This window comes from Mycolicibacterium wolinskyi str. Jessa 2025, from assembly GCF_049241375.1.
Taxonomy (GTDB): Bacteria; Actinomycetota; Actinomycetes; order Mycobacteriales; family Mycobacteriaceae; genus Mycobacterium; species Mycobacterium wolinskyi.
This window is the reverse complement of record NZ_CP185960.1, coordinates 2,083,020-2,139,732: the sequence shown is the minus strand read 5'-3', so window position 1 is coordinate 2,139,732 and position 56,713 is coordinate 2,083,020. Positions and strand designations below refer to the sequence as shown.

At 66.0% G+C, this 56,713-nt stretch carries 53 protein-coding genes, 1 tRNA gene, 3 rRNA genes and 1 pseudogene (2 of these 58 only partly in view); 16 read left to right on the top strand and 42 right to left on the bottom strand.

Annotated features, from left to right (window positions below; all coding sequences use genetic code 11):
• Together ACOI2T_RS10680 and ACOI2T_RS10675 are read left to right on the top strand one after the other, a co-directional pair.
• Positions 1-91, top strand: the 3' portion of a protein-coding gene (locus ACOI2T_RS10680) for a hypothetical protein (protein ID WP_409501185.1). It extends 419 nt beyond the left edge of the window; the window shows 91 of its 510 coding nt (coding positions 420-510); its start codon lies off the left edge, out of view; it ends in the stop codon at positions 89-91.
• A 465-nt stretch (positions 92-556) separates the two neighbouring features.
• Positions 557-1,306 (top strand): potassium channel family protein, encoded by a 750-nt coding sequence (locus tag ACOI2T_RS10675; RefSeq protein ID WP_409501870.1) that lies wholly within the window; start codon positions 557-559, stop codon positions 1,304-1,306.
• A gap of 50 nt (positions 1,307-1,356) precedes the next feature.
• Here the strand turns inward: ACOI2T_RS10675 and ACOI2T_RS10670 are convergent.
• Positions 1,357-1,440, bottom strand: a tRNA-Leu gene (locus ACOI2T_RS10670).
• Between the two features lie 38 nt (positions 1,441-1,478).
• On the opposite strand from ACOI2T_RS10670, the gene ACOI2T_RS10665 reads away from it, so the two are divergent.
• Genes ACOI2T_RS10665 through ACOI2T_RS10655 form a run of 3 tightly spaced genes read left to right on the top strand, consistent with a single transcriptional unit; the run spans position 1,479 to position 3,059 of the window.
• Positions 1,479-2,273, top strand: coding sequence for a helix-turn-helix domain-containing protein (locus ACOI2T_RS10665; RefSeq protein WP_421876508.1), 795 nt, complete (start codon positions 1,479-1,481; stop codon positions 2,271-2,273).
• Between the two features lie 42 nt (positions 2,274-2,315).
• Complete coding sequence (locus tag ACOI2T_RS10660) at positions 2,316-2,696, top strand: hypothetical protein (protein ID WP_409501183.1); 381 nt, start codon at positions 2,316-2,318, stop codon at positions 2,694-2,696.
• Complete coding sequence (locus tag ACOI2T_RS10655; protein WP_067858130.1) at positions 2,697-3,059, top strand: DUF3817 domain-containing protein; 363 nt, start codon at positions 2,697-2,699, stop codon at positions 3,057-3,059.
• Between the two features lie 53 nt (positions 3,060-3,112).
• Here ACOI2T_RS10655 and rdgB read toward each other — a convergent pair whose 3' ends face one another.
• The 11 genes from rdgB to clpS all read right to left on the bottom strand — a co-directional run bounded on the left by rdgB (position 3,113) and on the right by clpS (position 10,502).
• Positions 3,113-3,724, bottom strand: coding sequence for an RdgB/HAM1 family non-canonical purine NTP pyrophosphatase (gene rdgB / locus ACOI2T_RS10650; protein WP_409501182.1), 612 nt, complete (start codon positions 3,722-3,724; stop codon positions 3,113-3,115).
• A gap of 7 nt (positions 3,725-3,731) precedes the next feature.
• Positions 3,732-4,511, bottom strand: a complete 780-nt coding sequence (rph, locus tag ACOI2T_RS10645; RefSeq protein WP_409501181.1) for a ribonuclease PH — start codon at positions 4,509-4,511, stop codon at positions 3,732-3,734.
• Positions 4,512-4,546: 35 nt separating this feature from the next.
• Positions 4,547-5,320, bottom strand: coding sequence for a cyclic nucleotide-degrading phosphodiesterase (locus ACOI2T_RS10640; RefSeq protein ID WP_067858138.1), 774 nt, complete (start codon positions 5,318-5,320; stop codon positions 4,547-4,549).
• Between the two features lie 63 nt (positions 5,321-5,383).
• Positions 5,384-6,208: a glutamate racemase gene (murI, locus tag ACOI2T_RS10635; RefSeq protein WP_409501180.1), complete on the bottom strand. Its 825-nt coding sequence runs from the start codon at positions 6,206-6,208 to the stop codon at positions 5,384-5,386.
• Positions 6,205-6,882, bottom strand: a complete 678-nt coding sequence (locus ACOI2T_RS10630; RefSeq protein WP_067858144.1) for a rhomboid family intramembrane serine protease — start codon at positions 6,880-6,882, stop codon at positions 6,205-6,207. The genes murI and ACOI2T_RS10630 overlap by 4 nt, the downstream gene beginning before the upstream one ends.
• Positions 6,873-7,847 (bottom strand): cysteine synthase, encoded by a 975-nt coding sequence (locus ACOI2T_RS10625; RefSeq protein WP_085143830.1) that lies wholly within the window; start codon positions 7,845-7,847, stop codon positions 6,873-6,875. The genes ACOI2T_RS10630 and ACOI2T_RS10625 overlap by 10 nt, the downstream gene beginning before the upstream one ends.
• Before the next feature lie 3 nt (positions 7,848-7,850).
• Entirely contained in the window at positions 7,851-8,123 is a 273-nt protein-coding gene (locus tag ACOI2T_RS10620) for a MoaD/ThiS family protein (RefSeq protein WP_067858149.1), read from the bottom strand.
• 10 nt (positions 8,124-8,133) lie between these two features.
• On the bottom strand, positions 8,134-8,517 hold the full coding sequence (locus ACOI2T_RS10615; protein WP_198539030.1) for a M67 family metallopeptidase: 384 nt from the start codon (positions 8,515-8,517) through the stop codon (positions 8,134-8,136).
• A 46-nt stretch (positions 8,518-8,563) separates the two neighbouring features.
• On the bottom strand, positions 8,564-9,583 hold the full coding sequence (locus ACOI2T_RS10610) for a P1 family peptidase (RefSeq protein ID WP_409501869.1): 1,020 nt from the start codon (positions 9,581-9,583) through the stop codon (positions 8,564-8,566).
• A 31-nt stretch (positions 9,584-9,614) separates the two neighbouring features.
• Complete coding sequence (gene aosR / locus ACOI2T_RS10605) at positions 9,615-10,193, bottom strand: oxidative stress transcriptional regulator AosR (RefSeq protein ID WP_067858155.1); 579 nt, start codon at positions 10,191-10,193, stop codon at positions 9,615-9,617.
• Between the two features lie 6 nt (positions 10,194-10,199).
• The gene (clpS, locus tag ACOI2T_RS10600; protein ID WP_067858158.1) at positions 10,200-10,502 is read right to left on the bottom strand and encodes an ATP-dependent Clp protease adapter ClpS; all 303 of its coding nucleotides are present in this window, start codon (positions 10,500-10,502) and stop codon (positions 10,200-10,202) included.
• Positions 10,503-10,567: 65 nt separating this feature from the next.
• Here clpS and ACOI2T_RS10595 point away from each other — a divergent pair.
• The 3 genes and pseudogenes from ACOI2T_RS10595 to ACOI2T_RS10585 all read left to right on the top strand — a co-directional run bounded on the left by ACOI2T_RS10595 (position 10,568) and on the right by ACOI2T_RS10585 (position 15,437).
• Positions 10,568-11,900, top strand: a pseudogene (locus tag ACOI2T_RS10595) (nicotinate phosphoribosyltransferase).
• A gap of 102 nt (positions 11,901-12,002) precedes the next feature.
• Complete coding sequence (locus tag ACOI2T_RS10590; RefSeq protein WP_409501179.1) at positions 12,003-13,904, top strand: ATP-dependent DNA helicase; 1,902 nt, start codon at positions 12,003-12,005, stop codon at positions 13,902-13,904.
• Positions 13,905-13,994: 90 nt separating this feature from the next.
• Positions 13,995-15,437, top strand: coding sequence for a neutral zinc metallopeptidase (locus tag ACOI2T_RS10585; RefSeq protein ID WP_067858234.1), 1,443 nt, complete (start codon positions 13,995-13,997; stop codon positions 15,435-15,437).
• A 13-nt stretch (positions 15,438-15,450) separates the two neighbouring features.
• Here ACOI2T_RS10585 and ACOI2T_RS10580 read toward each other — a convergent pair whose 3' ends face one another.
• The 3 genes from ACOI2T_RS10580 to ACOI2T_RS10570 form a co-directional block, all read right to left on the bottom strand.
• Positions 15,451-16,155 (bottom strand): MspA family porin, encoded by a 705-nt coding sequence (locus tag ACOI2T_RS10580; protein ID WP_409501178.1) that lies wholly within the window; start codon positions 16,153-16,155, stop codon positions 15,451-15,453.
• 76 nt (positions 16,156-16,231) lie between these two features.
• Positions 16,232-17,080, bottom strand: coding sequence for a Vgb family protein (locus ACOI2T_RS10575; protein ID WP_421876500.1), 849 nt, complete (start codon positions 17,078-17,080; stop codon positions 16,232-16,234).
• The gene (locus ACOI2T_RS10570; RefSeq protein WP_409501177.1) at positions 17,077-19,680 is read right to left on the bottom strand and encodes a glycosyltransferase family 1 protein; all 2,604 of its coding nucleotides are present in this window, start codon (positions 19,678-19,680) and stop codon (positions 17,077-17,079) included. Before ACOI2T_RS10570 ends, ACOI2T_RS10575 begins: the two co-directional genes overlap by 4 nt.
• 201 nt (positions 19,681-19,881) lie before the next feature.
• Between ACOI2T_RS10570 and ACOI2T_RS10565 the strand changes: the two genes are divergently transcribed.
• Entirely contained in the window at positions 19,882-21,960 is a 2,079-nt protein-coding gene (locus ACOI2T_RS10565) for an alpha-1,4-glucan--maltose-1-phosphate maltosyltransferase (RefSeq protein ID WP_409501176.1), read from the top strand.
• A 7-nt stretch (positions 21,961-21,967) separates the two neighbouring features.
• Entirely contained in the window at positions 21,968-24,175 is a 2,208-nt protein-coding gene (gene glgB / locus ACOI2T_RS10560; protein ID WP_409501175.1) for a 1,4-alpha-glucan branching protein GlgB, read from the top strand.
• A gap of 75 nt (positions 24,176-24,250) precedes the next feature.
• On the opposite strand, the gene ACOI2T_RS10555 is transcribed toward glgB, so the two are convergent.
• From ACOI2T_RS10555 to ACOI2T_RS10545, 3 genes are read right to left on the bottom strand one after another with little or no spacing between them, the layout of a single operon-like run.
• A complete protein-coding gene (locus tag ACOI2T_RS10555; protein WP_409501174.1) occupies positions 24,251-25,144 on the bottom strand; it encodes a tetratricopeptide repeat protein in 894 nt (297 codons plus the stop codon).
• 13 nt (positions 25,145-25,157) lie between these two features.
• Positions 25,158-25,553, bottom strand: a complete 396-nt coding sequence (locus ACOI2T_RS10550) for a DUF3817 domain-containing protein (RefSeq protein ID WP_409501173.1) — start codon at positions 25,551-25,553, stop codon at positions 25,158-25,160.
• A gap of 57 nt (positions 25,554-25,610) precedes the next feature.
• The gene (locus ACOI2T_RS10545; RefSeq protein ID WP_409501172.1) at positions 25,611-26,789 is read right to left on the bottom strand and encodes an acetyl-CoA C-acetyltransferase; all 1,179 of its coding nucleotides are present in this window, start codon (positions 26,787-26,789) and stop codon (positions 25,611-25,613) included.
• 83 nt (positions 26,790-26,872) lie between these two features.
• Here ACOI2T_RS10545 and mce point away from each other — a divergent pair, with 83 nt between their 5' ends.
• Positions 26,873-27,349 (top strand): methylmalonyl-CoA epimerase, encoded by a 477-nt coding sequence (mce, locus tag ACOI2T_RS10540; RefSeq protein WP_067858185.1) that lies wholly within the window; start codon positions 26,873-26,875, stop codon positions 27,347-27,349.
• Here mce and ACOI2T_RS10535 read toward each other — a convergent pair.
• Complete coding sequence (locus ACOI2T_RS10535) at positions 27,346-27,627, bottom strand: Rv1322 family protein (RefSeq protein WP_067858188.1); 282 nt, start codon at positions 27,625-27,627, stop codon at positions 27,346-27,348. The genes mce and ACOI2T_RS10535 overlap by 4 nt on opposite strands.
• Positions 27,627-28,301, bottom strand: a complete 675-nt coding sequence (gene nucS, locus ACOI2T_RS10530) for an endonuclease NucS (RefSeq protein WP_409501171.1) — start codon at positions 28,299-28,301, stop codon at positions 27,627-27,629. The genes ACOI2T_RS10535 and nucS overlap by 1 nt, the downstream gene beginning before the upstream one ends.
• A 46-nt stretch (positions 28,302-28,347) precedes the next feature.
• Here nucS and ACOI2T_RS10525 point away from each other — a divergent pair, with 46 nt between their 5' ends.
• Positions 28,348-29,955 carry an adenylate/guanylate cyclase domain-containing protein gene (locus ACOI2T_RS10525; RefSeq protein WP_409501170.1) on the top strand — a complete coding sequence of 536 codons (1,608 nt, stop codon included), beginning with the start codon at positions 28,348-28,350 and terminating at the stop codon, positions 29,953-29,955.
• Here the strand turns inward: ACOI2T_RS10525 and glsA are convergent.
• Positions 29,952-31,235: a glutaminase A gene (glsA, locus tag ACOI2T_RS10520; RefSeq protein ID WP_409501169.1), complete on the bottom strand. Its 1,284-nt coding sequence runs from the start codon at positions 31,233-31,235 to the stop codon at positions 29,952-29,954. The two genes, ACOI2T_RS10525 and glsA, sit on opposite strands and share 4 nt — an antisense overlap.
• An 87-nt stretch (positions 31,236-31,322) precedes the next feature.
• On the opposite strand from glsA, the gene ACOI2T_RS10515 reads away from it, so the two are divergent.
• Together ACOI2T_RS10515 and ACOI2T_RS10510 are read left to right on the top strand one after the other, a co-directional pair.
• On the top strand, positions 31,323-32,813 hold the full coding sequence (locus ACOI2T_RS10515; RefSeq protein WP_409501168.1) for an AlkA N-terminal domain-containing protein: 1,491 nt from the start codon (positions 31,323-31,325) through the stop codon (positions 32,811-32,813).
• Positions 32,814-32,823: 10 nt separating this feature from the next.
• Entirely contained in the window at positions 32,824-33,321 is a 498-nt protein-coding gene (locus tag ACOI2T_RS10510; protein ID WP_409501167.1) for a methylated-DNA--[protein]-cysteine S-methyltransferase, read from the top strand.
• A gap of 66 nt (positions 33,322-33,387) precedes the next feature.
• On the opposite strand, the gene rrf is transcribed toward ACOI2T_RS10510, so the two are convergent.
• The 4 genes from rrf to murA all read right to left on the bottom strand — a co-directional run bounded on the left by rrf (position 33,388) and on the right by murA (position 40,237).
• Positions 33,388-33,501: ribosomal RNA gene (rrf, locus tag ACOI2T_RS10505) — 5S ribosomal RNA — on the bottom strand.
• 136 nt (positions 33,502-33,637) lie between these two features.
• Positions 33,638-36,761 (bottom strand): 23S ribosomal RNA (locus ACOI2T_RS10500).
• A 346-nt stretch (positions 36,762-37,107) separates the two neighbouring features.
• A 16S ribosomal RNA gene (locus ACOI2T_RS10495) occupies positions 37,108-38,627 on the bottom strand.
• The 16S, 23S and 5S rRNA genes sit together here, the layout of an rRNA operon.
• A 356-nt stretch (positions 38,628-38,983) precedes the next feature.
• Positions 38,984-40,237, bottom strand: a complete 1,254-nt coding sequence (murA, locus tag ACOI2T_RS10490) for a UDP-N-acetylglucosamine 1-carboxyvinyltransferase (RefSeq protein WP_067858620.1) — start codon at positions 40,235-40,237, stop codon at positions 38,984-38,986.
• A gap of 98 nt (positions 40,238-40,335) precedes the next feature.
• On the opposite strand from murA, the gene ACOI2T_RS10485 reads away from it, so the two are divergent.
• Entirely contained in the window at positions 40,336-40,914 is a 579-nt protein-coding gene (locus ACOI2T_RS10485) for a cob(I)yrinic acid a,c-diamide adenosyltransferase (RefSeq protein WP_409506447.1), read from the top strand.
• Here the strand turns inward: ACOI2T_RS10485 and ACOI2T_RS10480 are convergent.
• The 16 genes from ACOI2T_RS10480 to fadD1 form a co-directional block, all read right to left on the bottom strand.
• Complete coding sequence (locus ACOI2T_RS10480) at positions 40,908-41,354, bottom strand: DUF2550 domain-containing protein (RefSeq protein WP_067858626.1); 447 nt, start codon at positions 41,352-41,354, stop codon at positions 40,908-40,910. The two genes, ACOI2T_RS10485 and ACOI2T_RS10480, sit on opposite strands and share 7 nt — an antisense overlap.
• Before the next feature lie 6 nt (positions 41,355-41,360).
• On the bottom strand, positions 41,361-41,726 hold the full coding sequence (locus ACOI2T_RS10475) for a F0F1 ATP synthase subunit epsilon (protein ID WP_067858629.1): 366 nt from the start codon (positions 41,724-41,726) through the stop codon (positions 41,361-41,363).
• 39 nt (positions 41,727-41,765) lie between these two features.
• Positions 41,766-43,193, bottom strand: a complete 1,428-nt coding sequence (gene atpD / locus ACOI2T_RS10470) for a F0F1 ATP synthase subunit beta (RefSeq protein WP_067858632.1) — start codon at positions 43,191-43,193, stop codon at positions 41,766-41,768.
• 23 nt (positions 43,194-43,216) lie between these two features.
• Complete coding sequence (locus ACOI2T_RS10465; RefSeq protein WP_409506446.1) at positions 43,217-44,140, bottom strand: F0F1 ATP synthase subunit gamma; 924 nt, start codon at positions 44,138-44,140, stop codon at positions 43,217-43,219.
• 7 nt (positions 44,141-44,147) lie between these two features.
• Positions 44,148-45,797 (bottom strand): F0F1 ATP synthase subunit alpha, encoded by a 1,650-nt coding sequence (atpA, locus tag ACOI2T_RS10460; RefSeq protein ID WP_085145947.1) that lies wholly within the window; start codon positions 45,795-45,797, stop codon positions 44,148-44,150.
• Between the two features lie 49 nt (positions 45,798-45,846).
• Positions 45,847-47,184 (bottom strand): F0F1 ATP synthase subunit B/delta, encoded by a 1,338-nt coding sequence (locus tag ACOI2T_RS10455; protein WP_409506445.1) that lies wholly within the window; start codon positions 47,182-47,184, stop codon positions 45,847-45,849.
• Positions 47,185-47,682 carry a F0F1 ATP synthase subunit B gene (locus ACOI2T_RS10450; RefSeq protein ID WP_067858644.1) on the bottom strand — a complete coding sequence of 166 codons (498 nt, stop codon included), beginning with the start codon at positions 47,680-47,682 and terminating at the stop codon, positions 47,185-47,187.
• Between the two features lie 9 nt (positions 47,683-47,691).
• Complete coding sequence (locus ACOI2T_RS10445; protein ID WP_036440957.1) at positions 47,692-47,952, bottom strand: F0F1 ATP synthase subunit C; 261 nt, start codon at positions 47,950-47,952, stop codon at positions 47,692-47,694.
• Positions 47,953-48,031: 79 nt separating this feature from the next.
• Complete coding sequence (atpB, locus tag ACOI2T_RS10440) at positions 48,032-48,808, bottom strand: F0F1 ATP synthase subunit A (RefSeq protein ID WP_067858647.1); 777 nt, start codon at positions 48,806-48,808, stop codon at positions 48,032-48,034.
• A gap of 10 nt (positions 48,809-48,818) precedes the next feature.
• Entirely contained in the window at positions 48,819-49,265 is a 447-nt protein-coding gene (locus tag ACOI2T_RS10435) for an ATP synthase subunit I (protein WP_067858650.1), read from the bottom strand.
• 270 nt (positions 49,266-49,535) lie between these two features.
• Positions 49,536-50,729 carry a glycosyltransferase family 4 protein gene (locus ACOI2T_RS10430; RefSeq protein WP_067858653.1) on the bottom strand — a complete coding sequence of 398 codons (1,194 nt, stop codon included), beginning with the start codon at positions 50,727-50,729 and terminating at the stop codon, positions 49,536-49,538.
• A 10-nt stretch (positions 50,730-50,739) separates the two neighbouring features.
• Entirely contained in the window at positions 50,740-51,405 is a 666-nt protein-coding gene (locus ACOI2T_RS10425) for an L-threonylcarbamoyladenylate synthase (protein ID WP_085145942.1), read from the bottom strand.
• A gap of 4 nt (positions 51,406-51,409) precedes the next feature.
• On the bottom strand, positions 51,410-52,267 hold the full coding sequence (prmC, locus tag ACOI2T_RS10420; protein ID WP_409506444.1) for a peptide chain release factor N(5)-glutamine methyltransferase: 858 nt from the start codon (positions 52,265-52,267) through the stop codon (positions 51,410-51,412).
• A 19-nt stretch (positions 52,268-52,286) separates the two neighbouring features.
• Entirely contained in the window at positions 52,287-53,366 is a 1,080-nt protein-coding gene (prfA, locus tag ACOI2T_RS10415) for a peptide chain release factor 1 (RefSeq protein WP_067858663.1), read from the bottom strand.
• A gap of 87 nt (positions 53,367-53,453) precedes the next feature.
• A complete protein-coding gene (rpmE, locus tag ACOI2T_RS10410) occupies positions 53,454-53,693 on the bottom strand; it encodes a 50S ribosomal protein L31 (RefSeq protein WP_067858665.1) in 240 nt (79 codons plus the stop codon).
• Between the two features lie 195 nt (positions 53,694-53,888).
• Entirely contained in the window at positions 53,889-55,475 is a 1,587-nt protein-coding gene (gene fadD1, locus ACOI2T_RS10405) for a fatty-acid--CoA ligase FadD1 (RefSeq protein WP_409506443.1), read from the bottom strand.
• Between the two features lie 90 nt (positions 55,476-55,565).
• Here fadD1 and ACOI2T_RS10400 point away from each other — a divergent pair, with 90 nt between their 5' ends.
• Positions 55,566-56,210, top strand: coding sequence for a TetR/AcrR family transcriptional regulator (locus ACOI2T_RS10400; protein WP_067858672.1), 645 nt, complete (start codon positions 55,566-55,568; stop codon positions 56,208-56,210).
• Here ACOI2T_RS10400 and ACOI2T_RS10395 read toward each other — a convergent pair.
• Positions 56,171-56,713 carry the 3' portion of a PadR family transcriptional regulator gene (locus tag ACOI2T_RS10395; protein WP_409506442.1) on the bottom strand. Its footprint extends 60 nt past the window's final position, so only the last 543 of its 603 coding nucleotides appear in the window; its start codon lies off the right edge, out of view — the gene reads right to left on this strand; its stop codon occupies positions 56,171-56,173. The two genes, ACOI2T_RS10400 and ACOI2T_RS10395, sit on opposite strands and share 40 nt — an antisense overlap.

Here is a 56,713-nt window from a genome sequence, read left to right as displayed (position 1 = left end):
AGTAAAGCTGGCAGTCGCCGCGGTGCTGGCCACCCCAATCGGCTTCGCGATCTATGGCTTGGTACTGCTCGCTATCAACATCTTCACCTAACGCTGTCACCCCTGGCCAGGGACGTCACTGAGCTGGCCGCGTTGAACGGGCGAGTCGGGCTGGTCTCAGTCGACGGCCTACGCGTCTCGCACATTCAGCGGCTACCAAGGCCATGCCAATACAATGTGCCCGCACAGCTAAACGGGTCAAAATCCCAGGCGAATCCCTGACCAACGTCAGCGTTGCGCCGCACCCGTTGTGCGGCGGCCTTTACCGGTTCACAACGCGACAACGTGCCGGCGTGCGGACTCCGGCCCCGTCCTTTTGGCTGGGCCCTGGGAGCTGAGCCCGCCCGCCGCTAGGAGCCCCCTACACCGATCATTCGCCAACCGGACCCGACGGCGTGTTCCCCGATTCCGACGTCGACAACATCGTCGCGATCCTCAACACGGTGAAGGCAATGCGATGCCGGCCGGGGTCGCCTGACAAACCGAGGCGCCGTGCCGCACACTCCTTGACGTGACGATGCAGCAACGGCGCCTCGACAATTGGGAACACCGTGCCGAGTGGCCGCTTGCGGCGGTGGCCGCGGTGTTCCTGGCGGCATACACGGTTGAGGTCCTCGTCCAGCCCCACGGGCTGGCCGCTCGTGCCATCAACATGGCGACCCTCCTCACGTGGGCGGTGTTCACCGCCGACTACGTCGCCCGGCTCTATCTGGCGCCGGACCGCAAGCAGTGGTTCGTGACGCACCTGTTCGACCTCATGATCGTCCTGTTGCCATTGCTGCGGCCGCTGCGGCTGTTGCGCCTCATCGTGCTCATCAGCGTGCTGCAGAAAGCCGTCGGCAACGCCATTCGCGGCAAGGTAGTCCTGTACACGATCTCGGGCGCGGTCCTACTTGTGTACGTCGCATCGCTGGCCGTCCTGCAGGCCGAGCGCGGGGCACCGGACGCCCACATCACCGACTTCGGTGACGCGGTCTGGTGGGCGATCACGACCATCACGACCGTCGGCTACGGCGACATGTACCCGGTCACGACGACGGGTCGAGTCATCGCGGCGCTCTTGATGATCGGCGGGATCAGCCTGGTCGGCTCGATCACCGCGACGATCGCGTCGTGGATCGTGCAGAGTGTCACGGTCGACGAAACCGCCACCGCGGCGGCCACAGCCGCCCACATCAATCAGCTCCGAGCCGAGATCGCGTCACTGCGGGAGGAGTTACGGGGCGCGCCGGTCATCGACGGCTCCGAAAGCCAGTACCGGTCTTGAAACCTGGTATCGCATGCGATAGCGCGTTTGCGAGGCACATGTGAGTTGAGTGCGGGCGGTGGGACTCGAACCCACAAACTCTTCCGAGCACGGGCACCTAAAGCCCGCATGTTTGCCAATTTCATCACGCCCGCGGCGCTCACGATGGTACCGCCCACTGTCGCCACTGATTGTGTCGGACGGCGCCAATATCGTCGAGGCACCACCCAGCGAGAGGGCATGCCGCATGCGATCGGCGGAGGAATTCAGCAACGTGATGACGCTTATCGCGGCCGGACTGAACGACTGCGAGATCTCACGTCGCACCGGAATCCCTCGTAAGACGGTCTGGCAGTGGCGGTGCAAGCCCGGCGTCCGAGACAGGTATGCCACTGATTCTTCGGGCCACTGCGCCGTCCATGACTTTTCCGCGCTTCCTCCAAAGGCCTACTGCTATGTCCTCGGGCTGTATCTCGGCGACGGCTGCATCTCGCGAGGAGCTCGGACGTGGCGTCTGAGGATCACGCTTGGCACGAAGTACCCGGGAATCATCGATAGCTGCCGTGAAGCGATCGATGTTCTCATGCCCGGGCAACATGCCGCTATCGTCCGCCGCAAAGATAACTGTGCCGATGTTTCTCACTGCTCGAACCATTGGCCGTGCTTGCTTCCGCAGCACGGTCCAGGCAAGAAGCACACGAGACCAATACGGCTTGAACCGTGGCAGAAAACTCTCGTCAAAGAAGCCACCGAGGAGTTTGTCCGCGGATTGATCCACAGTGACGGCTGCCGTGTGGTCGCCGACGATCGGGGCGTCAAGAGCATTCGCTATCACTTCTCCAATCGATCCGACGACATCCGCGGCCTGTATTGCGAGGCACTCGATGAGCTGGGAATTCCGTGGACCCGCCCCAGCAAGTACGACGTCGCCGTGTACCGCAAGGCAGCGACCGCTCGCCTCGACGAGTTCATCGGTCCCAAAGTCTGAGCGCACGGGAGCAACCCAAGCACCTCGCCGTACCATGGACGAATGTCCACTACACGCCGTAGGAGACCAGCGCTCATCCTGCTGGTGATCCTTGGCGCCGCCGGCTGCCTGGGGTTGGCGTGGTGGCAGTGGACCCGTTATGAGTCGGCGTCGGGCACGTTCCAGAATCTCGGCTATGCCCTGCAGTGGCCGATGTTCGCGGGCTTCTGCTTCTATGCCTATTACAAGTTCGTCCGGTATGAAGAGGCTCCGCCTGAGCGGCCCAAGAACGAGGTCACCGAGATTCCCGCGGGCCTGCTGCCCGAACGGCCCAAGCCCGCGCCCCGCGACGAGAGCGACCGGACTCTCTCCGAGTACAACGCATACCTTGCCGAGCTGGCGAAGTCGGATGCCATGCCCGAGAAGAAAGACAGGGACCGATAGATGACGTCACCCGAATCCCCCGCCGAAGCCGAAGGCGAGGTCTCGACCCCCAAGGAGACCATCCGCAAGGCGCTGCTCGGCTACCGCGTGTTCGCCTGGGCGACCGGCCTGTGGCTCATCGCGCTCTGCTACGAGATGGTGCTCAAATACATCGTGCAGGTTGACAATCCACCGGGTTGGATCGGCGTGGTGCACGGCTGGGTGTACTTCATCTACCTGATGTTCACGGCCAACCTCGCGGTCAAGATCCGCTGGCCCATCGGTAAGACGATCGGCGTCCTGCTGTCGGGCACGATCCCGTTCCTCGGCATCATCGTCGAGCATTTCAACACCCGAGACATCAAGCAGCGCTTCGGTCTGTAACCCGCCGAACGTTGGCTTGTGTTCTAGATGCGGCTGAAAAGTCGATCACAAGCTCACACTCGACGGGCAGCCAACTCCCGCAGCGCGGGCACCAGCAAGGCGAGCGCACGCCCACGATGTGAGGCCGCGTCCTTCTCGGCGGGCGTGAGCTCGGCCGCGGTACGTGTCGACCCTTCCGGCAGGAACACCGGGTCGTAGCCGAAGCCGCCGTCACCGCGGGGCTCGCGGGTGACCGTCCCGGGCCACTCCCCGCGCACCACCACAGACCCCGAGGCGGACACCAGCGCGCACGTCGAGACAAACGCCGCGCCCCGCCGCTCGGAAGGCACATCGGACAGCTGCGCGAGCAGTAGCCGAGTGTTCGCCGCATCATCCCCGTGTACGCCGGACCACCGTGCCGACAGCACCCCGGGCATACCGTTTAACGCGTCGACCGATATGCCGGAATCGTCTGCGACACAGGCTATTCCGGTCGCGACATACCCGTCGCGCGCCTTTGCCTCCGCGTTCTCCTCGAACGTGGCGCCGGTTTCGGGCGCCTCGTCGAACGGCGCCACGTCGGCCAACGACAGGAGCTCAAGCCCGGACACCCCGGCGGCGTCGAGCACGCGTCGCAGCTCGGCCAGCTTCTTGGGATTGCGGCTGGCGACCAGTAGCTGAGTCACCCCGATATCAGCTTCCGAAGGCCTTCTTCGGCGCCGGGCCTTCCGGCAGCACGCCCGGATACGGCTGCTCGAGCGCCTCGCGCTGAAGGACGAAGAGCTGCTCGCAGGCCCCGAGTGCGGCATCCAGCAGCTTGTCGAGCGTCGAGCGCGGGAACGTCGCGCCCTCACCGGTGCCCTGGATCTCCACGAGCGTGCCGGTGTCGGTGGCGACGACGTTCATGTCCACCTCGGCGCGGGAGTCCTCGGTGTAGGGCAGGTCGACGCGCACGCGCCCGTCGACCACGCCGACGGACACCGCCGCGATGGCACACGACAGCGGCCGCGGGTCCGACAGCCGCCCGGCCGCCGACAGGTATGTCACCGCATCGGCGAGCGCGACGTAGGCGCCGGTGATCGCCGCGGTGCGGGTGCCACCGTCGGCCTGCAACACATCACAGTCGACGGCAATGGTGTTCTCCCCCAATGCCCCAAGGTCGATGCATGCGCGCAGGGACCGCCCGATCAGCCGGCTGATCTCCTGGGTGCGCCCGCCTACGCGACCCTTGACCGATTCGCGGTCCGAGCGGTCGTGGGTTGCCGCGGGCAACATCGCGTATTCGGCAGTGAGCCAGCCCTGCCCCGACCCCTTGCGCCAGCGCGGTACCCCCTCGGTGACCGATGCCGTGCACATCACCCGGGTCTGGCCGAACTCGACCAATACCGACCCGGCCGGATGTGTGGTGAAGCCGCGGGTGATGACCACCGGACGCAGCTCGTCATCGAGCCGCCCATCTTCTCGTCTGGACACGCGCCAACCCTATCGGGTCGGTACGACGTTCCCTCTCAGACACCGCCCCGAGTGACATCGAAGACCTCGCCGCACACCACTGCGTGCACCGGGCCGTCGAACTCCGCCTTGGCTTCGCTGATGACGTCCTCGCGTGAGGTCCACGGCGGAATGTGGGTGAGCAGCAATTCACCGACGCCGGCAGCGGCGGCCGCGCGGCCGGCCTCGGTACCGGAAAGGTGAAGCTTGGGTGGTCGCGATGGGTCGTGCGTCCATGACGCTTCGCACAGGAACAGGTCGGCGCCGCGCGCCAGGTCGACGAGCGCATCGCAGTACCCGGTGTCGCCGCTGTAGACCAGGGTGGCGCCGGACGGATCGGTGAAGCGCATGCCGTAGGACTCGGTGGGGTGACACACCAGCCGCGGCGTCACGCTCAGTGTGCCGAGCTCGACGGTCTTGCCGTCTTCCCAGTGGCGAACTTCGAAGATGTCGGAGAAATCGTCGATTTCGTTGCCCTCGGGCGAGGATGCGGCGCCCAGCCGAGACCAGGTGTGTGCCGGCCCGTACATCAGCCCGCGCTCGGTCGCCGGCATCGGGTGATACCGCCGCCACACGAACAAGCCGGGCAGATCCAGGCAGTGGTCGGCATGCAGATGCGACAGCAGGACGTTGACCGAATTGGGATCGGCATAGCGCTGCAGCGCACCGAGCACACCGCCGCCGAAGTCGATAACCATCGGGATCGTGTCCGGTGCGGTGACGAGGTAGCCAGAAGCTGGCGAATCTGGGCCGACAACGCTGCCGGAGCATCCCAGTACGGTCAATCGCACAGTGTCTAGCTTGCCATGCTTGCTATGCACCTGGCCAAGACATGCCCGGTTTGGCGACAGAGATCATCTTCCGGCGCCGGCGTGACGCCGCACCGGGCATACTCCGTCCAGGCTCGGGCCAAGGAACCGGGCCGCCAATGCGGTGAAAGCCTCGGGATCGCCCGTCGCCTCGAACACGCGCCGCGCGGGCCCGGTCTCGTGTGGCCGCAGCAGATCCAGCTCGGTCAGTACCCGCAGCAGATCCTTCGCGGTCTCCTCGGCTGACGACACCAGAGTGACGTTGTCGCCCATGGCCAATTGGATGAGCCCCGACAGCATCGGATAGTGCGTGCAGCCCAGCACCAGGGTGTCGACCTCGGCCCGCTGCAACGGCTCCAGATAGCCCTCCGCGAGCCCGAGGACCTGGCGCCCGCTCGTGACCCCACGCTCGACGAAGTCGACGAACCGCGGACAGGCCACCCCGATCACCTCGGTGTCGCGCGCCGCGGTGAACGCGTCCTGGTATGCGCCCGACGCGATGGTCGCGGCGGTACCGATCACGCCGATGCGCCCGTTGCGGGTCGCGGCCACGGCCCGGCGCACCGCGGGCAGGATCACCTCGATCACCGGGACGGGCGAATAGCGCTCACGCGCATCCCGCAGGCACGCCGACGACGCGGTGTTGCAGGCGATCACCAAGGCCTTGACGCCACGCGACACCAGGTCGTCACCGATCGCCAGCGAATGGGCGCGGATCTCCGGGATGGTGAGCGGGCCGTAGGGCCCGTTGCCGGTGTCGCCGACGTAGACCATGTCCTCGTCGGGTAGTTGGTCGATGATGGCGCGGGCCACGGTGAGCCCGCCGACTCCGGAATCGAAGATGCCGATCGGCGCGAGTTGGTCGGTCATGAGTTCAGATACGGCTGGCTCCGTTTGCGTGCCTCGCGCGCCTTGCGTTCCGGCCCGGCCAGGAAGTAGGCGGCGACGACGCCGGCGATGGCCCCGCACAGATGCCCCTGCCAGGACACCCCGCCGCACGTGTTGAGCACCGGGACCGCACCCCACAGGATGCCGCCGTAGACGAACAGCACCACGATGCCGACGACGATCTGCCAGACGTGGCGGGTGAACCAGCCGAACACCAGCAGGAAGGTCAGCCAGCCGAAGATCAAGCCCGAGGCACCGATGTGGTTGGTCGGCAGCGGGCAGCCACCGACGTCGCCGATCAGCCACGTGCCGATCCCGCCGAGGATCCAGATGATCGCCGTCGCCCAGACGAACCGCGACATGCCGGCCAGGGTGACGAGAAACCCGAGCACCAGTGCGGGCACGGTGTTGGCGACGAGATGCTGCCAGTTGGCGTGCAGCAGCGGGGCGAACAGGATGCCCCACAACCCGTCGGTCTCCAGCGGGCGAATCCCGTTGCGGTCCAGGCGCCCCCCGGACAGCTGGTCGGCGAGTTCGATGACGTACAGCAGGGCGACAAAAGTAAGGATGGTGGCTCCGCCCACCTTCCACGCCGGCGGCTTCTTGTTCTTCGGCGTGGGGGCGACGGGGAATCCGGCGGAGCCACTCAAGCCCATAGCTGCCCTTCCAACGCGTCCTCGGCGTCATCCAGGCTACCGGCGTATGCGCCGGTCGACAGATACTTCCAACCGGCGTCGGCCACCACGAACGCGATGTCGGCCCGTTCACCGGCCTTGACCGCCTTGGCGGCCATCCCCAACGCGGCGTGCAGCACGGCTCCGGTGGAGATACCGGCGAAGATGCCTTCGCGTGTCACCAGTTCCCGCGTGCGCCGCACCGCGTCGAACGACCCCACCGAGAACCGGGTGGTGAGCACGTCGGCGTCGTACAGCTCGGGGATGAACCCCTCGTCGATGTTGCGCAGCGCGTAAACGCCCTCGCCGTAGCGCGGTTCGGCGGCCACGATCTGCACGCCGGGCACATGCTCGCGCAAGAACCGGCCGGTGCCCATCAGGGTTCCGGTGGTGCCGAGGCCCGCGACGAAGTGGGTGATCTCGGGCAGATCGGCGAACAGTTCCGGGCCGGTGCCGTAGTAATGCGCGTCGGTATTGGCGGGATTGCCGTACTGGTAGAGCATCACCCACGAAGGGTTTTCTGCGGCAAGCTCTTTCGCGGTCGCGACGGCGGTGTTGGATCCGCCCTCGGCCGGGCTGAAGATGATCCGGGCGCCGTAGAGCTCGAGGAGCTGGCGCCGCTCGATCGAGGTGTTCTCGGGCATCACGCAGATCATGTTGTAGCCCTTGAGCAGGGCCGCCATCGCGAGCGAGATGCCGGTGTTGCCGCTCGTGGGTTCCAGGATGGTGGCGCCCGGTGCCAGCAGGCCGTCGCGTTCGGCCTGCTCGATCATCCGCAGTGCGGGCCGGTCCTTGATCGACCCGGTGGGGTTGCGGTCCTCGAGCTTGGCCCACAGCCGGACGTGCGGCGTGCCGTCGTCGCCGTCATCCCACCGCGGCGACAGGTTCTGCAGCCCCACCAGCGGGGTGTCGCCGAGGGCCTGCAGCAGCGAGTCGTAACGCGCCATCAGCTATCCACCGGCGACGGCGGGCAGGATTGTCACCGAGTCGCCGTCGGAGATCGCGGTGTCGAGGCCGCCGGAGAACCGCACGTCCTCGTCGTTGACGTAGATGTTGACGAAGCGGTGCAGCTTGCCGTTATCGACGAGGCGGTCGGAGATGCCGGAGTAGTTGTTCTCCAGGTCGGTGATCACGGCCTGCAGGGTGTCGCCGGAGGCGCTCACGCGCTTTTGCCCACCGGTGTGCGGGCGGAGGATCGTGGGGATCGAGACGGTAACTGTCACGGGTTGCTCCTTATTGGTACTGCTCAACGATATCGACGGGTTCTTCGGTGACGACGCCGTCGACGATGCGGTAGCTGCGCAGCTCATGCTCGTCGGGGTCACGCGTGGAGATCAGCACGTAATGCGCGTCGGGCTCTTGGGCCAGGGAGATGTCGGTGCGGCTCGGGTACGCCTCGGTCGCGGTGTGCGAGTGATAGATGACGACGGGCACCTCGTCGGCATCGTCCATCGAGCGCCACACCTTGAGCTGCTCACCGGAGTCGAACCGGTAGAACGTCGGCGATCGTTCGGCGTTGGCCATCGCGATGAACCGCTCGGGCCGGTCGGAGCCGTCGGCGCCTGCGATGACCCCGCAGGCTTCATCGGGGTGGTCGGCCCGGGCGTGCGCCACCATGGCCTCGACGAGGTCGCGGCGTATCACGAGCACCTGTTTGCACCTTTCATTCGAACGCTCCGGGCAACATGTCACGGTAGGTCGGTATTCCGGCGACCGACTCGGCGGCCAGCAATCCGTCCACGACCGCGCGCGCCAGACAGTCCGCCGCGGCCGCGCCGACCTGCGTGACCAGCACCGTCTCGGGCGACATCGCGACCGGCGTTCTCGGATCCGGCGGCACCGTGATCGCGCCCGTGGCAAGCGCGAACACCGTATCCCCATCCAGCGGGGTGTGACACGGCCGGATGGTGCGCGCGAGCCCGTCGTGCGCGGCCACGGCGACGCGCCGGCACGCGGCCGGGCTGAGCGCGGCATCGGTGGCCACCACCGCGATGGTGGTGTTGAGCGGGCTGAGCTCGGAGCGCAGATCGGCGTATCCGGCCAGTTGATCGGCCGGCGGCGCGATGAGCCCGAACTCCTCGACGTACTCGCTCATCCACGGCAGGCCGGTCGCCGGGTCGACCGCGTCGCCTGCCGCGTTGACCACCACGAGCGCGCCGACGGTCACGCCGGATGCCAGCGTCACGGACGCGGTGCCGACCCCGCCCTTGAGTACACCGACCCGCGCTCCGACACCGGCACCGACGGTGCCGAGGGCGAACTCGGTGCCCGCAGCCTCCGCGGCCGCCCGCCCGAACTCGGCGGTCGGCCGGCAACTCCAGCCGCCCACCGGAAGGTCGAAGATCACCGCGGACGGGACGATCGGCACGACGCCGCCGTCCATCGCGACACCGCGGCCCTGTTCCTCGAGCCACGTCATGACGCCGTCGGCGGCGGCAAGGCCGTAGGCACTGCCGCCGGTGAGAACCACCGCGTCCACGTGGCGGACGGTGTTGATCGGGTCGAGCAGATCGGTTTCCCGGGTTCCCGGCGCGCCGCCGCGGCCGTCGACCGCGCCGACGGTGCCGGGCGGGGCCAGCACGACCGTGGTGCCCGACGCCCATCCCGAGCCGAGTGCCGCGTCCGGGTCGAGCCGGTGATGGTGGCCGACCTGGATGCCGCCGACGTCGGTGATCGAGCCCATCAGCACTGTCCGTTCTTCGCGCAAGCGCTCATTACTTCCCCATCAGGCCGAGCACCAGGTACTCCTGCAGAACCGTGAGCCACTGGTAAACGTCGAGATGCCCGGCCATCGGATGCTCCGGCGACAACCGGTCCGGCCCGTCGGGTCCGATGTCGAGCATGGTGCCGAGCGCGAGACGAACGTCGTTGACCGCGCTCGCCCAGGCCTGCGCGTCGTCCTCACTCAGCTCGAACTTGCCGCCGCCGTCCGGCACGGTGTCGAGCAGGCGTTGGGCCGCTTCGCGTTTGGCGTCGATGATCGCGGGCTCGTGCAGGCCGCGCAGCGCGCTGTTGAGGCTTTCGGCGGTACCCGAGCCGGCCGGGTGCTCGGTCTGCGGCCGGTAGAAGTCAGGCAGCAGACGCTTCATCGTGGCGTCCTGCGGCGGCTGCGGATTACCGGTCTTCATCCCGGTGATCGCTTCGAGTTCGTCTGTGGGGCCGGATGATTCGCGCTCGTCGAGCATGCCCACCAATGACCCGACCAGGCTCGACAGCAGCGCGGCCTCGTGCGCTGCGAGCGCCGACCGGAACCGCGGGCCGTTAGCGGTCTCGACCCGCTTCCATTTCCGCACCGGTGATCAGCGGTCCTGCTGCATGGTCGCCCACAGACCTGCCGCGTGAAGTTTGGAGACGTCGGTTTCCATCGACTCCCTGCTGCCCGCGGACACCACGGCCTTGCCCTCGTTGTGCACCTGCAGCATGAGCTTGGTGGCATGCGGCTCGCTGTAGCCGAACAACTTCTGGAAGACGTAGGTGACGTAGTTCATCAGATTGACCGGATCATCCCAGACGATGGTCACCCACGGGTTTTCGGTGGACTCAACGGTGGCGACATCGGATTCCTCACGGGTTCCCGGTCGGGCCTTCGCCGGTGTAACCATGCGCCCACAATACCGGCGCGATCCGGTGATCTTAAATCAGCCGTCGTTGCTCTACGGTTGCACATGTGACGGTCGCGCTGCTCACCGACAAATACGAGCTGACCATGCTTGCCGCTGCGCTGCGCGACGGCACCGCACACCGGCAGACGACGTTCGAAGTCTTCGCGCGCCGGTTACCCGAGGGCCGGCGCTACGGCGTGGTCGCGGGCACCGACCGCTTCGTGGAAGCGTTGGCAGAGTTCAGGTTCGATCAGCCGTCACTTGCGGCGCTCGCGGACTTCCTGGACTCCGAGAGCCTGGACTATCTGGCCGGCTACCGGTTCACCGGCGATGTCGAGGGCTACGCCGAGGGCGAGCTGTACTTCCCCGGCTCCCCCGTGCTGACCGTGCACGGCACATTCGCCGAGTGCGTGGTGCTGGAGACTCTGGTGCTGTCAATCTTCAACCACGACACGGCGATCGCCTCGGCGGCGGCCCGGATGGCCAGCGCCGCGCAGGGCAGGCCGATGATCGAGATGGGCTCGCGGCGCACGCACGAGCAGGCTGCGGTGGCCGCCGCGCGTGCCGCCTACCTGGCCGGCTTCGCCGGGTCGTCGAATCTGGAGGCCCAGCGCCGCTACGGGGTACCGGCCATGGGTACCGCGGCGCACGCCTACACGCTGCTGCACACCACGGCAGCGGGGCCCGACGAGCAGGCCGCGTTCCGCGGGCAGGTCGCCGCGCTCGGCGTCGACACGACACTGCTCGTCGACACCTACGACATCACCAAAGGCGTGGAGAACGCGATCGCCGCGGCCGGCCTGCAAGCTCGGGGCGGTACGCATCGACTCCGGCGATCTGGGTGTGCTGGCCCGCCAGGTGCGCCAGCAGCTCGACGAGCTCGGCGCGACCAAGACCCGCATCGTGGTCTCCGGCGACCTCGACGAGTTCGCCATCGCCGCGCTGCGCGCCGAGCCCGTCGACAGCTACGGCGTCGGCACGTCGGTGGTGACCGGGTCGGGCGCCCCGACCGCGAGCATGGTCTACAAACTCGTCGAGGTCGACGGTATGCCCGTGGCCAAACGCAGCAGCCACAAGGAATCCCATGGCGGCCGCAAGCAGGCGCTGCGCCTGGCCAAAGCCTCGGGCACCATCGTCGAAGAAGTGGTGTATCCGCATGGGCAACCGCCGGAGCCGCCGCCCGGCCTGACGGCGCGGCAACTCAGCGTGCCTCTCGTGAAGGGCGGCAGGCCCGTCGACGACACCGACGCGGCCGACAAACTGGCCGCCGCCCGCGACCGCGTGGCGGCCGGCCTGCACAGCCTGCCGTGGGACGGCCTCAAGCTCTCCCGCGGTGAGGCCGCCATTCCGACGCGCATGGTGCCGAGCGTCGTCGAACACCGCGGCGCAGACCGTTAGGAGCCGACCACGCCCGACTCTGCCACCACCAATCTCGTCACCAAACTGCTCGCCGTCGCCGTCGAGGGTCTTGGCGGCACGACCCGCACCGGCCAGATCCAGATGGCCGAGGCCGTCGCCCACGCCTTCGAATCGGGTGAGCACCTGGCCGTGCAGGCCGGCACCGGGACCGGCAAGTCGCTGGCCTACCTGGTACCGGCGATCGCGCGGTCCCTGCAGACCGAGCAGCCGGTCGTGGTGTCGACGGCCACGATCGCCCTGCAGCGCCAGCTCGTCGACCGTGACCTCCCCCGGCTCGCGGATTCGCTCACCGATGTGCTGCCCCGCCGCCCCCGGTTCGCGTTGCTGAAGGGTCGCGGAAATTACTTGTGCCTCAACAAGGTTCACAACGGGGCCGCGACCGAACCGGACGATCGCCCGCAGGACGAGCTGTTCTCGCCGATGGCGGTCAGCGCACTGGGGCGCGACGTCCAGCGGCTCATCGAATGGTCGTCGGACACCGAGACCGGCGACCGCGACGAGTTGGTTCCCGGTGTGCCCGACCGGTCATGGGGTCAGGTCAGCGTGTCGGCGCGCGAGTGCATCGGGGTGTCGCGCTGCCCATTCGGCACCGACTGCTTCGCCGAGCGAGCCAGGGCAACCGCCGGCGCGGCAGATGTTGTCGTCACCAATCACGCCCTGCTGGCCATCGACGCGCTCTCGGACTTCGCGGTCCTGCCGGAATACGAACTGCTCGTGGTCGACGAGGCGCACGAACTGGCCGACCGGGTCACCGGCGTGGCCACCGGGGAACTGTCCCCGACGTCGATGGGCGTCGCGCACCGGCGCATGGCCCGGCTCGTCGATGCCGAACTGGCCCAGCGCTTCGAAGCCGCGACCGCAACGCTGTCCTCGATGCTCTTCGACATTCCCGCCGGCCGCATCGACGTTCTCGACGAGGAATTCGCGACGTATCTGACCGCACTGCGTGATGCGGCGAACGCCGCCAGGACCGCGATCGACACGTCGCCGAGCGACCCGAAGGCCGCGTCGGCGCGCACCGAGGCGGTCACCGCCCTCAACGACGTCAGCGACACCGCCACCCGCGTCCTGACGTCGTTCGTCCCCGCGATCCCGGACCGCACCGACGTCGTGTGGGTCGACCACGAAGAATCGCGTGGGACAACGCGATCCATCCTCCGCGTCGCGCCGATGTCAGTGTCGGGCCTGCTGCGAACGAGGCTGTTCGCCCACACCACCGCGGTGCTGACGTCGGCAACGCTGACATTGGGCGGCAACTTCGACGCAATGGCGCGCAACTGGGGTTTGGCCGGTTTCGAGGAGAACGCCGAACCGGGCTGGCGCGGCCTTGACGTCGGGTCGCCGTTCGAGCATGCGAAGTCGGCGATTCTATACGTCGCCAAGCACTTACCCGCACCGGGCCGCGACGGCACCGGCGCCGAGGCGCTCGATGAGATCGCGGGTCTGATCACGGCGGCCGGCGGCCGCACGCTGGGCCTGTTCTCGTCGATGCGCGCGGCCAAGGCGGCTGCCGAGGTGATGCGCGAACGGCTCACCACGCCGGTTCTGTGTCAGGGCGAAGACACCACTTCGGCTTTGGCGCAACGCTTTTCGGCCGATCCGGAGACATCGTTGTTCGGCACCCTCTCGCTGTGGCAGGGCGTCGACGTGCCAGGGCCATCACTGTCACTGGTCATCATCGACCGGATTCCCTTCCCGCGCCCCGACGATCCGCTGCTGACCGCACGACAACGGGCCATCAGCGCACGTGGCGGCAACGGGTTCATGGCCATTGCCGCCAACCACGCCGCGCTGTTGCTGGCGCAGGGGGCCGGTCGGTTGCTGCGGCACACCGACGACCGTGGTGTGGTGGCGGTGCTGGATTCGCGGCTCGCGACCGCGCGTTACGGCGGTTATCTGCGCGCCTCACTGCCGCCGTTCTGGGCGACGACCGACCCGGACCGAGTGCGGCAGGCCCTGCTGCGGCTGCGCCGCGCGAGCTGATAACACGGCCCGCCGTCCGGGTATTCACTATTCTGACGGCAACGTCCGCGAGCCATCCTGGCCGCTCGAGTGCACCGGAAGGCGGCACCCATGAGCCGACGGCACCTGTTCGGCGCTGTGATAGCAACGTGTGTGGTACTGCCGCTGGCCGCTTGCTCGACGCTGGTCGAAGGCACCGCCGTCTCGGTGTTCGACGACCCGTTCTCGGTTGCCGGGATGCCCGCGACCGACGGTCCGAGCGGTTTGCGCCCGGATGCCTCGGAGCCGTCCCGGGATGCCACCGACACCGACGGCGGCAAGATCGACAATCTGGCCGTCAGCGCGGTCAGCGACGTCGAGGAGTTCTGGTCGACCGCGTACAGCGAGACGTTCGAGGGTGAGTTCGAACCGGTCGAAGAGCTGATCTCGTGGGACGCCGAGAGTTTCGACGGCGAATTCTGCGGGCTGGAGACCTACGGTCTGGTCAACGCCGCGTTCTGCAAACCCGACCGGACCATCGGCTGGGACCGCGGTGTGCTGTTACCGGCGCTGCGCCAGCTCAACGGCGACATGGGTGTCGTGATGGTGTTGGCCCACGAGTACGGGCACGCGATCCAGCAGCAGGCCAAGCTGGTTCGGCGCAACACACCCACGCTGGTGGCCGAACAGCAGGCCGACTGCCTGGCCGGCACGTACATGCGCTGGGTGGCCGAGGGCAATTCGCCGCGCTTCACGCTCAGCACCGGCGACGGTCTCAACAATCTGCTCGCGTCGGTCATCGGGTTCCGCGACCCGTTGCTCAGCGAGGCCGACGTCGAAGTCGGGGTCGACGAACACGGTTCGGCGTTCGAACGGATTTCGGCTTTCCAGTTCGGATTCACCGACGGGGCGTCGGCGTGCGCGACGATCGACGTCAAGGAGATCAATCAGCGCCGCGGCGACCTCCCGGTGCTCCTTCCCGAGGACCAGACCGGGGAGCTGCCCATCACCGAGCAGTCGGTGCGGTCCATGATCGACGCGCTCAACGTCCTGTTCAAACCGCGCGTTCGGCCCGAGCTGAGCTTCGACACCGCCGCGGCCGAGGACTGCCCGAGCGCGCGGCCCAGTCCGCCGGTCTCGTACTGCCCGGACACCAACACGATCGTCGTCGACCTCGACGAGCTCGAGGTGCTCGGCCTGCGTCCCGAAGAGCAGGAGGCCGGCGGCCTTGCGGCCGGTGACAACACCGCCTACTCGGTGCTGATATCGCGGTACATGCTCGCGTTGCAGCACGAACGCGGCCTGGTGCTCAACAACGCGGAGGCGGCGCTGCGCACGGCATGCCTGGCGGGGGTGGCGACCGCCAAGATCACCCAGCCCGTCACCACGCCCGACGGCAACACGATCGTCCTGACGGCGGGCGATCTCGACGAGGCGGTCTCGGGCATCCTCACCAACGGCATGGTGGCCAGCGACGTCAACGGCGAGTCGGTGCCGTCGGGATTCTCCAGGATCGACGCGTTCCGGGTCGGCATCCTCGGCGACGAGGAGCGCTGCCTCAAACGCTTCGCGTGAGATGCACCGGTAGTCAGACCACCTTCGTCACGCCGTACCAGGCCAAGACGGCCTCGGACTCGTCGGTCGACCGGGTGAGTATCGCGTAGGAGCGGATGAACGACTGGCCGACGCAGCCGTCGATCTTCACCCGGAAATTGCTGATCATCACCCACGGATCGGTCCCTTCGAACTGCTTTTCCGCGACCGGGACGACGTTGATGATGCCGGGTTTGAGCCCGACGGTGATGCCGCCGCCGATGTTGCCGCCGATGCCGGGGAGGATGCCCTCCGGCAGCGGGGAGATCACGTCGGTGCCGATGACACCGATGGACGGGTTGATGCCTGCGGTCCCCGTCAGCGAGACGCCGTTGGACGTGCTCATGTCGATACCGCAGCCGATCTGATAGCCGGCCTCCAACGCGCCACGCGCCTCTTCGCCGATGTCGGGCCCGGACATCTTCCCGACGTAGGTGCCGCCGACGACGTATTCGCGCGACGACACCGCGGTGGTCAGCGGAGCTACGACGGCCTGGGTCTCGTCGCGTGCCGATACGGTGAGCTCCCAGCCGTCCGGCGTCTTCGTGGTGGCGGGCGGGGTCGATTCCACGAGCCCCACGACGATCGCCGGTTCGGCCTGCGGGGGTGCGACGTCGGCTTCCGGATCGGCCGACGCCTGCGGTGCGCAGACCGCGTAGGCGACGACGACGGTCAACAGTGCCAACGGACGAATCAACACAGGCGGCCTCTCGTTACAGTTCCCCACGGGAACGTATCGCCTATGTGATTACCCGACCGTCGATTTCCGCGGAAGGTCAGGTCGGCATTCGCAGCACGAACCCCGCTTCGAGCGCCACCCAGGCGGCACCGTCGGGACCGATGGCCAGGCCGTGCGGCTCGCTGCCGCTGGGTAGGTCGATCGTCACGACCTCACCGTCACCGCTGATCCGGGCGAGCTGGTCGGCGCCCCACAGACTCACCCACACACCGTCGGCCGGGTCGGCGACGACGGCATGCGGCTTACCGGGCAGGTCGAGTTCCTGGATGGCGTCGTCCATCGGGATGCGGCCGACCTTGTCGGCCTGGATCTCGGTGAACCACACCGCATCGTCGTGTGTTGCCGCGATACCCACCGGACCTGCTGCGGCAGTGGGCAATTCACGCACGCTGAGGCTGCCGTCGGTGTCGAGCCTGCCGATGGCGTTGCCCTGGTTGATGGTGAACCACAGCGCGCCGTCAGGACCGGTGGTGATCATCGACGGCATTCCGCCCACCACGATCTCGCTCGTGATCTCGCCGTCGGTGGTGATCCGGCCGATCGCTCCGGACGTCATCGCGGTGAACCACAACGCGCCGTCCGTGCCTGCCGTGATGCCGAACGGCGCACTGTCCTCGGGCAACTCGTAGGCGCTCAACTCCCCCGCCGTGGTGATCCGGCCGATCCGGTCGTCACCGGCACGGGTGAACCACAACGCGCCGTCGGGCCCTGCGGTGATGATCGACGGCCGTGCCCCTGCCGCGACCGGATACGTCGTGACCTCACCGTCGGGCGAGACTCGCGCGATCGCACCCGCGTGCACGAGCGTCACCCACATGGCGCCGTCCGGCCCGGCCGTCAGCGCGTAGGGCCCACCGTCGATCGAGACCTTGAGTGACTTGCTCAAGCCAGCGTCACCAGACCGAGCTCGGTGTCGGCGGCCAGCAGGGGGTGATGCGGCAGCACCCGCACGGTGTACCCGACCGGCCCGGCCACCGGAAGCGGCGTAGTGGTCGAGAACACTTCGGTGCCGCCGTCGCCGGATCCGGTGTGGTTCATCGGCACCGTCACGGGGTCGACGATCGAGTCCCCGGCATCGACGCGGCCCAGGACGGCCTGCACCACGACCTCGTGGGGCCGCAGCCCGGCCAGCTGAACGGTCGCGGTGAGCGTCAACTCCGAGCCGAGCAGCGGCGTGTCCGGCAACCCGTAGCTGTCGACATCGGTGATCTCGATCTTGGGCCACGCCTCCTCGGCGCGGTTGCGGTATTCGGCCAGCTCGCGCGCCGCGCCGAACGGCTCGCCGGAGGCCGCCTCGACGGTCTTGCGCAGCGACTGCGCGGCGGGCAGGTAGTACTTCTCGGTGTAGTCCCGCACCATGCGCGAGGCCAGCACCTTCGGGCCGAGCACCCGCAGCGTGTGGCGCACCATCTCGACCCAGCGGGTCGGCACGCCGTGCTCGTCACGCTCGTAGAACTTGGGCGCCACCGTGCTCTCGAGGAGGTCGTACAGTGCGGCGGCCTCCAGATCGTCGCGGCGCGTTTCGTCGGCGAGACCGTCGGCCGTGGGAATCTCCCAGCCGTTCTCGCCGTCGTACCACTCGTCCCACCAGCCGTCGCGGATCGACAGGTTCAACCCGCCGTTGAGCGCACTCTTCATGCCCGACGTGCCGCACGCCTCCAGCGGCCGCAGCGGGTTGTTCAACCACACGTCGCAGCCCCAGTACAGCAGCCGGGCCATGGACATGTCGTAGTCCGGCAGGAACGCGATACGGTGGCGGACTTCCGGCCGGTCGGCAAAGCGCACCACCTGCTGGATCAGTGCCTTGCCGCCGTCGTCGGCCGGATGCGACTTGCCCGCGACGATCAACTGCACGGGCCGCTTCTCGTCGAGCAGCAGCTTCTCCAGGCGTTCCGGATCGCGCAGCATCAGGGTCAGGCGCTTGTAGGTCGGCACCCGGCGGGCGAAGCCGATGGTGAGCACCGAGGGGTCGAAAGCCGTTGCGATCCATCCCAATTCGGCATCGGAGGCGCCACGCTCCAACCAGGATCGGCGCAGCCGGTCCCGCACATCGGCGATCAGCGTCTCGCGCAGCTGGGACCGGATCCACCACAGGTGACCGGGATCGACCTGCTGCAGTTTCTCCCACACCGTCGTCTCGGCCGCAGTCTCGGCGACCTCTGCGCCGAGCAGCTCACGCCCGAGCTCCAGCCACTGCGGCGCGGCCCAGGTCGGGGCGTGCACACCATTGGTGATCGAGCCGATCGGCACCTCGTTCGGGTCGAACCCGGGCCACAGTTCGTTGAACATCGACCGGCTGACCCGGCCGTGCAGCAGTGACACCCCGTTGGCCCGCTGCGCGAGCCGCAGACCCATGTGGGCCATGTTGAACTTCGACGGATCGTCCTCGGCGCCGAACGCGACAACGCGTTCCAACGGAACACCGGGCAGCAGCCGGGAGTCCGCGGGACCACCGGCGGGACTGCCGAAGTATCGCTTGACCATCTCGACCGGGAACCGGTCGATACCGGCGGGCACCGGCGTGTGCGTGGTGAACACCGTCGAGGACCGCACGACCGTCAACGCGGTGTCGAAGTCCAGCCCGGCCGAGACCAGTTCGCGGATGCGCTCGACACCGAGGAAACCGGCATGTCCCTCGTTCATGTGGAAAACCTCGGGCGCCGGGATGTCCTCGGCCTCGATGAAGGCACGGATGGCGCGCACCCCACCGATGCCGGCGAGAATCTCCTGCTTGATTCGGTGTTCCTGGTCACCGCCGTAGAGCCGGTCGGTGACGCTGCGCAGATCGTGTTCGTTCTCCGGTATGTCGGAATCCAGCAGCAGCAACGGAATACGGCCGACCTGGGCGATCCAGACACGCGCCCGCAGATCTGTCGAGTCGGGCAACGCCAACTCCACCAGTACCGGATCGCCTGCCTTGTCGGTGAGCAGGCGCAGCGGCAAACCCTGCGGATCGAGCGACGGATAGTTCTCGTGCTGCCAGCCGTCGGCGGTCAGCGACTGCCGGAAGTAACCGGAGCGGTAGTACAGACCGACCGCGATCAGCGGCAGTCCCAAATCCGACGCGGACTTCAGGTGATCCCCGGCGAGAATGCCCAGACCGCCCGAGTAGTTCGGCAGCACCTTGGCCACGCCGAACTCCATCGAGAAGTAGGCGATGCCCTTGGGCATCTCGACGCCGCTGTCGGCTTGCTGCTGGTACCACAGCGGGCGGGTCAGGTAGTTGTCCAGATCTGCGGCCAGCTCACCCAGGCGCGCGACGAACGAGTCGTCGCCGGCGAGTTCGTCGAGCCGCTTGGGGTTGACGGCGCCGAGCAGCGCGACCGGATCTCCGTCGGTCTGGCGCCACAGATCGGGATCGATCACCGCGAACAGGTCCTGCGTGGGTTTATGCCAGGACCAGCGCAGGTTGATCGACAGTCGTTCCAGCGCGGCCAATCGCTCCGGGAGGTGGGCGCGGACGGTGAACCTGCGAAGGGCTTTCACGCGACACAACCTTACTGACAAATCCTGTACTCGCAGCAGACGGCGATGGTGCTGTGACCCGGCACGCATGCGCTTCACCCGCGCGTGATTGGCCAGCCCACTACGGTGGGTATGAGACGCGACACGGGCAGTGAAAACGACAGTGAAACGGGACAGCGGCCAGTGCAGCGACGGCGCCGCGTTGACGTGAGGAGTGGATGGGTGGCCGGTCGTATCGGAATCGACGACGTCGCGCCTGTGGTTTCCGGCGGACGCTTCCCTGCCAAGGCCGTCGTGGGCGAGGTGGTGCCGGTGCGGGCCACGGTGTGGCGCGAAGGCCACGACGCCGTCGCCGCCACGCTGGTGGTGCGCTATCTCGGCACGGACTTTCCGCGGCTGGCGACCGGGCCGGGTACGGCGAGCCCCGCGGTGCCCATCGAGTCGGTCGTCCGGCCCGGCCAGCGGATAAAACCGCAGGCCCTGCGGATGTCGAAAGGCCGCACCCCGGATGTGTTCCACGGCGAGTTCACACCGGACAGCGTCGGTTTGTGGACGTATCGGGTCGACGGCTGGGGCGATCCGCTGGCCACCTGGCGACACGCGGTCGAGACGAAACTCGAAGCCGGGCAGAGTGAGGGCGAGCTGTCCAACGACCTGCTCGTCGGGGCGCGCCTGCTGGAACGTGCCGCAGCCGGGATGCCGCGCAAACTACGGGATCCGCTGCTCGAGGCGGCGGCCGCGCTCCGCACGCCCGGCGACCCGTTCACGCGCGCGGGCGCGGCGCTGTCGGCCGAGGTGTCCGAGTTGCTCATGCAGTACCCGTTGCGCGAATTGGTAACGCGCGGCGACCAATACGGCGTGTGGGTGGACCGGCCGCTGGCCCGGTTCAGCTCGTGGTACGAGATGTTCCCGCGGTCCACCGGCGGCTGGGACGACGACGGCCACCCGGTGCACGGCACATTCACCACCGCGGCGGCCGCGCTGCCCCGCATCGCGCGCATGGGATTCAACATCGTCTACCTGCCGCCCATCCATCCGATCGGCAAGATACATCGCAAGGGGCGCAACAACTCGGTGACCGCCGCCCCCGGTGATGTCGGGTCGCCGTGGGCGATCGGCAGCGACGAAGGCGGGCACGACGCGGTGCACCCCGCGTTGGGCACCATCGACGATTTCGACGCGTTCGTCGCCGCGGCCAGGGACACGGGTCTCGAGGTGGCACTGGACCTCGCGCTGCAATGCGCTCCGGATCACCCATGGGCCAAAGAGCACCGCGAGTGGTTCACGGTGCTGCCCGACGGCACCATCGCCTATGCCGAGAACCCGCCCAAGAAGTACCAGGACATCTACCCGCTGAACTTCGACAACGACCCGGCCGGCCTCTATCACGAGGTGCTCCGCGTGGTGCGATTCTGGATCTCGCACGGGGTCAAGGTATTTCGGGTCGACAACCCGCACACCAAACCGCCGAACTTCTGGGCCTGGCTGATCGCGGAGGTCAAGAACGAGGACCCCGACGTCCTGTTCCTGTCCGAGGCGTTCACCCGGCCGGCCCGGCTCTACGGCCTGGCCAAACTCGGCTTCACCCAGTCCTACACGTATTTCACCTGGCGCACCGCGAAGTGGGAGCTCACCGAGTTCGGTGAGGAGATCGCGAAGTACGCCGACTGCGCGCGCCCGAGCCTGTGGGTCAACACGCCCGACATCCTGCACGAGAGCCTGCAGCACGGCGGCCCCGGCATGTTCGCGATCAGAGCGGTCCTCGCGGCGACGATGAGCTCGTCATGGGGGGTGTACTCGGGATACGAGCTGTTCGAGCACCGCCCGGTGCGCGAGGGCAGCGAGGAGTATCTCGACTCCGAGAAGTACGAGTTGCGGCCACGCGATTTCGAGGGCGCCCTGGCCGCCGGTGAGTCGCTGGAGCCGTTTTTGGCCCGGCTCAACGAGATCCGACGGCTGCATCCCGCGCTCCGTCAACTGCGGACCATCAAGTTCCACCACCTCGACAACGACGCCCTGCTGGCTTACAGCAAGTTCGATCCGATCACCGGCGACACCGTGCTCGTGGTCGTGACCCTCAACGCATTCGCGCCAGAAGAGGCGACATTGTGGTTGGACATGGCCGCACTGGGTATGGAGTCATATGACCGGTTCTGGGTGCGTGACGAGATCACCGGCGAGGAATACCAGTGGGGGCAGTCCAACTACGTCCGCATCGACCCGGCCAAAGCGGTCGCGCACGTGTTGAACATGCCGCTCGTACCGTACGAGAAACGACTCGGCTTGCTACGCAGGGAATGAGGGCGAGATGACGAGAACCAATCAGCTCACCAACGCACGACTGCGGCCCGACCCGTCGGATATTCATCGGTTGGTGGCCGGCGAGCACCACGATCCCCATTCGGTGCTCGGCGCGCACGAATACGGCGACCACACCGTCATCCGCGCCTACCGGCCGCATGCGGCCAAGGTCGAGGCCGTGATCGGCGGTGAGCGCTATCCGTTGCAACACGTCGAATCCGGACTGTTCGCGGTGGCCGTACCGTTCACCAACCTCGTCGACTACCGGCTCGAAGTCGGTTATCCCGGTGCGGAGGACACGATCCACACCCATACGACGGCCGACGCCTACCGGTTCCTGCCGACGCTCGGCGAACTGGATCTGCACCTGTTCGCCGAGGGCCGCCACGAGCGGCTCTGGGAGATCCTCGGCGCGCACCCGCGTACGTTCACGACGCCCGACGGCGTGGTCGAAGGCGTGTCGTTCGCGGTGTGGGCCCCGAATGCCAAGGGCGTCAGCCTGATCGGCGATTTCAACCACTGGGACGGCAACGAGGCGCAGATGCGGGTGCTGGGCTCGTCGGGGGTCTGGGAGCTGTTCTGGCCGGGCTTTCCCGTCGACGGCCTCTACAAGTTCCGCGTCCACGGCGCCGACGGGGCAGTCAGCGACCGCGCCGATCCCATGGCCTTCGCCACCGAGGTGCCGCCGCAGACCGCGTCCCGGGTCACCAGCAGTGCCTACACCTGGAACGACGACGACTGGATGACGCGCCGGGCCGGGCTCAACCCGGTGTTCGAGCCGATGAGCACCTACGAGGTGCACCTCATGTCGTGGCGGCCGGGGCTGAGCTACCGGCAGCTGGCCACCGAGCTCACCGAATACGTTGTGGAGCAAGGCTTCACCCACGTCGAATTGCTGCCGGTGGCCGAGCACCCGTTCGGCGGGTCGTGGGGCTACCAGGTCACGTCGTACTATGCGCCGACGTCGCGGTTGGGCAGTCCCGACGACTTCCGCTATCTGGTCGATCAGCTGCACCAGGCCGGCATCGGGGTGATCGTCGACTGGGTGCCCGCCCACTTCCCGAAGGATGCCTGGGCATTGGGCCGATTCGACGGGACGGCGCTCTACGAGCACTCCGACCCGCGCCGCGGTGAACAACTCGACTGGGGCACCTACGTTTTCGACTTCGGCCGCCCCGAGGTGCGCAATTTCCTCGTCGCCAACGCCCTCTACTGGTTGCAGGAATACCACGTCGACGGACTGCGCGTGGACGCCGTCGCCTCCATGCTCTACCTCGACTACTCCCGCCCCGAAGGCGGCTGGACACCCAACATCCACGGCGGCCGCGAGAACCTCGAAGCCGTGCAGTTCCTGCAGGAGATGAACGCGACCGTGCACAAGGTCGCACCGGGCATCGTCACCGTGGCCGAGGAATCCACCTCGTGGCCGGGCGTCACTCGCCCGACAAACCTTGGCGGCCTTGGCTTCTCGATGAAGTGGAACATGGGCTGGATGAACGACACGCTCGACTACATCAGCCGCGATCCCGTGTACCGCAACTATCACCACCATGAGATGACGTTCTCGATGCTCTACGCGTTCAGCGAGAACTACGTGCTGCCGATCAGCCATGACGAGGTCGTGCACGGCAAGGGCACGCTGTGGGGCCGGATGCCCGGCGGAGATCACGAGAAGGCGGCAGGCCTGCGCAGCCTGCTCGCCTATCAATGGGCACATCCGGGCAAGCAGCTGCTGTTCATGGGCCAGGAGTTCGGACAGCGCGCCGAGTGGTCCGAGGAACGTGGGCTGGACTGGTTCCAGCTCGACGAGCAGGGCTTCTCCGGCGGCGTGCAGCGGCTGGTGCGCGACCTCAACGAGATCTACCGCAGCCACCCGGCGTTGTGGAGCCGCGACACGAGCCCCGAGGGGTATTCGTGGATCGACGCCAACGATTCGGCCAACAACGTACTGAGCTTCCTGCGGTTCGGCAGCGACGGGTCGATGCTCGCCTGCGTCGTCAACTTCGCCGGAAGCGAGCACAGCCAGTACCGGCTCGGACTCCCCCACGCCGGGACCTGGCGCGAAGTGCTCAACACCGATGCCACGCTCTACAACGGCTCGGGGATCGGCAACCTCGGCGCGGTGGAGGCCACCGACGAGCCGTGGCACGGCCGCCCGGCGTCGGCCGTGATGGTGCTGCCGCCGCTGGCGATGCTGTGGTTCGAGCCCGCGTAGTCTCCTCGCCGAGCAGACGGAGAATCGCGTTACCGAACGCCGTTACGTGCGACTCTGTGTCTGCTCGGCGGGAGATCAGTACAGCGCGTTGGCGAGATTGCGCCGGCCCGCGACCACCTCGGGGTCGGTGGGGTCGAACAGCTCGAACAGCTCGATGAGCCGGGTCCGCACCGCGGTCCGCTCGTCGCCGGCCGTCCGCTTGACCAAGGCGATGAGCCGGTCGAACGCAGCACTGACCTGCTGCTGCAGAATCTCGACGTCGGCGGCCGCGAACGCGGCCTCGATGTCGCCCGGCGCGGCGTCGGCGACCGCGACGGCGTCGGGCCGCTGTGCGCTCGCGCGCTGCAGGAAGGCGATCTGGCGCACCGCGCCCTGTGCCTCGGTGTGATTGGGCTGGGCATCCAGGATCGCCTGGTACGCGTCGAGTGCGGCCGCGAAGTTGCCCTCGTCCAGGTAGGCCCGCGCCTGCGCGACGGCGGGGTCGACTTCCTCGGTCTCGGCCTCACCGGACCCGGTCAGCTTGCCCGCGGTGGCCTCGAGCAGTGAATCGACCCAGCGCCGCAGCTGCTCGGCCGGCTGGGCGCCCTGGAAGCTCGCGATCGGCTGGCCCGCTGCGAGCGCGACCACGGTCGGCACGCCTTGGATGCCGAACATCTGGGCCACCCGCGGGGTGGTGTCGACGTTGACGACGGCGAGCGACCACTTGCCGCCGTCGGCCGCGGCGAAACCGGCCAGCGTATCGCCGAGCTGGACGCTGGCGTCGCTGCGCGGCGACCACAGCAGTACCACCACGGGCACCTGGCTGGACCGAACAAGCACCTCGGCTTCGAAGTTGGCTTCGGTGACCTCGACTCCGCCCGGCCCGGCCGGTGCCGGACCGTCGCCGCCCGCGGCGGGCCGCTGCTTGAGTGCCGAGAGGTCAACCGCGCCGGCCAGCGCCGGGCCGATGGAAGGTCGTGGACGCGTCACGCAGTCAAGTCTGTCACGTCGTTTCGGGTGCGGCCCGTCCCGGTTGCGCGGTCAACGAAGCGGCACCTGCCGAACCCGACGACGACCCCATTCGGGCCGTCCGATCAGCCCATATGATGAAGATCACACTGCCCAATGGCACGATGCTCGCCAGCAACGCCAGGATCCAGGTGCCGATGCCCCACTTGTGGGCGATTCCGACGAGCAAGGCGGCCACGACGAATGCGATGAAGACGCCGCCGTGGATCGGTCCGAAGACCTTCACGCCGATCTCGGTACGCGGTGTGCCCAGGTACTTGAAATACATGCCAACCAGCAGGCCGGCCCAGCTGACGGCCTCGGCCAGGCCGATGAGCCGGAACCAACCGGGGATCGAGCGCAGGTCAAAAGAGCTTGTCATGGGCGCCATTGTGCCCGACCCGCCGGCCAGCTACTACAGGCTGTCGTAAATGACGGGGCTTAGCTGTCAGCGACGCAGGACCAGTGCGTCACCCTGGCCACCCGCACCGCAGAGGGCCGCGACCGCGTAGCTCGAGCCCCGGCGGGCGAGTTCCAGCGCGGCGTGCAGGGTGATGCGGGCGCCCGACATGCCGATCGGGTGGCCGATCGCGATCGCACCGCCGTTGATGTTCACCTTCGCGGGGTCCACACCGAGCTCCTGCGTCGATGCCAGCGAAACTGCGGCGAACGCCTCGTTGATCTCGATGACGTCGAGCTGATCGGTCGTGATGCCTTCCCGCGCGATCGCCTTCTTGATCGCGTTGGCGGGCTGCGACTGCAGCGTGGAATCGGGACCGGCCACCACCCCGTGGGCCCCGATCTCGCACAGCCAGGTCAGGCCCAGCTCCTCGGCCTTGGCCTTGTTCATCACCACGACCGCGGCGGCACCGTCGGAGATCTGCGATGCCGACCCGGCCGTGATGGTGCCGTCCTTGCGGAACGCGGGCCGCAGGCCGGCCAACGACTCAGCGGTGGTGTTGGCGCGGATGCCCTCGTCCTCGGCGAACTCGATCGGATCGCCCTTGCGCTGCGGAATGGAGACCGGCACGACCTCGTCGGCGTACACGCCGTCCTTCCATGCCGCGGCGGCCTTCTGGTGCGACTGGGCAGCGAACTCATCCTGCTGCGCGCGGGTGAACTTGTCGACGTCGTTGCGCTGCTCGGTGAGCGCGCCCATCGGCTGGTCGGTGAAGACGTCGTGCAGCCCGTCGTAGGCCATGTGGTCGAGCACCGTGACATCGCCGTACTTGTAGCCCTCGCGGCTCTTCGGCAGCAGATGCGGAGCCTGGGTCATCGACTCCTGACCACCGGCCACGACAACGTCGAATTCGCCGGCGCGGATGAGTTGATCCGCCAGCGCGATGGCGTCGATGCCGGACAGGCACATCTTGTTGATGGTCAGCGACGGGACGTCCCAGCCGATACCCGCGGCCACCGCGGCCTGCCGGGCCGGCATCTGGCCGGCGCCCGCCGTCAGCACCTGGCCCATGATCACGTACTCGACGAGCGAGGGATCGACATTGCCCTTCTCCAGAGCGCCCTTGATCGCGATCGCGCCCAGGTCACTGCCGGAGAAGTCCTTGAGCGAACCCATCAACTTGCCGACCGGGGTGCGGGCTCCGGCAACGATTACCGAGGTCGTCATTTCCATCCTCCAACAGTTCTGTAACGGCCAGTGTGGCCGATCACACATGCATAAAAATCGCGGTATCAGGTTACCTTTACGTTATGACCACCGAGCACGTTGATGCCCGTCCAGCGCTCGCCAGCGCGCTGGTGACCGCGATCGACCATGTCGGCATCGCCGTGCCGGATCTCGATGTCGCGATCAAGTGGTACCACGATCATCTCGGCATGATCGTGCTGCACGAAGAGGTCAACGAGGAGCAGGGCGTGCGCGAGGCGATGCTCTCCGTGCGGGGCGCCCCGAAGGGCAGCGCTCAGATCCAGCTGATGTCGCCGCTGGACGAAACCTCGACGATCGCCAAGTTCATCGACAAGCGTGGCCCGGGCCTGCAGCAGCTCGCCTACCGCACGAGCGACATCGACGCCCTGTCGGAGCGGTTGCGCGCCGACGGTGTGCGCCTGTTGTACGACGCACCCCGCAAGGGCACCGCGAACTCGCGGATCAACTTCATCCACCCCAAGGACACCGGCGGCGTGCTGGTCGAGCTCGTCGAGCCCGCCGCCGATTCAGACCACTAGGACCACCGGCGCGTCGGGCTGCGGTTGGCCCGATTCGTCCAGCACGACGTGTGCCAGTGCCTGCGGTCGTCGACATCGCCGAGTTCCACCGGCAGCACCACCACATGCGCGACGCCCGAACGGATTTCGTGATCGCAGCCCGGGCACCGATAGTTCTTGAGTGCCCGCGCCGCCGTGACGGCGCGCACCTCGTACTCGTAGCCGTCGGGCCCGGTCTCGATCCGGCGCGGCGGCGGTAACGGCGGCAACCGCCGGGGTTCCCTGCGCCGACGGGACATCAGAACAGCCGATACTCGTCGCTGTCCATGCCGCGCATCTGGTCATAGTCCAAAGTGACACAACGGATTCCGCGATCGGTCGCCAACGTGCGGGCCTGCGGCTTGATCTGTTGGGCGGCGAACACGCCTGCGACCGGGGCCAGCACGGTGTCGCGGTTGAGCAGCTCCAGGTAGCGGGTCAGCTGTTCGACACCGTCGATCTCGCCGCGGCGCTTGATCTCGACGGCCACCGACCGGCCTAGCTCGTCGCGGCACAGCAGATCCACGGGCCCGATCGCGGTCGGATACTCGCGACGCACCAACGTGTAACCGGCACCGAGCAATTCGACGTGCTCGGCCAACAGCGCCTGCAGGTGCGCCTCGACGCCGTCCTTCACCAGCCCGGGGTCGACACCGAGCTCGTGGCTGGAGTCGTGTTCGACGTCCTGGACGGTGATGCGCAGTTGCTCGCCCGTCTTGTTCTCCACGACCCAGAGCGGATCTCCAGCATCGGTCTCCTGCTCGGTGACCCAGCACGGCGGGCTCATCCAGTTCAGCGGCTTGTAGGCGCGGTCATCGGCATGCACGCTGACCGATCCGTCAGCTTTGAACAACAGCAGCCGGCGAGCCGACGGAAGGTGGGCGGTCAACCGCCCGACGTAGTCGACGGTGCACTGGGCTATGACAAGGCGCACCCGATCCACCTTAAGGGCACCACCGACGAACTAGGCTGAGGCGACAATGAACGCCGATAAATCGGTCGCGCGGCGGCTGGGCCGGGTGCTGGAGACCGTCACCCGGCAGAGCAGCAAGCTTCCGTCCACCACCCCGGAATACGGCTCATGGGTGCTGGGACGGGTATCCGAAAGCCAGCCCAGACGGCGGATCCGCATTCAGCTGATCCTGACGACGTTCGTGATCGTCGCCAATCTGCTCGGCATCGGTGTGTCGTTGCTCGTGGTCACGCTGACCTTCCCCTCGCCCGAGGTGTTCGCGCCGGACGTCCTCTGGATCACGTTCGGCGTCGCGCCCGCCTACATCGCGCTGGCGCTGATCGTCGGCGTCTTCTGGGCCACGACCAGGGTGATCAACAGCGTGCGGTGGGCCATCGAGGAGCGCACGCCGACTCAGGAGGATCAGCGCAACACGTTCTTCGCTCCGTTGCGGCTCACCCGGGTGTTGCTGGTGCTGTGGGCGATCGGCACAGCGCTGCTCACCACGCTCTACGGTCTGGTCGACACCAACTACATTCCGAAGTTCTTGCTGGGCATCAGCTTTCCGGGAATCGTCGTGTCGACGAGCTGCTTTCTGTTCACCGAGTTCGCCCTGCGGCCGGTGGCCGCCCAGGCGCTGGAGGCGGGCCCGCCACCGATGCGGTTCGCGCCGGGGATCATGGGCCGCACGATGATGGTGTGGGCGCTCGGTTCTGGTGTTCCGGTTCTCGGGATCCTGTTGGCCGCCATCTTCGCGTTGACCCTGGAGAACCTCACCCCCACCCAGTTCGCGTTCGCGGTGATCACCTTGGCGGTGTTCGCGCTGGTGTTCGGGTTCATCCTGATGTGGATTCTGTCGTGGCTGACGGCCACCCCCATCCGAGTCGTCCGTGCGGCGCTCAATCGCGTTGAGAAAGGTGACCTGAACACCAATCTGGTGGTGTTCGACGGAACCGAACTCGGCCAGCTGCAGCGCGGGTTCAACTCCATGGTGCACGGGCTACGCGAACGCGAGCGGGTGCGCGATCTGTTCGGCCGCCATGTCGGCCGTGAGGTCGCCGCGCTGGCCGAGAAGGAAAGACCCGTGCTCGGCGGTGAAGAACGCCATGCGGCAGTCATTTTCGTCGACGTGATCGGTTCGACCCAACTGGTGACGAGCAGGCCCGCGGTCGAGGTGGTCGCGCTGCTCAACCGGTTCTTCGCCGTGATCGTCGACGAGGTCGACCGCCACCGCGGGCTGGTCAACAAGTTCGAGGGCGACGCCGTGCTGGCAGTGTTCGGCGCGCCGGCCTCGCTGGACAACGCCGAGGACGAGGCGCTTGCGGCGGCCAGAGCGATCGCCGCGAGGCTGCGCACCGAGGTGCCTGAGCTCGACGCGGGCATCGGGGTGGCAGCCGGTCAGGTGGTGGCCGGCAATGTCGGCGCCAAGCAGCGCTTCGAATACACCGTGATCGGCGAGCCCGTCAACGAGGCGGCCAGACTGTGCGAGTTCTCCAAATCGGTATCGGGCCATCTGGTCGCGTCGTCGGACACCATTGCCAACGCCACCGAAACCGAAAGCGCCCATTGGACATTCGGTGAAACGGTGACGCTTCGCGGGCTCGATGAGCCGACCCGCATCGCGGTGCCGATCTAGCCGCTGAGCAACTGCCGCGCGGCGGCGACGGCATCGTCGACCGCCCGGAACACGACGGCGTCGTAGTCGCCGCGTCGTTCGGCGGGCACCACCCGTCCGTCGGGGTCGACGAGGTAGCCCTCCTTCCCGTCCTCGGCGAGGCCGGCCCGCATGCCGGTGAGCATGTCGCGGGCCGTGTCGTTGATGTCGTCAACCCTGGTGCCGTCCAGGATCGCGACGTCGAAGCCCGCGCTTTCGCGTGCGGCCGTGCGCAGCACCTGCTCGGCGCCCGCGAACAACAGGTCGCCCTGGATCTCGTACACGCGGATACGCGGACCGCCGTCGTAGACCGCTCGCAGCGTCGCCGAGGTCTCGCGGCTGACTGTGAGGAAATGCAGCCCCAGCCTCGTCGACAGGCTGCGGCATACCTCGACCCCGCGCACGCTGTTGCCCTTGGCGTCCAGACGCGGTGAGTAAACACCGATTCCGAGTTGCCCCGGCAGCACCGCGGCGATACCGCCACCCACCCCGCTCTTGGCGGGCATACCGACGGCGCTGACCCAGTCTCCCGCCGCGTCGTACATGCCACACGTGACCATCACGCTGAGCGTGCGCCGTACCACCTGCCCGTCGGTGACTCGCCGCCCCGTCAACGGGTTCAGCCCGCCACGGGCCAGCGTGGCGGCCATCCGGGCCAAATCCGTACTGGTGACCTTGATCGAGCACTGCCGGAAGTACACGTCGAGCACCTCGTCGGGATCGCCCTGAAGCGCACCGAAGCTGGTCAGCATGTACGCGATCGCCCGATTGCGGTTGCCGGTCGCCTTCTCGGAGGCATACACGTCGAGGTCGACGTCGAGCCGCCGCCCGGCACATGCCGAGTAGAACTCGTGGATTCGGTTGAACCGTTCGTCGGGCGTGGCGCCGGGCACCAGCGACACCGCGGCGATGGCTCCCGCGTTGATCATCGGGTTCTTGGGCGTCTTGGTGGTCTTGTCGACGCTGATCTCGTTGAAGGCCTCCCCCGACGGTTCGACGCCGATTCGCGCATCGACCGCCCGCTCGCCGATCTGGTCGAGCGCAAGCGCATAGGTGAACGGCTTGGATATCGACTGGATGGTGAATTCGACTGTGGTGTCGCCGGATTCGTAGACGAAACCGTCTGACGACGACAATGTCACACCGAAACCATCCGGATCGACGGTGGCGAGTTCGGGGATATAGTCCGCAAGCGCACCCTCGCGCAGGGCCACGTGCTCGGCACGGATCTGATCCAGGTACCGCTGCACCAGGTCGGCCACGGTCTGCAGTCTAGCCCCGGCGGGTCCTGCGACGACGATGTCGGTTTTCCGCCAGTGATGTCGGTGCATCCGTGTAAACGTGGACGTATGCACGAGGATTTCGACCGCTGTTACCGCGCCGTCCAGTCGAAGGACGCGCGGTTCGACGGCTGGTTTGTGACCGCCGTGCTCACCACCGGCATCTACTGCCGGCCCAGCTGCCCGGTACGGCCGCCGTTCGCGAAGAACATGCGGTTCTATCCGACGGCCGCGGCCGCGCAGGCGGCTGGTTTCCGGGCCTGCAAGCGATGCCGACCCGACGCATCGCCTGGATCTCCCGAATGGAACATGCGCGGCGATGTCGTCGCCCGGTGCATGCGCCTGATCGCCGACGGCACGGTCGACCGCGAAGGCGTCACCGGCCTGGCCGCCCGGGTGGGATACACCACCCGCCAGCTGCAGCGGATCTTGCAGGCCGAGCTGGGCGCCAACCCGCTCGCGCTGGCCCGGGCCCAGCGCAGCCAAACCGCCCGCGTGTTGATCGAGACCACCGAATTGCCGTTCGGCGACGTGGCTTTCGCCGCGGGCTTCGCCTCGATCCGCCAGTTCAACGACACCATCCGAGCCGTGTGCGATATGCCGCCGTCGGAGCTGCGTCGCCGCGCGCGAACCCGGATCGCCATGGACGACACCGCATCCCCGGGCATGCTGTCGCTGCGGCTGCCGGTTCGCAGTCCGTTCGCCTACGAAGGCCTGTTCGGTCATTTGGCTGCCAGTGCCGTGCCCGGCGTAGAGGAAGTCCGCGACGGTATCTACCGCCGCACATTGCGCCTACCCCACGGCAACGGCATCGTCGGGCTGGAGCCGCAGCCCGACCATGTCCGCTGCCAGCTCGTGCTCGACGACTTTCGCGATTTGTCCGCCGCGATCGCGCGCTGCCGGCGGCTACTCGACCTTGATGCCGACCCCGAAGCCGTCGTCGACGCGCTCGGAGCCGACACCGATCTCAGCGCCGTGGTCGCCAAGGCGCCCGGCCAACGTATCCCCCGGACCGTCGACGAAGCCGAGCTCGCCCTTCGGGTCGTGATCGGTCAGCAGGTATCGATCAAAGCTGCCCGCACTCACGCTGGGCGGCTCGCCGCCGCCTACGGGTCTGCCGTCCGCGATGAACAGGGCGGCCTGACGCACGTATTTCCGAGCGTCGCGGATCTGGCCGAGGTCGACCCGAGTCACCTGGCGATGCCGGAGTCGCGGAAGCGGACGGTTCGCGCCATGGTGAGCGCGCTGGCCGAGGACGCACTCGTCCTCGATCCGGGATGCGACTGGCATCGTGCGCGCGAACAGCTTCTGGCATTACCGGGTGTGGGCCCGTGGACCGCGGAAGTGATCGCCCTGCGCGGGCTGGGTGACCCCGACGCCTTCCCGGCGACGGATCTCGGGGTCAAGCTGGCCGCGGAACAGCTTGGCCTGCCAACCGAACCTGGCGCATTGATCGCGCACAGCACCCGGTGGCGGCCGTGGCGCGCATACGCCACGCAACACCTGTGGACGACGCTGGACCACGCGGTCAACCACTGGCCACCGAATGCGAACCGGTAGAAGGAGAATGATGACAACGCTGCAGTACCGCACGGTGGACAGCCCAGTCGGACCGTTGACCTTGGCCGGCCGGGACGGACGGTTGATGCACCTGCGAATGGTCGATCAAACCTACGAACCCAGCCGCGACGGGTGGGCACCCGACGAGTCCGCTTTTCCCGAGGCGGTCGAACAGTTAGCCGCCTACTTCGCTGGCGAACGGACGGAGTTCGTCCTCGAGCTCGAAATGCTCGGGACGCCATTTCAGCGCCGGGTCTGGAATGCGCTGCAGAGCATTCCGTACGGCGAGACGTGTACATATGGCGATATCGCACGCGAAATCGGATCGCCCGGTGCATTTCGGGCGGTCGGCTTGGCCAACGGTCATAACCCGATCGGCATAATCGTGCCCTGCCATCGAGTCATCGGCGCGAACGGCAGTCTCACCGGTTACGGCGGCGGCCTGGAGCGCAAAAGAGCACTACTGGAATTGGAGAGAAGCCGCATGAGGCCGGCGCTCTTCAACTGAAAATGCGTTGAGCGCACAAATGCCTGAGCCCCCCAATCGGAATTGGGGGGCTCAGGACTAATTTGTGTTCGGCGGTGTCCTACTTTTCCACCCGTGTGGGTAGTATCATCGGCGCTGGCAGGCTTAGCTTCCGGGTTCGGGATGGGACCGGGCGTTTCCCTGCCGCTATGGACCGCCGTAACTCTATTCACTCGTTTCTGAGTGCAAATCTATGGTGTGTTTTGGTGGTGGGGTGATCGGTTTGATCATCCGTGGATGTGTGGTTGCGAGTGCGTCAGCATTATTTTGGTTTACATGTTTCCCCACGGGTGTGGGGTGTTGTAAGTTTTCGGCCGGTTAGTGCCAGTTCCCTGAACTTATTGCTAAGTGTGTAGGTCTGGTCTATCGATCCCGTGGTCTGCGGGGGGCCTTATCCCTCTAAAAGGGTGAGAAGCCTGGTCTTGGAGGGGGTTTCCCGCTTAGATGCTTTCAGCGGTTATCCTGTCCGAACGTGGCTATCCAGCGGTGCTCCTGGTGGAACAACTGGTAGACCAGAGGTTCGTCCGTCCCGGTCCTCTCGTACTAGGGACAGATTTCCTCAAGCTTCTGACGCGCGCGGCGGATAGAGACCGAACTGTCTCACGACGTTCTAAACCCAGCTCGCGTGCCGCTTTAATGGGCGAACAGCCCAACCCTTGGGACCTGCTCCAGCCCCAGGATGCGACGAGCCGACATCGAGGTGCCAAACCATCCCGTCGATATGGACTCTTGGGGAAGATCAGCCTGTTATCCCCGGGGTACCTTTTATCCGTTGAGCGACACCCCTTCCACTCAGAGGTGCCGGATCACTAGTCCCGACTTTCGTCCCTGCTCGACATGTACGTCTCGCAGTCAAGCTCCCTTGTGCACTTACACTCAACACCTGATTGCCGTCCAGGTTGAGGGAACCTTTGGGCGCCTCCGTTACATTTTGGGAGGCAACCGCCCCAGTTAAACTACCCGCCAGGCACTGTCCCTGAACCCGGTTCAGGGTTCGAGGTTAGAGGCCCAATACGATCAGAGTGGTATTTCAACAACGACTCCACAACCACTGGCGTGGCTGCTTCACAGTCTCCCACCTATCCTACACAAACCGTATCGAGCACCAATACCAAGTTGTAGTGAAGGTCCCGGGGTCTTTTCGTCCTGCCGCGCGTAACGAGCATCTTTACTCGTAGTGCAATTTCGCCGAGTCTATGGTTGAGACAGTTGAGAAGTCGTTACGCCATTCGTGCAGGTCGGAACTTACCCGACAAGGAATTTCGCTACCTTAGGATGGTTATAGTTACCACCGCCGTTTACTGGGGCTTAAATTCTCCGCTTCACCCCGAGGGGTTAACGGGTCCTCTTAACCTTCCAGCACCGGGCAGGCGTCAGTCCGTATACCTCGTCTTGCGACTTCGCACGGACCTGTGTTTTTAGTAAACAGTCGCTTCTCACTGGTTTGTGCCACCCACTCACGCTCACCACCGCAAGGATGGATCACGCCATGTGGGTCCCCCTTCTCCCGAAGTTACGGGGGCATTTTGCCGAGTTCCTTAACCATAGTTCACTCGTACGCCTTAGTATTCTCTACCTGACCACCTGTGTTGGTTTGGGGTACGGGCCGTGTATGTCCTCGCTAGAGGCTTTTCTCGGCAGCATAGGATCACCGAATTCGCCTCACTCGGCTATGCATCACCTCTCAGGATATGTGAAACCCGGATTTGCCTAGGTTTCTCCCTACAGGCTTGCCCCAGTATTACCACTGACTGGTACGGCTACCTTCCTGCGTCACCCCATCGCTTGACTACTACCAACCGGGGTCCCACGCAGCCGGCAACCCTCCGCTCCCGAAGGAGTGGATGGGCCACCATTTGGGTGGTTAGCACGATTGATTCATCAGGGACGCACATACACGGGTACGGGAATATCAACCCGTTGTCCATCGACTACGCCTGTCGGCCTCGCCTTAGGTCCCGACTCACCCTGGGCGGACTGGCCTGGCCCAGGAACCCTTGGTCTTTCGGCGGGCAAGGTTCTCACTTGCCTAATCGCTACTCATGCCTGCATTCTCACTCCCACACCCTCCACAACTAGATCACTCTGCTGCTTCACCGGATGCAGGACGCTCCCCTACCCAACGATAAATCGTTGCCGCGGCTTCGGCGGTGTGCTTGAGCCCCGCTACATTATCGGCGCACAATCACTTGACCAGTGAGCTATTACGCACTCTTTCAAGGGTGGCTGCTTCTAAGCCAACCTCCTGGTTGTCTTCGCGACTGCACATCCTTTTCCACTTAGCACACGCTTAGGGGCCTTAGCCGGCGATCTGGGCTGTTTCCCTCTCGACGCACGGAGCTTATCCCCCGCCGTCTCACTGCCACACTCTTGGACTTGTCGGCATTCGGAGTTTGGCTGACGTCAGTAACCCTGTGGGGCCCATCGGCCATCCAGTAGCTCTACCTCCAACAAGAAACATGCGACGCTGCACCTAAATGCATTTCGGGGAGAACCAGCTATCACGGAGTTTGATTGGCCTTTCACCCCTACCCACAGCTCATCCCCTCAGTCTTCAACCTAAGTGGGTTCGGGCCTCCACACGGTCTTACCCGCGCTTCACCCTGGCCATGGGTAGATCACTCCGCTTCGGGTCCAGAACACACCACTACACCACACACTCCTGTGTGGATACGCCCTATTCAGACTCGCTTTCGCTGCGGCTACCCCACCCGGGTTAACCTCGCGACATGTCCCTGACTCGCAGGCTCATTCTTCAAAAGGCACGCCATCACCCCACGACAAAGTCGAAGGCTCTGACGGATTGTAAGCGCACGGTTTCAGGTACTCTTTCACTCCCCTCCCGGGGTACTTTTCACCATTCCCTCACGGTACTAATCCGCTATCGGTCACTGGGAAGTATTCAGGCTTACCGGGTGGTCCCGGCAGATTCACAGCAGATTCCACGGGCCCGCTGCTACTCGGGAACACCGTCCAAGGCAGATGTCAGGTTTTCACGTACCGGGCTCTCACCGTCTACGGCAGGCCATCCCAAGCCACTTCCGCTAACCACAACATTTTCTCACTGCCCTCCAGCCAGGTAGAACCGGACAGACGAATCCCACAACCCCGCACACACAACCCCTACCCGGTATCACATGCATACGGTTTAGCCATCCTCCGCTTTCGCTCGCCACTACTCACGGAATCACAATTGTTTTCTCTTCCTACGGGTACTGAGATGTTTCACTTCCCCGCGTTCCCCCCCACTACCTATGTATTCAGTAGCGGGTGACACGACATCACTCGTGCCGGGTTTCCCCATTCGGACATCCTCGGATCCACGCTCGGTTGACAGCTCCCCGAGGCATATCGCAGCCTCCCACGTCCTTCATCGGCTCCCAGTGCCAAGGCATCCACCATGCGCCCTTAAACACTTACAACACAAAACCAAAAAATGAGTCAAAAAGAAATTGCACATCAAACGCACACAACAACGCGACCCCCACCCGAAGGCCGATGCCACACCCTTGCGTGCCAGATGCTCGCAACCACTATCCACAAATCAAACACCACACCCCACCACCAAAGCAGGGCAACAACACGCCGACACCCCCACCGGGATGCCACCCCCACACCAGGGGGCACGGGCCTGTTGTCTCAAAGCCCAATAGTGTGCCTGGCAGTTTTCAAACGTTTGTTGTGCACCAAGCCGACGCCACTACAGCGCTCCAGCTCCTCACGGCTACACCATCCCCAATGGACGATGTTTTTCGTGGTGCTCCTTAGAAAGGAGGTGATCCAGCCGCACCTTCCGGTACGGCTACCTTGTTACGACTTCGTCCCAATCGCCGATCCCACCTTCGACGGCTCCCTCCCACAAGGGGTTAGGCCACCGGCTTCGGGTGTTACCGACTTTCATGACGTGACGGGCGGTGTGTACAAGGCCCGGGAACGTATTCACCGCAGCGTTGCTGATCTGCGATTACTAGCGACTCCGACTTCACGGGGTCGAGTTGCAGACCCCGATCCGAACTGAGACCGGCTTTGAAAGGATTCGCTCCACCTCACGGCATCGCAGCCCTTTGTACCGGCCATTGTAGCATGTGTGAAGCCCTGGACATAAGGGGCATGATGACTTGACGTCATCCCCACCTTCCTCCGAGTTGACCCCGGCAGTCTCTCACGAGTCCCCACCATCACGTGCTGGCAACATGAGACAAGGGTTGCGCTCGTTGCGGGACTTAACCCAACATCTCACGACACGAGCTGACGACAGCCATGCACCACCTGCACACAGGCCACAAGGGAACCGACATCTCTGCCGGCGTCCTGTGCATGTCAAACCCAGGTAAGGTTCTTCGCGTTGCATCGAATTAATCCACATGCTCCGCCGCTTGTGCGGGCCCCCGTCAATTCCTTTGAGTTTTAGCCTTGCGGCCGTACTCCCCAGGCGGGGTACTTAATGCGTTAGCTACGGCACGGATCCCAAGGAAGGAAACCCACACCTAGTACCCACCGTTTACGGCGTGGACTACCAGGGTATCTAATCCTGTTCGCTCCCCACGCTTTCGCTCCTCAGCGTCAGTTACTGCCCAGAGACCCGCCTTCGCCACCGGTGTTCCTCCTGATATCTGCGCATTCCACCGCTACACCAGGAATTCCAGTCTCCCCTGCAGTACTCCAGTCTGCCCGTATCGCCCGCACGCCCACAGTTAAGCTGTGAGTTTTCACGAACAACGCGACAAACCACCTACGAGCTCTTTACGCCCAGTAATTCCGGACAACGCTCGGACCCTACGTATTACCGCGGCTGCTGGCACGTAGTTGGCCGGTCCTTCTTCTGCACATACCGTCACTTGCGCTTCGTCTGTGCTGAAAGAGGTTTACAACCCGAAGGCCGTCATCCCTCACGCGGCGTCGCTGCATCAGGCTTGCGCCCATTGTGCAATATTCCCCACTGCTGCCTCCCGTAGGAGTCTGGGCCGTATCTCAGTCCCAGTGTGGCCGGTCACCCTCTCAGGCCGGCTACCCGTCGTCGCCTTGGTAGGCCATCACCCCACCAACAAGCTGATAGGCCGCGGGCCCATCCCACACCGCAAAAGCTTTCCACCACAATCCATGCAGACCGTGGTCCTATCCGGTATTAGACCCAGTTTCCCAGGCTTATCCCAAAGTGCAGGGCAGATCACCCACGTGTTACTCACCCGTTCGCCACTCGAGCACCCCGAAGGGCCTTTCCGTTCGACTTGCATGTGTTAAGCACGCCGCCAGCGTTCGTCCTGAGCCAGGATCAAACTCTCCAAACAAAAACAACCCAACCAAACAAGGCCAGGTGGAATTCGAATCAGAAAAATCCGATCACAAACAACAGACACCAAAACTGGCATCCAAAAACAACCACGCCCTAAACGGGAAAAAGAACGTGGCCAAAAAACAACAAACAAAAACCACCAAACACACTATTGAGTTCTCAAACAACAGACCAGATTGTTGTGGTTGCCCCTCTTCAGGGCAACCCTGCCAGCTTAAACTATCTTGGTTAGAGAGTCAAGCGGCTTTGTCTCCCCGCTGCCGGGGCAACTCGATTAGATTAGAACTTCTGTCCGCCGCGAGTCAAATCCCCTGGTCAGAGGCGTTTTACTCGAATCGGCTGCAACTCGACCTAGGTTACCCGCTCGATCTCGGCGCCCAAACTCACCAGGTTCTCCACGAACAGCGGGTAGCCCCGGTCGATGTGGAACACGTCGTGAACCTCGGTGTCGCCGTCCGCGACCAACCCCGCGAGCACCAGGCCGGCGCCCGCGCGGATATCCGACGACCAGACCGGGGCACTCGACAGCTGAGGAATCCCGCGGACGACGGCGTGATGGCCATCGGTTCTGGCGTCGGCACCAAGCCGGATCATCTCCTCGACGAACCGGAACCGAGCCTCGAACACGTTCTCGGTGATCATCGAAGTTCCATCCGCCACCGAGGCCAGGCCGATCGCCATCGGCTGCAGATCGGTGGGGAATCCCGGGAACGGGAGCGTCGCAACGTTCACGGCCTTCGGGCGTTCGTACTGCACAACGCGGAAACCGTCGTCGTTCTGGGTCACGGTGGCGCCGGCATCGTGCAGCTTGTGCAACACCAACTGGAGGTGCTGCGGGTCGACACCGGTGACCGAGATGTCGCCGCGCGTCATCGCCGCGGCTATCCCCCACGTCGCGGCGACGATCCGGTCACCGATGACCCGGTGCTCGGTCGGATACAGCCGGTCGACGCCGGTGATCGTCAGGGTGGACGTACCCGCACCGCTGACCTGTGCGCCCATCTGGTTGAGCATCGCGCACAGATCGACGACGTCGGGCTCTCGCGCCGCATTGTGGATCGTCGTCACACCTTCGGCCAGAACGGCGGCCATCAGGATGTTCTCCGTGGCGCCGACCGACGGAAACTCCAGCTGGATCTCGGCACCACGCAGATGGTCGGCTTCGGCGACCACACAACCGTGCTCGATATTGCAGGTCGCACCGAGCTGACGAAGGCCGGCCTGATGCATGTCCAACGGCCGGGAGCCGATCGCATCACCGCCCGGCAGCGCAACCTTGGCCTTCTTGCACCTGCCGACCAACGGGCCGAGCACACACACCGATGCCCGGAACTGGCGCACCGCGGCGAAGTCGGCGTCGTACTTCGGCTCATCCGGCGAGGTGATCCGAACCGTCTGGCCATCCAACTCGACCGTCGCCCCGAGCCCGCGCAGCACCTCGGCCATCAGCGGAACATCGAGAATGTCCGGGCAGTTGGTGATCGTGCTCGTGCCCTCGGCCAGCAGCGAGGCGGCCATCAGCTTCAGCACGCTGTTCTTCGCGCCTCCGACAGCAACTTCGCCCGATAACCGGTTGCCGCCGGTCACCACGAAACGCTCGCTCACGCGGCTAGTGTAGACAGCCCTCGGCCCAGATTCAGAACGCTTCCGTGATAACGCGCGAGCCCGAGATGGCCTGCCGCCGAGCCCGGTACGGTTCAGTCATGGCAGTTCATCTCACCCGCATATATACCCGCACCGGCGACGATGGGACGACCGGGCTGAGCGATTTCAGCCGCGTTTCGAAGAATGATGCGCGGCTGGCGGCCTATGCCGATTGTGATGAGGCCAACGCCGCGATCGGCGTTGCGATTGCCATGGGCGGCCCGAACCAGCAAATGTCAGCGGTATTGCGGCAGATCCAGAACGACCTGTTCGACGCCGGTGCCGATCTCTCCACCCCGGTTGTCGAGAATCCCGAGCACCCGCCGCTGCGGATCTCCCAGCCCTACATCGACCGGCTGGAGAAGTGGTGCGACGAGTTCAACGAGGAGCTGCCTGCGCTCAACTCGTTCGTCCTGCCGGGCGGCACTCCGCTGTCCGCGCTCCTACATGTCGCGCGAACGGTTGCGCGCCGGGCGGAACGGTCGGCGTGGGCCGCGATCGATCAGCACGGTGACTCGGTGAGCGTGTTGCCCGCCAAATACCTCAACCGGCTGTCGGATCTGCTGTTCATCCTGTCGCGGGCAGCGAACCCGGACGGCGATGTGCTTTGGAAGCCCGGTGGCGGCGCGGGTCAGTAGGACCGGCGGCGCGCCCGTGGTGACGGGCGTGACTCCAGCCAGGACGTGAACGCCGTCAACGCACCGCGATCGAGTGCGATCTCGTACCCCTGACGGCGTTCGGAGCCGGTGTCGCGCAATTCCAGGATGACGATCTGGTCGGTCATGATGTCGAATTCGTCGCCGCGCGGTGAGCGGCGGGAAACCACTTCCAACCCGCGACGGCTGAGCCGACGATCCGGCCACCACCGGATGCTGGAGAGCCGGTAGAAACCGGCTTCCCCACCGCGATACCGCATCACCCCGTGCCGCCAGCCGTGGCCACCGACCGCGGGGAAATCACGCAGGATCGCGGCGGTTCCGCCCACCTGACGCAATTTCCACAGCCGGTAGCACAGCGCGATGACCAGCAGTAGGAGCACACCGACGAGCGCGACCATGGCAATCATGGACGCGCTCATCGGCAATCAGTCGATCTGGCCTAGGGCGCGCAGGCGCGCCCGGCCCCATGCTGCAGTCCGCTCGTCGTCGGACTCCGAATCCTGCTTGGCCGAATCAGCGTCGATCTCGGATTCGAACTGTGCGTTCTCCACCAGGATCCGGACGGTCTCCTCGGTCACCGACAGGAAGCCGCCGTCGACCGCGATACGTAGATCGTCCTCACCCTCACGCTCGACGCGGACCATGGCGTCGTCGACCAGCTGCGCCACCAACGGGATATGCCGCGGCAGGATGCCGATCTCACCGGCGGTGGTCCGGGTGAAGACGAACGTGGCGGGGCCGGACCAGAGCTCACGCTCTACGGCAACGATCTCGACGTTCAAATCAGCCATGTCACACCACCTTTCGCACTCGAGTATCTACCGCGCTCATCACAGCTTGGCGCCGAGGCTTTCAGCCTTCTTCGCCAGGTCGTCCAGACCACCGATCAGGAAGAACGCCTGCTCGGGCAGGTGGTCGAAGTCGCCCTTGGTGAGCTTGTCGAACGCCTCGATGGTCTCCTTGAGCGGCACCGTCGAGCCCGGCTGACCGGTGAACTGCTCGGCCGCCATCATGTTCTGGCTCAGGAAGCGCTCGATACGACGCGCACGCTGCACCAGCTGCTTGTCTTCTTCGGAGAGCTCGTCGATACCGAGGATCGCGATGATGTCCTGAAGATCCTTGTAGCGCTGCAGGATCCGGATGACTTCCTGGGCGACGCGGTAGTGCTCGTCGCCGACGACCGCGGGGTCGAGGATCGTCGAGGACGAGGCCAGCGGGTCCACCGCGGGGAAGATGCCCTTGGAGAACACCGCACGCGAAAGCTCGGTGGTGGCGTCCAGGTGGGCGAACGTGGTGGCCGGGGCCGGGTCGGTGTAGTCGTCGGCGGGCACGTAGACGGCCTGCATCGAGGTGATCGAGCGACCACGGGTCGAGGTGATGCGCTCCTGCAGCTCACCCATCTCGTCGGCCAGCGTCGGCTGGTAACCCACGGCCGAAGGCATGCGGCCCAGCAGGGTCGAGACCTCGGAACCGGCCTGGGTGAACCGGAAGATGTTGTCGATGAACAGCAGCACGTCCTGGCCCTGCTCGTCGCGGAAGAACTCGGCCATGGTCAGGGCAGACAGGGCGACGCGCATACGGGTGCCTGGCGGCTCGTCCATCTGGCCGAACACCAGCGCGGTGTCCTTGAGCACGTTGGCGTCGGCGAGCTCGACCCACAGGTCGTTGCCCTCACGGGTGCGCTCCCCCACGCCGGCGAACACCGAGGTACCACCGAAGTTGCGGGCGATGCGGTTGATCATCTCCTGGATCAGAACCGTCTTGCCCACGCCGGCGCCACCGAACAGGGCGATCTTGCCGCCACGCACGTACGGGGTCAGCAGGTCGACGACCTTCAGACCGGTCTCCAGCATCTCGGTGCGGGGCTCCAGGTCCGAGAAGGCCGGCGGCTTGCGGTGGATCGACCAGTGCTCGAAGTCCTTGCCGTAGCCCGGATCGTCGAGGCAGTCGCCGAGGGCGTTGAACACGTGGCCCTTGACGCCGTCACCAACGGGGACGGAGATCGAGGCACCGGTGTCGCTGACCTCGACGCCGCGCACCAGGCCGTCGGTGGGCTGCATGGAGATGCAGCGCACCAGGTTGTCGCCGAGGTGCTGGGCGACCTCAAGGGTCAGGGTCTTGGCGAGCGCACCGAACGTGATGTCGGCATGCAGCGCGTTGAACAGATCGGGCACAGCGCCACGCGGGAATTCGACGTCCACCACCGGGCCGGTGATGCGGACAACGCGACCCGCGGTCTTTTCTGCAGTAGCAGTCATTCTCTCTTCGCTTCCTACGGGGCTTACTTGGCGTCGGCGAGCGCGTTGGCGCCGCCGACGATTTCGCTGATTTCCTGGGTGATCTGTGCCTGACGCTCGCGGTTGGCCGCCAGCGTGAGCGCCTTGATCAGATCGTCGGCGTTGTCGGTGGCCGACTTCATCGCGCGCCGGCGTGACGCCGACTCCGAAGCCGCGGCTTCCAGCAACGCTGCGTAGACGCGCGTCGCGACGTAGCGCGGAAGCAGCGCGTCGAACAGCGTCTCTGGATCCGGCTCGAACGAATACAGCGTGTGGGGCCCGGTTTCGGCCTCGCCGACGTACTCGACCTCCATCGGCGCGATCCGCCGTGCCACCGCGGTCTGCGACAGCATCGAGCGGAACTCCGTGAACACGATGTGCAGTTCGTCGACACCGAGGATCCCGTCGGCTCCGGCGTCGTCACCTTCGTCGTCGGCACCGGACATGAACGCGGTCACCAGGGTGTCAGCGATCGTCTTGGCGTCCTCGTACGTCGGCCGCTCGGAGAACCCGGTCCACGACTCGGTGACCGTGCGCTGCCGGAAGCTGAAGTAGCCCAGCGCTTTCCGGCCGACCACGTACAGCACCGGAGTCTTGCCCTCGTCACGCAGGAGCGAGAACAGTTCCTCGGTCCGCCGCAGCACGTTGGCGTTGTAGGCGCCGCACAGGCCGCGGTCCGACGACACCACCAGCACACCGGCCCGCTTCGGGACTTCACGCTCGACGAGCAGCGGGTGGTCCAGCGCGCTGGCACCCGCGAGCTCGGTGAGCATGTTGGTGATCTCGGTGGCGTAGGGCCGGGCCGCCTCGACCCGGGCCTGCGCCTTGGCGATCCGCGACGTCGCGATCAGCTCCTGGGCCTTGGTGATCTTCTTGATCGACCCGGCGGAGCGGATGCGCCCGCGTAGTTCGCGCAGTGTGGCTGCCATCTGTTACCTAGGCCTTCTTGGGAGCAGGCTTGCGGACCTTGACCGATTCCTTCTCCAGGTCCTCGGGATTGAGCGCGTCGGCGTCAGCCTCGTTGACCACCACCGAGCTGCCGTCGGATGCGGAGAAGCCCTTCTTGAACTCGTTGATGACCGAAGCCAGCTTCTCCTCGACCTCCTCGGAGAGCTTCTTGGTCTCGCGAATCCCGTCAAGGATGTCGGAGTGGCTGGCCTTCACATGCTCCAGCAGCTCCGCCTCGAAACGCGAGACGTCTTCGGCGGGAACCGAATCCAGGTGGCCCTTCGTGCCGAGGAAGATCGCGACGACCTGGTCCTCGACCGCCATCGGGCTGTACTGCGGCTGCTTGAGCAGCTCGACCAGGCGGACACCGCGGTCCAGCTGAGCCTTGGACGTCGCGTCCAGGTCGGAGGCGAACGCGGCGAAGGCCTCCAGCTCGCGGTACTGCGACAGATCCAGACGCAGCGAGCCGGCCACCTCCTTCATCGCCTTGATCTGCGCGGCGCCACCGACGCGGGACACCGAGACACCGACGTTGATGGCCGGCCGCACGCCCTGGTTGAACAGGTCGGACTCCAGGAAGCACTGGCCGTCGGTGATCGAGATGACGTTGGTCGGGATGAACGCCGAGATGTCGTTGGCCTTGGTCTCGATGATCGGCAGGCCGGTCATCGAACCGCCGCCGAGCTCGTCGGAGAGCTTCGCGCAACGCTCCAGCAGGCGCGAGTGCAGGTAGAACACGTCGCCGGGGAACGCCTCGCGGCCCGGCGGGCGGCGCAGCAGCAGCGAGATCGCGCGGTAGGCGTCGGCCTGCTTGGACAGGTCGTCGAACACGATCAGGACGTGCTTGCCGTCGTACATCCAGTGCTGGCCGATGGCCGAACCCGTGTAGGGCGCAAGCCACTTGAAGCCAGCTGCGTCGGAAGCGGGGGCGGCGACGATGGTGGTGTACTCCATCGCGCCACCCTCTTCCAGCGCGCGCTTGACGCTGGCGATCGTGGTGCCCTTCTGGCCGATCGCGACGTAGACGCAGCGCACCTGCTGCTTCGGGTCGCCGGTCTCCCAATTCTTGCGCTGGTTGAGGATGGTGTCGACGCAGACGGCGGTCTTGCCGGTCTTGCGGTCGCCGATGATCAGCTGGCGCTGGCCACGGCCGATCGGCGTCATGGCGTCGATGGCCTTGATGCCGGTCTGCAGCGGCTCGCCGACGCCCTGGCGCTGAACCACCGTGGGTGCCTGCAGCTCGAGCTCGCGACGGGTGTCCGAGGCGATGTCGCCCTGGCCGTCGATCGGCTGGCCGAGCGGGTTGATGACGCGGCCGAGGAAGGCGTCGCCGACCGGCACGGACAGCACCTGCCCGGTGCGCTTGACCTGCTGGCCTTCTTCGATCTTCTCGAACTCACCCAGGATGACCGCGCCGACGCTGTGCTCGTCGAGGTTCATCGCAACGCCCAGGACACCGCCTGGGAACTCGAGCAGCTCCTGCGTCATGACCGAGGGCAGGCCCTCGACGTGGGCGATGCCGTCACCGGCGTCGACGACGGTGCCGATCTCTTCGCGCTCGGTGTCGGCGGAAAACGAGGATACGTAATCCTCGATGGCACCTTCGATATCAGCAGCCGAGATTGTCAACTCTGCCATGGTTTTTCGTCTTCCTACCTTGTTCTTAGGGTGGTTCGTGAGTTTCGACTCAGTCCGGCAACCGGGTCTGAGCGGCGGCTAGTCGGGACGAGATGGAGCCGTCGATCACCTCGTCGCCGACGGTGATCGACAGACCACCGAGGACTTCTGGGTCGACGTGCAGCTGGACGGACACCGGGTGGCCGTAGATACGGCTGAGCACCTCGGTGAGGCGCGTGCGCTGGGCATCGCTCAGCTCGGCGGCGGCCGTCACATGGGCGACGACCTCACCGCGGCGTGCCACCGCGAGCTCGGCGAGGTCGATGACGGCCTCGTCGGCACGCTCGCCGCGCAGCAGTCGGACGGTCTGGGTCAACAGCGCCGCTGCGGTCCCGTTCACCCCGGAGCCACCGGTGAGCACCTTGTCCAGCAAGGCAACTCGACCGTCGGCCGGCGTCGTGTAGTCGCTCAGGAGAGCCGACAGTCGCGGCTCGGCGTCGAGGACGCGGCCGAACCGGAACAGCTGGTCCTCCACCTCGTCGACCTCACCCGCGGTCTCGGCCCGCTTGAGCAGAGCCAGACGCGCGGTGTGTTCGATTGCGTCGACCAGGTTGGACTCGGTCGACCAGCGCTGCGACACCGCGGTCCGCAGCACGTCCAGAGCGGGGGCGCCCACCTTGCCGTTCAGCAGGCGCTCGAGCAGCCGCACCTTGGGCGCGGCGTCGTCGGCCGGTTCGGCCAGGTGCTTGTTGAGCACCGACTCGGACAGCAGCAGGTTGGCCACCGATGCCAGTTCGTCGGCGAGCGTGGTCAGACCGTTCGCGTCGAGACCGCCCGCGATCTCGTCGAACTTGCCCACCAGGACAGCCAGCGACTCACGGCTGGCGGCCCGAAGCCGGGACGTGGCGGCGGTGTCGATCACCACCGTGGACGGAGCCATCTCCTCCAGCTCGGCCAGGAAGCGGTCGACCGTTGCCGCCTGCGCCTGCGGATCGGACACGTGCGCCCGCACCAGCTCGGCGGCCTTGGCCACCGACTCCTCGCCGAGACCCGAGCGCAGCTGACGGATGAGCTGCTGGCGCATCAGCTGAACCTGTTGTGCGCCTTGGGCCTTGATGCGCTCGGCTTCGGTACCGGCCTGTTCGGCCAGCTGCGCGGCAATGCGCTCGGAGTCCTGCTTGGCCTCGTCGGTGACCTTCTCCGACTCTGCCTTGGCATCCGCGAGCGCCTTGGCGTGCATCGCGTCGGCATCGGCGAGTTTCTTCGACGCCTCCGCACTTTCAGCGAGAGCGACGCGCACGGCTTCCTGCTGCTTCTGCATCAGGGACCGCACGGGCGGCACTACCCACTTCACGATGATGAATGCGATGACGGCGAAGCCGATCAGCTGTCCGATGAATATCGACATCTACTGCGTCCCACCTGATTTCACGTCGACGCCGAGGATGCGGCTGGCCAGGGTGGCCGACAGTCCATCCACGGACGATTCGAGGCCACCGCGCACCTGATCGCTCTGCGCGGACAGTTGCTCATCGGCCTGGCGTACGGTCTCGGCTACCTCACCGCTCGCTTCGGCGCGCTTTTCGTCGACAACCTGACGACCCGACGCGCGGGCCTCGTCCCTGATGGACGACGCCTGCGCACGTGCGCCGGCCATGGCCTCGTCGTAATCGGCCTGTGCCGCGGCGACCTGCTCGGCCGACTTGCGGTTGTCCGCTGCCGTCTTGGCCAGCATCGCTTCCCGCTCCGCGAGCACCTTGCTGATCGGCGGCACAACCCATTTCGCGATCACGCCGAGCACGATCAGGAAGATGATCAGCACGGCGAAGAAGGTGCCGTTGGGGACCAGGAAGTTGCTCTGGCCCCCACCGCCTTCCTCCGCCGCGAGGATGGTTAGGTCACTCATACCGACGGACTACTGCAGGCCCGGCGTGGCGAAGACGAACAGCGCCATGAAGGCCAGGTTGATGAAGTACGCGGCCTCAACCAGACCAACGGTGATGAAGAACGGGGTGAAAAGCCGGCCCTGGGCCTCGGGCTGCCGGGCGATGCCCGAGATCAGCGCGTTACCCGCAATGCCGTCACCGATACCAGCGCCGATGGCGCCGCCACCCATGATCAATCCACCGCCGATCAGAGCGCCGGCCGTGATGATGGCGTTTGGATCGAGTTCCATTCCTTTTATCCTCCTTGATAACTGGTGGCTGTGCCGCCAGAGGTTCGTGTGGTGCGGTTGTTGGGACTAATGGCTTTGGTCAGTGATCTTCGTGGTCCAGCTCCATCGACTGGCTGAAGTACAGGATCGTCAGCAGCGAGAAGATGAACGCCTGGATCAGGCCGACGAACAAGTCGAAGGTCTTCCAGATCGCGTTGGGTGCCCACTGGATGTACCAGGGGAACATCGCGATGAGCGCCACCAGGATGCCGCCGGCGAAGATGTTGCCGAAAAGACGGAGTGCCAACGAGATGGGCTTGGCCAGCTCCTCGACGATGTTGATCGGCGCGAGGAATGCGACGTGACCCTTGACCACCTTGAGCGGGTGGCCGATGATGCCCCGGCGCCAGACGCCCGCGGCGTGGTAGGCGACGAACACGAACAGCGCGAGCGCCAGCACGAAGTTGATGTCGGAGGCCGGCGGCTTGTACAGCTCGCCCGCGGCGCCGTCCGATCCGCCGTACTGCAGCGGAAGCACCGCCAGCCAGTTGGAGATCAGGATGAACACGAAGATGGTGACCGCCAGGGGCAGCACGAACGGCGCGACCTTCATGCCGATGGCACTTTCGATCTGACCGCGCATCTGGATGGTCAGCGCTTCCCAGAACAGCTGGACACCGCCCGGCACCCCGGTCGAGGTGACCTTGGCGCGCAGGAAGAACGCCAACCCGATCACGATCACCGCGGTGATCGCGGTCGCGAGGATGGTGTCACCGTTGAACGTCATCCCGAACAGCTCGAACACCATGGTGTGGTGTCCGACGTGGATGGCGGCACCGCCTTCTTCGGCGGCCAGCACGGTCGTCGTCTGAGTCATAGAGGTCAGCTCAACCCTTCGATTCCGAATCCAAGACGTCCAGGCCGTTCGTGCGGATCTTGCGCAGCACGGGGATGCTGGTGCTCATCACCAGCAGCGCCTGGAACACCGCCAGCCCGAACAGCACCGCGATGCCGCCCGAGGTTCTGAAGACAAACGCGATCGCGAGCGCGATCGCGGTGATGGCCAGCAACCGGGTCGCCGAGTTGACCGCCATCTTCTTCTTGAGAGGGTGCTCTTCAGCGGTGATCGACTCCACCGCGCGGCGCACCAGGAGGGCGTTGATCAGCCCGAGGGCCAGACCGGCCCCGAAGAAAAGTCCGAAGAAAATGTGTCCGGTGAACCCGGCCGCGAGAGTTGCGACTCCGGTCAACGCGACGCAGACGATCAACAGGCGCAGCGGCCTGAAAGCCACCGACGGAAACACCAACGGCGCATCTTGCGCTGGTGTCGTCACTGCTTCACCTCAATCCCGCGGTCACGAGAACTACCACAATTCACTGGCAAAACCCTGTGCGTGCCCGACGAGCGTATCGAAGGGCGACGGGCGCGCTGGAATCACCCAAGGGGTAGCTCCCTTTTGTCGGTCGTTGATCGGCTCCGATCGGCTCTGAGAACCGATGGGCCGGGCCGGCAACCCGCGAGGTTTTTCGGGTTCTGCCAGCACCGTACCACATGGTAGGCACCCCTAAACGGGGCCTACTACTTTTTGTCGTATTGGCCGGTTTTACTGCTCCTCGGATGCCTCCGAGTCACGGCGCAACAAGGGGATCAACGTGACGACGATCGCGACCAGAATGGCGGCCACCATCACCGCACCGGTGTGGCGCGGATCGAAGAAGATCGTGCTCGCCGCACCGAACGCGATGATGCCGACCCACAGGTAGATCAGCAGGACCGCACGCCGGTGCGAGTGCCCGATCTGCAGGAGCCGGTGATGCAGGTGCATCTTGTCGGGGCTGAGCGGGCTGCGCCCGGCCCGGGTTCGACGCACGATCGCGAGCAAGGTGTCGAGCGCCGGTACCAGCATCACCGCGACCACCAGCAAAAACGGCGACAACAGCGCGAACACGTCGCGGGCGCCGTAGGCGTTCTGCGAGATCGGGCCTGCCGCCGTCGTCGACGCCGCTCCGAGCATCAGGCCGATCAGCATGGATCCGGAGTCGCCCATGAAGATCTTGGCCCGGTGGAAGTTGTGCGGCAGGAACCCCAGACACGCGCCGGCCAGCACGACCGAGATGACGGCAGGCGGGTAGAACAGGACGTCGCCGCCGTGGTCGCGAAGCAGCCCGACCGAGAACACGCAGATGGCGAGCGCCGTGATCAGTCCGAGGCCCGCCGCGAGCCCGTCGAGCCCGTCGACGAAGTTCATCGCGTTGACGATCGACACGGTCAGCGCCAAGGTCAGCAGAATCGACGAAACCTGGTCGAGGACGATCGTGCCCACTCCCCCGATCGGGATGTAGAGCACGCTCCAGGCCACGCCCATCGTGACGAGCACGCTGGCGGCCGTGATCTGACCGGCGAACTTGGTCAACGCGTCCAGGCCCCAGCGGTCGTCGATCAGCCCGATCGCCATGATCAGCCCGCCGGCGACCACGACCGCGGGCATGCCGGTCGAATAGACGAAACCCCGCGTCAGCGCGGGCAGCTGGGAGGCCAGCAGCACGGCCGCGGCCACCCCGATGTACATGGCCAGCCCGCCCATCCGCGGGATCGGGTGGACATGTACATCGCGTTCGCGTGGATACGCGACGGCGCCGAGCCGGATGGCGAGCGCGCGCACCCAGCCGGTGGCGAAGTAGGTGATGATGGCGGCCGTCAGGCCCACGAGCGCGAGCTCGCGCAGCGGCACACCGGCTCCCCGGTCCGACAACGCGAGAACCCCGTCGGCCGTGATCACCGGTGCACCGTACTGCAGAAAGCTGAGATCATTCCGTCAATGGCGGGGCGAGTGTCGAGACTTCCACTTCGAGAACCCGCGCGATGTCCTCGGCGCTGATCGGACCGCTGCGCAGGATGCGGGGTTGTGCGCCGGTCAGGTCCACGATGGTCGACGCGGCCTGTTGTTCGGCAGGCCCGCCGTCGAGGTAGACCTCGACGAGATCGCCGAGCTGATCGCGCGCCTCGGCCGCGGTGACCGCGGCCGGTCGGCCGGAGATGTTGGCACTCGACACCGCCATCGGGCCGACCTCACGCAGGAGTTCGATCGCGACCGGGTGCAGTGGCATCCGCAGCATGACGCTGCCGTGGGCATCGCCGAGATCCCATTGCAGCGACGGCGCTTGCTGCACCACGAGGCTCAGCGCGCCGGGCCAGAACGCCCGGATCAGTTCGCGAGCGGTCCGCGGCACCGAGTAGACGAGCCCGTCGATGGTGGTCCAGGAGCCGACGAGAACGCCGACGGGCATGTCACGCCCTCGACCTTTGGCCGACAGCAGCGCCCCGACCGCTTCCGGGTCGAACGCGTCGGCGCCGATGCCGTAGACGGTGTCGGTGGGCATCACGACGAGGCGGCCGCCTTTGACCGCGCTGACCGCCGAGGCGATACCGGTTTCCCGCGCGACGGGATCGGCACAGTCGAACAGCTCGCTCATACTGTCAGCTTCGCCCAATTCGGGTCGCCGTGACAAAGCGGGGTCGTCCCGCCAGGTCGCGGTGGGCCGTCACGTCGCCGAAGCTGCCGTCGTTGGCGAGTGCCGCGACGGTGCGGTGCGACGTGGTGTCGTCGTGCTCGACCGCGCATGCGCCGCCGTCGCGCAGCCAGCGCGCCGCGAGCCGCACGAGCGGTCCGATCACCGCCATGCCGTCCGGCCCACCGAACAGCGCATGGGCCGGATCATGGTCTGCGACTTCCGGTTCGAGCTCGGCCCCGTCCGGGATATAGGGCGGATTCGACACCACCAGGTCAACCGCGCCGTCGAGTTCGGGCAGCAGCCCGGGGGCCGTGACGTCGGCGGCAAGCACCTCGACCGTCGTCCCCGCGGTGTTGCGGCGCGCGTACTCCAGCGCGGCAGGCGAGTCGTCGACGGCGATCACGCGCGCGTCGGGCCGGTGCCGGGCCAGCGCAAGCGCAAGCGCCCCCGAGCCCGTGCACAGGTCGACGATCACGGCTCCGCGTGGAACGTCATGCGTGTCAACCCAATTCACTGCCCATTCGAGCAGCGACTCGGTTTCCGGCCGCGGGATGAACACCCCGGGGCCCACCGCGAGGGTGAGCGGGCCGAACGCCGCGGTTCCGATCAGGTGCTGCAACGGCACGCGCCGGGACCGGGCGGCCACGAGGTCGTGGAATGTCTGCAGGACGTCGGGCCCGGGATCGTCGAGCAGTATCAGACGGCCGCGGTCGGTGCCCGCGGCGTGCGCGGCGAGCAGTTCGGCGTCGATGCGCGGCGAACCGACGCCCGCCGCCTCGAGTGTCGCCGTCGCAGCCTCGATCGCTTGTCGCATGGAGGTCATACCGCCCCGGCGTACCGGGTCAGGCCTGCTGCAGGCGGGCCTGCTTGTCGGCTTCGGCGAGTGCGTCGAACAGCGGGTCGAGGTCGCCGTCGAGCACCTGGTCGAGGTTGTGGGCCTTGAAGTTGATGCGGTGATCGGCGATCCGGTTTTCCGGGAAGTTGTAGGTACGGATGCGCTCGCTGCGGTCGACCGTCCGGATCTGGCTCGCCCGGTCGGCCGAGGCGTCGGCCTGGGCCTGTTCTTCGGCCAGCGCCTGCAGCCGGGCCGCCAGCACCTGCATCGCGCGCGCCTTGTTCTGCAGCTGTGAGCGTTCGTTCTGGCAGGTGACGACGATGCCGGTGGGCAGATGCGTGATCCGCACGGCCGAGTCGGTGGTGTTGACGCCCTGGCCGCCCTTGCCCGACGACCGGTACACATCGATGCGCAGATCCGATTCGTCGATCGCGACTTCCTCGACCTCTTCGGGTTCGGGGTAGACCAGCACGCCGGCCGCCGAGGTGTGCACGCGGCCCTGCGATTCGGTGACGGGAACCCGCTGAACTCGGTGCACTCCGCCCTCGAACTTCAGCCTCGCCCACACACCGTCGGCGGAATCGCCCTTGCTCCGGATCGACAGCGTGGCGTCCTTGTAGCCGCCGAGATCGGACGTCGTCTCGTCGAGCATCGTCACGCTCCAGCCGTGACGTTCGGCGTACCGCATGTACATCCGCGCCAGATCGGCCGCGAACAGCGCGGACTCCTCGCCGCCTTCGCCCGATTTCACCTCGAGCACGATGTCGTCGGCGTCGTGCGGGTCGCGTGGGGCGAGCTGATCGGTCAGCTGTCGGTCCAACTCGGCGACCGTGGCGGCGAGCTCGTCGACCTCGGCGGCGAAACTGGCGTCGTCGGCGGCCAGCTCACGGGCCGCTTCGAGGTCGCCGCGGGCGGCTTCCAGCTTGCGGTACGTCGCGACGACGGGCGAGACCTGCGCGAACCGGCGGCCCACCTTGCGGGCGGCCGCCGCGTCGGAATGCAGATTGGGATCGGCGAGCTGGCGCTCGAGGTCAGCGTGCTCGGCCAGCAACGCCTCGATCGCCGGCGCGGTATCTGTGTCGGTCACTTGCCCGCTCCTTCCCGAATCCTCCGTGAAACGAAAACAGCGCCCGGATCCGACGCGGATGCGACAGATCGGGCGCTGTTGACGTAGCTACTTGTCCGCTGCGGCCTTGTCACCGGCGGGCTTGCGCTTGCCGTAGCGCTTCTCGAAGCGGGCGACGCGGCCGCCGCTGTCGAGGATCTTCTGCTTGCCGGTGTAGAACGGATGGCACTGCGAGCAGACCTCGACGACGATCTGTCCGCTCTGCTTCGTGCTGCGCGTGGTGAAGGTGTTGCCACAACCGCAGTGCACGGTGGTCTCGACGTACTCAGGATGAATGCCTGTTTTCATGGTTCCTCTTCATTCGTGGGCCCGGGTCGCCCGAAGTGCCAGGAGCTATTTCGCTCCTCACGTGCGCGGACGTGAACCGGGACCGAGGGTCAGCGGTCCATTATGCCAGGTCAACCGCCAGTCTCCTAAACGCGTGATGAACGGACGATATTCCGGGTATCCGATGATCGACGCCTCACCGTTTACCAACCCCGATCAGCGGTGAGGCGTCCTGTCGGCGTCGGTGTATCGCGTGCCCTCGCGCCGCCACAGGCATCGTCCGTCCGGCTCGGCACCGCGCGCGATGAGCTCGCGTTTGAGGATCTTGTTGGTCGCGGTCATCGGCAGATCGTCGGCGATCCAGACATGGCGTGGCCACGCCTTCGGTGACAGATCGGGCTGCGCGGCGAGGAACTCCTCGAAGTCCTCGGGCCTGAGGGACGCGCCGTCCTGCAGCACGATGGCGGCCATCACCTGATCGCCGACGAACTCGTCGGGCACCGGGTACACCGCGACGATGTTGACCGCGGGATGACGCACGAGAATGCGTTCGATGGGCGCCGACGTCATGTTCTCGCCGTCCACCCGCATCCAGTCGGCGGTCCGGCCGGCGAGGTAGATCCAGCCCTCGGCGTCGCGGTAGGCCAGATCGCCCGACCAGTACATTCCGTGGCGTAACCGCTCGTCGGTCGCCGACTGGTCGTTGTAGTAGCCCTGGAACAGTCCGGCGCCCGTGGTGTTGACGAGCTCGCCGATGGCCTCATCGCCGTTGACCAATGCACCGCCCGCGTCGAATTCCGCGACGGCGCACTCGGTGACGGTCTCGGGGTCGTAGATCGCCACCCCGGGGAACCCTTTGCCCACCGATCCGGGCGGGCAGTTGTCCTCGCGCGTGACGATCACGGCGCCTTCGGTAGAGCCGAAACCGTCCCACACCGTGCAGCCGAATCGCCTGCCGAATTCGGCGATGTCGCGATCGCTGGCCTCGTTGCCGAATGCCACACGCAGCGGATTGTCACTGTCGTCGGGCTGTTCGGGCGTGGCGAGCACATAGGCCAGTGGTTTGCCGACGTAGTTCAGGTAGGTCGCGCCGTAACGGCGCAGATCGCGCAGCAGTCCGGACGCCGAGAACGTCGCAGGCGCCATCGCGGCGCCCGACGCGACGGCCACGCCCCAGCCCGCCAGCAGCGCGTTGGAGTGGAACAACGGCATGGACAGGTAACAGACGTCGGCTGCGGTGATGGCGAAGCGCTCGACGAGCGCCAGCCCGGCGAACAACACCGTCATGTGCGCCACCTGCACAGCTTTGGGATCACCGCTGGTTCCCGACGTGAAAATCATCATGAACGTGTCGGTCGGCCCGACCTCGCGCAACGGTGTCAGCGGTCCCGCGTCCGTGGTCAGCTGTGCCCACTCGTCGGACGTGGTGTCGAGAATCCGGACACCGGGCAAGTCCAGGCCGGTCAGCAGATCGCGGTGTGCCGCGTCGGTGAGCAGGATCTGGCAGTCGGAACGCAGGATGTCGCGGGCCAGTGCCTCACCCCGCCGAGTGTTGTTGATGCCGCACAGGACGTAGCCCCCGAGCCCCGCGGCCGCCATCGCGGTGAGCATGTCGGGCGTGTTGCCGAGCAGTGTGCCGATGTGGACCGGACGGTCATGGTCTGCGACGGCCAGCAGGGATGCGGCCTGGCGCGATGCGTCGGCGATGTGGTGCCGCCACGTCCAGCTCTGGTCGCCGTGCTTGACCGCGACGGTGTCCTGCTCGGCCCGTTCCCGGAGCAGTTGCTGCAGCGTATCGGCCATCCAACGACTCCCCTGGGCAAGTGAACAGATTGCGAAAACTGTCTACCACGGTTGTGCCGCGACCCGGTAGCGTCATGCCTTGGCAGAATCATGTACCTATCCGAACCCCATGACCAGGAGCCACCGGAGTTGACCAGCACCACGACCCCACGAAGTGTGCGCGATCGCTTGATCGACGCGGCCGAGGTTTGTCTGCGTACCAAGGGGATTCGTGCGACGACGGTGTCGGAGGTGGCCGAGGCCGCCGGGGTGTCACGCGGCTGGCTCTATCGCCATTTCCCGGACAAGGTGACGTTGCTGGGCGCTGCGATCGTGCGCCTCAACGAGGCGTATTGGTCCGAAGCGCACGCGATGCTCGAACAGTTCGACGGGCTCGACCAGAAAATCGCCGCGGGTATCCGGCACGGCCGCACGGCCTACGACGATCCTGGCGCGCTTCTGATGAAGCTGCGGGTCGAGGAGCCCGACGAGTTCGCCGCGTGCGCGGGGGCCGGCGTGCAGGGTCTGGTGCCCGACCTCGCGGAGTTCTGGTCACGCTACCTCGTCGCGGCCCGCGACGCCGGCGAGATCCACCCCGACACCGACATCGCCGAGGCTTCGGAATGGGTTGCGCGCGTTCTTCTTACGTTCGCGACGGTGCCGGGAGAACAGTTGGACGCCGGCGACTTCGACGCAGTCCTGACTCATCTCCGCCGTTACGTGATGCCCGGCCTGAAAGCAGATCCGGCGGTTTGATCGTCGGCGAACGAGAACTCACCCGCTCGCACCCGGCCGAGCATCGCCGCAGTCCACCGGGCGTTGGCATCGAAGACACCGGTCCACAGATCGAGCAGATGCTGGGCGTGCGGCGGCTCGGCCGCATCGGGCCACTGCGGCTTCATGTCCTGTAGCTCCACGCCGATCTTCCGGCCGACGGTCAACTGCCGGGTGAGCAACTCGACGACGCGGTCGCGGGGCAGGCTGCGCATGAAGGCGATCCCGGCTCCGAACTCCTCGATGTCGGGGCTGATGAGCGCCGCTTCGAGCAGCCGAAAGAACTCCTCGACGCCGGATTCGGTGATGCCGTACACCACCCGGGCCGGTCCGCGAGGGCTCGGTTCGGCGCGCACGGAATGCAGTTTGCCTTCGCGCTCAAGCTGTTTGACTGCGTGATAGATCGACGGCGGTTTGACCGCGGTCCAGGTGTCCACGCGCCACGACATCAGTTCGCGGTGGACGGCGTACCCATGCGCCTCGCC

What these genes read in the sequence shown, in the direction of transcription:
- ACOI2T_RS10510 (WP_409501167.1), top strand. Translation starts at nt 32,824, where the DNA reads ATGACAACGCTGCAGTACCGCACGGTGGACAGCCCAGTCGGACCGTTG.
- ACOI2T_RS10625 (WP_085143830.1), bottom strand. Translation starts at nt 7,847, where the DNA reads ATGGCGCGTTACGACTCGCTGCTGCAGGCCCTCGGCGACACCCCGCTG.
- ACOI2T_RS10675 (WP_409501870.1), top strand. Translation starts at nt 557, where the DNA reads ATGCAGCAACGGCGCCTCGACAATTGGGAACACCGTGCCGAGTGGCCG.
- ACOI2T_RS10515 (WP_409501168.1), top strand. Translation starts at nt 31,323, where the DNA reads ATGCACGAGGATTTCGACCGCTGTTACCGCGCCGTCCAGTCGAAGGAC.
- ACOI2T_RS10630 (WP_067858144.1), bottom strand. Translation starts at nt 6,882, where the DNA reads ATGGGCTTGAGTGGCTCCGCCGGATTCCCCGTCGCCCCCACGCCGAAG.
- ACOI2T_RS10610 (WP_409501869.1), bottom strand. Translation starts at nt 9,583, where the DNA reads ATGGGCTCGATCACCGACGTCGGCGGCATCCAGGTCGGCCACCATCAC.
- ACOI2T_RS10550 (WP_409501173.1), bottom strand. Translation starts at nt 25,553, where the DNA reads ATGGCGCCCATGACAAGCTCTTTTGACCTGCGCTCGATCCCCGGTTGG.
- ACOI2T_RS10425 (WP_085145942.1), bottom strand. Translation starts at nt 51,405, where the DNA reads ATGAGCGAGCTGTTCGACTGTGCCGATCCCGTCGCGCGGGAAACCGGT.
- ACOI2T_RS10655 (WP_067858130.1), top strand. Translation starts at nt 2,697, where the DNA reads ATGACGTCACCCGAATCCCCCGCCGAAGCCGAAGGCGAGGTCTCGACC.
- ACOI2T_RS10660 (WP_409501183.1), top strand. Translation starts at nt 2,316, where the DNA reads ATGTCCACTACACGCCGTAGGAGACCAGCGCTCATCCTGCTGGTGATC.
- murI (WP_409501180.1), bottom strand. Translation starts at nt 6,208, where the DNA reads ATGACCGACCAACTCGCGCCGATCGGCATCTTCGATTCCGGAGTCGGC.
- clpS (WP_067858158.1), bottom strand. Translation starts at nt 10,502, where the DNA reads ATGGTTACACCGGCGAAGGCCCGACCGGGAACCCGTGAGGAATCCGAT.
- ACOI2T_RS10455 (WP_409506445.1), bottom strand. Translation starts at nt 47,184, where the DNA reads ATGTCGATATTCATCGGACAGCTGATCGGCTTCGCCGTCATCGCATTC.
- ACOI2T_RS10585 (WP_067858234.1), top strand. Translation starts at nt 13,995, where the DNA reads ATGAGCCGACGGCACCTGTTCGGCGCTGTGATAGCAACGTGTGTGGTA.
- ACOI2T_RS10525 (WP_409501170.1), top strand. Translation starts at nt 28,348, where the DNA reads ATGAACGCCGATAAATCGGTCGCGCGGCGGCTGGGCCGGGTGCTGGAG.
- atpD (WP_067858632.1), bottom strand. Translation starts at nt 43,193, where the DNA reads ATGACTGCTACTGCAGAAAAGACCGCGGGTCGCGTTGTCCGCATCACC.
- fadD1 (WP_409506443.1), bottom strand. Translation starts at nt 55,475, where the DNA reads ATGGCCGATACGCTGCAGCAACTGCTCCGGGAACGGGCCGAGCAGGAC.
- ACOI2T_RS10480 (WP_067858626.1), bottom strand. Translation starts at nt 41,354, where the DNA reads ATGAGCGCGTCCATGATTGCCATGGTCGCGCTCGTCGGTGTGCTCCTA.
- prmC (WP_409506444.1), bottom strand. Translation starts at nt 52,267, where the DNA reads ATGACCTCCATGCGACAAGCGATCGAGGCTGCGACGGCGACACTCGAG.
- ACOI2T_RS10535 (WP_067858188.1), bottom strand. Translation starts at nt 27,627, where the DNA reads ATGTCCCGTCGGCGCAGGGAACCCCGGCGGTTGCCGCCGTTACCGCCG.
- ACOI2T_RS10545 (WP_409501172.1), bottom strand. Translation starts at nt 26,789, where the DNA reads ATGACGACCTCGGTAATCGTTGCCGGAGCCCGCACCCCGGTCGGCAAG.
- ACOI2T_RS10615 (WP_198539030.1), bottom strand. Translation starts at nt 8,517, where the DNA reads ATGGTGGCGCACGCCCGGGCCGACCACCCCGATGAAGCCTGCGGGGTC.
- ACOI2T_RS10485 (WP_409506447.1), top strand. Translation starts at nt 40,336, where the DNA reads ATGGCAGTTCATCTCACCCGCATATATACCCGCACCGGCGACGATGGG.
- ACOI2T_RS10400 (WP_067858672.1), top strand. Translation starts at nt 55,566, where the DNA reads ATGTACCTATCCGAACCCCATGACCAGGAGCCACCGGAGTTGACCAGC.
- rpmE (WP_067858665.1), bottom strand. Translation starts at nt 53,693, where the DNA reads ATGAAAACAGGCATTCATCCTGAGTACGTCGAGACCACCGTGCACTGC.
- ACOI2T_RS10445 (WP_036440957.1), bottom strand. Translation starts at nt 47,952, where the DNA reads ATGGAACTCGATCCAAACGCCATCATCACGGCCGGCGCTCTGATCGGC.
- atpA (WP_085145947.1), bottom strand. Translation starts at nt 45,797, where the DNA reads ATGGCAGAGTTGACAATCTCGGCTGCTGATATCGAAGGTGCCATCGAG.
- ACOI2T_RS10590 (WP_409501179.1), top strand. Translation starts at nt 12,003, where the DNA reads ATGGCCGAGGCCGTCGCCCACGCCTTCGAATCGGGTGAGCACCTGGCC.
- ACOI2T_RS10450 (WP_067858644.1), bottom strand. Translation starts at nt 47,682, where the DNA reads ATGAGTGACCTAACCATCCTCGCGGCGGAGGAAGGCGGTGGGGGCCAG.
- ACOI2T_RS10475 (WP_067858629.1), bottom strand. Translation starts at nt 41,726, where the DNA reads ATGGCTGATTTGAACGTCGAGATCGTTGCCGTAGAGCGTGAGCTCTGG.
- mce (WP_067858185.1), top strand. Translation starts at nt 26,873, where the DNA reads ATGACCACCGAGCACGTTGATGCCCGTCCAGCGCTCGCCAGCGCGCTG.
- ACOI2T_RS10465 (WP_409506446.1), bottom strand. Translation starts at nt 44,140, where the DNA reads ATGGCAGCCACACTGCGCGAACTACGCGGGCGCATCCGCTCCGCCGGG.
- glgB (WP_409501175.1), top strand. Translation starts at nt 21,968, where the DNA reads ATGACGAGAACCAATCAGCTCACCAACGCACGACTGCGGCCCGACCCG.
- atpB (WP_067858647.1), bottom strand. Translation starts at nt 48,808, where the DNA reads ATGACTCAGACGACGACCGTGCTGGCCGCCGAAGAAGGCGGTGCCGCC.